52 protein-coding genes and 1 pseudogene (1 of these 53 only partly in view) are annotated in these 55,896 nt (G+C 70.2%); 11 read left to right on the plus strand and 42 right to left on the minus strand.

Features of this window, described 5'->3' with window-relative positions; genetic code table 11:
• Window positions 1-201: 201 nt before the first annotated feature.
• From EPA99_RS08440 to EPA99_RS08460, 5 genes are all read right to left on the minus strand, one after another.
• Complete coding sequence (locus EPA99_RS08440; RefSeq protein WP_129470791.1) at window positions 202-1,236, minus strand: NAD(P)H-dependent glycerol-3-phosphate dehydrogenase; 1,035 nt, start codon at window positions 1,234-1,236, stop codon at window positions 202-204.
• Between the two features lie 55 nt (window positions 1,237-1,291).
• On the minus strand, window positions 1,292-1,807 hold the full coding sequence (secB, locus tag EPA99_RS08445) for a protein-export chaperone SecB (RefSeq protein WP_129470792.1): 516 nt from the start codon (window positions 1,805-1,807) through the stop codon (window positions 1,292-1,294).
• A gap of 131 nt (window positions 1,808-1,938) precedes the next feature.
• Window positions 1,939-2,376 (minus strand): rhodanese-like domain-containing protein, encoded by a 438-nt coding sequence (locus EPA99_RS08450; RefSeq protein ID WP_129470793.1) that lies wholly within the window; start codon window positions 2,374-2,376, stop codon window positions 1,939-1,941.
• Window positions 2,377-2,464: 88 nt separating this feature from the next.
• On the minus strand, window positions 2,465-2,905 hold the full coding sequence (locus tag EPA99_RS08455; protein WP_129470794.1) for a hypothetical protein: 441 nt from the start codon (window positions 2,903-2,905) through the stop codon (window positions 2,465-2,467).
• 9 nt (window positions 2,906-2,914) lie between these two features.
• Window positions 2,915-3,400: a YiiD C-terminal domain-containing protein gene (locus EPA99_RS08460; RefSeq protein WP_425479188.1), complete on the minus strand. Its 486-nt coding sequence runs from the start codon at window positions 3,398-3,400 to the stop codon at window positions 2,915-2,917.
• On the opposite strand from EPA99_RS08460, the gene EPA99_RS08465 reads away from it, so the two are divergent.
• From EPA99_RS08465 to EPA99_RS08475, 3 genes are all read left to right on the plus strand, one after another.
• Window positions 3,389-4,147, plus strand: a complete 759-nt coding sequence (locus EPA99_RS08465) for a uroporphyrinogen-III synthase (RefSeq protein WP_129470795.1) — start codon at window positions 3,389-3,391, stop codon at window positions 4,145-4,147. The two genes, EPA99_RS08460 and EPA99_RS08465, sit on opposite strands and share 12 nt — an antisense overlap.
• A 66-nt stretch (window positions 4,148-4,213) precedes the next feature.
• Window positions 4,214-5,215: a uroporphyrinogen-III C-methyltransferase gene (locus EPA99_RS08470; RefSeq protein WP_129470796.1), complete on the plus strand. Its 1,002-nt coding sequence runs from the start codon at window positions 4,214-4,216 to the stop codon at window positions 5,213-5,215.
• Entirely contained in the window at window positions 5,212-6,468 is a 1,257-nt protein-coding gene (locus EPA99_RS08475; RefSeq protein WP_129470797.1) for a heme biosynthesis protein HemY, read from the plus strand. The genes EPA99_RS08470 and EPA99_RS08475 overlap by 4 nt, the downstream gene beginning before the upstream one ends.
• Before the next feature lie 157 nt (window positions 6,469-6,625).
• Here EPA99_RS08475 and EPA99_RS08480 read toward each other — a convergent pair whose 3' ends face one another.
• Complete coding sequence (locus EPA99_RS08480) at window positions 6,626-7,903, minus strand: acetyl-CoA C-acetyltransferase (RefSeq protein WP_129470798.1); 1,278 nt, start codon at window positions 7,901-7,903, stop codon at window positions 6,626-6,628.
• Between the two features lie 145 nt (window positions 7,904-8,048).
• On the opposite strand from EPA99_RS08480, the gene EPA99_RS08485 reads away from it, so the two are divergent.
• The gene (locus EPA99_RS08485; protein WP_241688328.1) at window positions 8,049-8,939 is read left to right on the plus strand and encodes a hypothetical protein; all 891 of its coding nucleotides are present in this window, start codon (window positions 8,049-8,051) and stop codon (window positions 8,937-8,939) included.
• A gap of 149 nt (window positions 8,940-9,088) precedes the next feature.
• Here EPA99_RS08485 and EPA99_RS08490 read toward each other — a convergent pair whose 3' ends face one another.
• The 7 genes from EPA99_RS08490 to glnA all read right to left on the minus strand — a co-directional run bounded on the left by EPA99_RS08490 (window position 9,089) and on the right by glnA (window position 16,578).
• Complete coding sequence (locus tag EPA99_RS08490) at window positions 9,089-9,709, minus strand: superoxide dismutase family protein (RefSeq protein ID WP_129470799.1); 621 nt, start codon at window positions 9,707-9,709, stop codon at window positions 9,089-9,091.
• Between the two features lie 32 nt (window positions 9,710-9,741).
• On the minus strand, window positions 9,742-10,356 hold the full coding sequence (locus EPA99_RS08495) for a superoxide dismutase family protein (RefSeq protein WP_129470800.1): 615 nt from the start codon (window positions 10,354-10,356) through the stop codon (window positions 9,742-9,744).
• Between the two features lie 117 nt (window positions 10,357-10,473).
• The gene (gene ntrC / locus EPA99_RS08500; protein ID WP_129470801.1) at window positions 10,474-11,922 is read right to left on the minus strand and encodes a nitrogen regulation protein NR(I); all 1,449 of its coding nucleotides are present in this window, start codon (window positions 11,920-11,922) and stop codon (window positions 10,474-10,476) included.
• A complete protein-coding gene (locus EPA99_RS08505; protein WP_241688329.1) occupies window positions 11,912-12,991 on the minus strand; it encodes a two-component system sensor histidine kinase NtrB in 1,080 nt (359 codons plus the stop codon). Before EPA99_RS08505 ends, ntrC begins: the two co-directional genes overlap by 11 nt.
• A 37-nt stretch (window positions 12,992-13,028) precedes the next feature.
• Complete coding sequence (locus EPA99_RS08510; RefSeq protein WP_129470802.1) at window positions 13,029-14,468, minus strand: ammonium transporter; 1,440 nt, start codon at window positions 14,466-14,468, stop codon at window positions 13,029-13,031.
• Between the two features lie 19 nt (window positions 14,469-14,487).
• Entirely contained in the window at window positions 14,488-14,826 is a 339-nt protein-coding gene (locus EPA99_RS08515) for a P-II family nitrogen regulator (RefSeq protein WP_129470803.1), read from the minus strand.
• A 342-nt stretch (window positions 14,827-15,168) separates the two neighbouring features.
• Window positions 15,169-16,578 carry a type I glutamate--ammonia ligase gene (glnA, locus tag EPA99_RS08520; RefSeq protein ID WP_129470804.1) on the minus strand — a complete coding sequence of 470 codons (1,410 nt, stop codon included), beginning with the start codon at window positions 16,576-16,578 and terminating at the stop codon, window positions 15,169-15,171.
• A gap of 210 nt (window positions 16,579-16,788) precedes the next feature.
• Between glnA and EPA99_RS08525 the strand changes: the two genes are divergently transcribed.
• Window positions 16,789-17,583: an undecaprenyl-diphosphate phosphatase gene (locus EPA99_RS08525; RefSeq protein ID WP_129470805.1), complete on the plus strand. Its 795-nt coding sequence runs from the start codon at window positions 16,789-16,791 to the stop codon at window positions 17,581-17,583.
• A gap of 131 nt (window positions 17,584-17,714) precedes the next feature.
• Here EPA99_RS08525 and EPA99_RS08530 read toward each other — a convergent pair whose 3' ends face one another.
• The 11 genes from EPA99_RS08530 to EPA99_RS08580 form a co-directional block, all read right to left on the minus strand.
• On the minus strand, window positions 17,715-18,338 hold the full coding sequence (locus EPA99_RS08530; protein WP_129470806.1) for a YbhB/YbcL family Raf kinase inhibitor-like protein: 624 nt from the start codon (window positions 18,336-18,338) through the stop codon (window positions 17,715-17,717).
• Window positions 18,339-18,400: 62 nt separating this feature from the next.
• Window positions 18,401-20,467, minus strand: coding sequence for a tetratricopeptide repeat protein (locus tag EPA99_RS08535; protein ID WP_129470807.1), 2,067 nt, complete (start codon window positions 20,465-20,467; stop codon window positions 18,401-18,403).
• Between the two features lie 68 nt (window positions 20,468-20,535).
• Window positions 20,536-21,576: a YheT family hydrolase gene (locus EPA99_RS08540; RefSeq protein ID WP_129470808.1), complete on the minus strand. Its 1,041-nt coding sequence runs from the start codon at window positions 21,574-21,576 to the stop codon at window positions 20,536-20,538.
• A gap of 2 nt (window positions 21,577-21,578) precedes the next feature.
• Window positions 21,579-22,373: a lysophospholipid acyltransferase family protein gene (locus EPA99_RS08545; protein WP_129470809.1), complete on the minus strand. Its 795-nt coding sequence runs from the start codon at window positions 22,371-22,373 to the stop codon at window positions 21,579-21,581.
• A gap of 87 nt (window positions 22,374-22,460) precedes the next feature.
• On the minus strand, window positions 22,461-22,886 hold the full coding sequence (locus tag EPA99_RS08550) for a hotdog fold thioesterase (protein WP_129470810.1): 426 nt from the start codon (window positions 22,884-22,886) through the stop codon (window positions 22,461-22,463).
• A gap of 31 nt (window positions 22,887-22,917) precedes the next feature.
• Window positions 22,918-24,861, minus strand: coding sequence for a phospholipase D family protein (locus EPA99_RS08555; protein ID WP_129470811.1), 1,944 nt, complete (start codon window positions 24,859-24,861; stop codon window positions 22,918-22,920).
• Complete coding sequence (locus tag EPA99_RS08560; RefSeq protein WP_425479189.1) at window positions 24,858-25,442, minus strand: YceI family protein; 585 nt, start codon at window positions 25,440-25,442, stop codon at window positions 24,858-24,860. The genes EPA99_RS08555 and EPA99_RS08560 overlap by 4 nt, the downstream gene beginning before the upstream one ends.
• Window positions 25,433-25,909: a SixA phosphatase family protein gene (locus EPA99_RS08565; protein WP_129470812.1), complete on the minus strand. Its 477-nt coding sequence runs from the start codon at window positions 25,907-25,909 to the stop codon at window positions 25,433-25,435. The genes EPA99_RS08560 and EPA99_RS08565 overlap by 10 nt, the downstream gene beginning before the upstream one ends.
• A 22-nt stretch (window positions 25,910-25,931) precedes the next feature.
• Window positions 25,932-26,561, minus strand: coding sequence for a ParA family protein (locus tag EPA99_RS08570; protein ID WP_129470813.1), 630 nt, complete (start codon window positions 26,559-26,561; stop codon window positions 25,932-25,934).
• A gap of 91 nt (window positions 26,562-26,652) precedes the next feature.
• Window positions 26,653-27,570: an AEC family transporter gene (locus EPA99_RS08575; RefSeq protein ID WP_129470814.1), complete on the minus strand. Its 918-nt coding sequence runs from the start codon at window positions 27,568-27,570 to the stop codon at window positions 26,653-26,655.
• 160 nt (window positions 27,571-27,730) lie between these two features.
• The gene (locus tag EPA99_RS08580) at window positions 27,731-28,372 is read right to left on the minus strand and encodes a tetratricopeptide repeat protein (protein ID WP_129470815.1); all 642 of its coding nucleotides are present in this window, start codon (window positions 28,370-28,372) and stop codon (window positions 27,731-27,733) included.
• 148 nt (window positions 28,373-28,520) lie between these two features.
• On the opposite strand from EPA99_RS08580, the gene EPA99_RS08585 reads away from it, so the two are divergent.
• The gene (locus EPA99_RS08585; RefSeq protein ID WP_129470816.1) at window positions 28,521-32,264 is read left to right on the plus strand and encodes an indolepyruvate ferredoxin oxidoreductase family protein; all 3,744 of its coding nucleotides are present in this window, start codon (window positions 28,521-28,523) and stop codon (window positions 32,262-32,264) included.
• Between the two features lie 38 nt (window positions 32,265-32,302).
• On the opposite strand, the gene EPA99_RS18685 is transcribed toward EPA99_RS08585, so the two are convergent.
• The 5 genes from EPA99_RS18685 to egtB form a co-directional block, all read right to left on the minus strand.
• Window positions 32,303-32,473, minus strand: a complete 171-nt coding sequence (locus tag EPA99_RS18685; protein ID WP_164978610.1) for a hypothetical protein — start codon at window positions 32,471-32,473, stop codon at window positions 32,303-32,305.
• 16 nt (window positions 32,474-32,489) lie between these two features.
• A complete protein-coding gene (locus EPA99_RS08590) occupies window positions 32,490-32,909 on the minus strand; it encodes a YkgJ family cysteine cluster protein (protein WP_425479194.1) in 420 nt (139 codons plus the stop codon).
• Window positions 32,910-33,037: 128 nt separating this feature from the next.
• On the minus strand, window positions 33,038-33,313 hold the full coding sequence (locus tag EPA99_RS08595) for a DUF3253 domain-containing protein (protein WP_129470818.1): 276 nt from the start codon (window positions 33,311-33,313) through the stop codon (window positions 33,038-33,040).
• A 3-nt stretch (window positions 33,314-33,316) separates the two neighbouring features.
• On the minus strand, window positions 33,317-34,300 hold the full coding sequence (gene egtD / locus EPA99_RS08600; protein ID WP_129470819.1) for an L-histidine N(alpha)-methyltransferase: 984 nt from the start codon (window positions 34,298-34,300) through the stop codon (window positions 33,317-33,319).
• A gap of 1 nt (window position 34,301) precedes the next feature.
• Window positions 34,302-35,597: an ergothioneine biosynthesis protein EgtB gene (gene egtB / locus EPA99_RS08605; RefSeq protein WP_129470820.1), complete on the minus strand. Its 1,296-nt coding sequence runs from the start codon at window positions 35,595-35,597 to the stop codon at window positions 34,302-34,304.
• Window positions 35,598-35,667: 70 nt separating this feature from the next.
• On the opposite strand from egtB, the gene EPA99_RS08610 reads away from it, so the two are divergent.
• The gene (locus EPA99_RS08610; RefSeq protein WP_129470821.1) at window positions 35,668-36,846 is read left to right on the plus strand and encodes an aminotransferase class V-fold PLP-dependent enzyme; all 1,179 of its coding nucleotides are present in this window, start codon (window positions 35,668-35,670) and stop codon (window positions 36,844-36,846) included.
• Between the two features lie 16 nt (window positions 36,847-36,862).
• Here EPA99_RS08610 and EPA99_RS08615 read toward each other — a convergent pair whose 3' ends face one another.
• The 7 genes and pseudogenes from EPA99_RS08615 to EPA99_RS08645 form a co-directional block, all read right to left on the minus strand.
• Window positions 36,863-38,314: an ABC transporter permease/substrate-binding protein gene (locus EPA99_RS08615; protein WP_129471102.1), complete on the minus strand. Its 1,452-nt coding sequence runs from the start codon at window positions 38,312-38,314 to the stop codon at window positions 36,863-36,865.
• Between the two features lie 29 nt (window positions 38,315-38,343).
• A complete protein-coding gene (locus EPA99_RS08620) occupies window positions 38,344-39,084 on the minus strand; it encodes an ATP-binding cassette domain-containing protein (protein ID WP_129470822.1) in 741 nt (246 codons plus the stop codon).
• Between the two features lie 95 nt (window positions 39,085-39,179).
• Window positions 39,180-40,355: pseudogene (locus EPA99_RS08625) on the minus strand (lytic murein transglycosylase); the annotation flags it as partial.
• Between the two features lie 143 nt (window positions 40,356-40,498).
• Window positions 40,499-41,089: a DUF938 domain-containing protein gene (locus EPA99_RS08630; RefSeq protein ID WP_129470823.1), complete on the minus strand. Its 591-nt coding sequence runs from the start codon at window positions 41,087-41,089 to the stop codon at window positions 40,499-40,501.
• Between the two features lie 8 nt (window positions 41,090-41,097).
• Window positions 41,098-42,618, minus strand: a complete 1,521-nt coding sequence (locus tag EPA99_RS08635; RefSeq protein ID WP_129470824.1) for an ATP-binding response regulator — start codon at window positions 42,616-42,618, stop codon at window positions 41,098-41,100.
• Window positions 42,619-42,626: 8 nt separating this feature from the next.
• The gene (locus tag EPA99_RS08640; RefSeq protein WP_129470825.1) at window positions 42,627-43,070 is read right to left on the minus strand and encodes a response regulator; all 444 of its coding nucleotides are present in this window, start codon (window positions 43,068-43,070) and stop codon (window positions 42,627-42,629) included.
• A complete protein-coding gene (locus EPA99_RS08645) occupies window positions 43,063-44,880 on the minus strand; it encodes a sensor histidine kinase (RefSeq protein WP_129470826.1) in 1,818 nt (605 codons plus the stop codon). Before EPA99_RS08645 ends, EPA99_RS08640 begins: the two co-directional genes overlap by 8 nt.
• A gap of 257 nt (window positions 44,881-45,137) precedes the next feature.
• Between EPA99_RS08645 and EPA99_RS08650 the strand changes: the two genes are divergently transcribed.
• Window positions 45,138-46,748 carry an OpgD/OpgG family glucan biosynthesis protein gene (locus EPA99_RS08650; protein WP_129470827.1) on the plus strand — a complete coding sequence of 537 codons (1,611 nt, stop codon included), beginning with the start codon at window positions 45,138-45,140 and terminating at the stop codon, window positions 46,746-46,748.
• Window positions 46,749-46,980: 232 nt separating this feature from the next.
• On the opposite strand, the gene EPA99_RS08655 is transcribed toward EPA99_RS08650, so the two are convergent.
• The 3 genes from EPA99_RS08655 to EPA99_RS08665 form a co-directional block, all read right to left on the minus strand.
• Window positions 46,981-48,444: a heavy metal sensor histidine kinase gene (locus EPA99_RS08655; RefSeq protein WP_241688331.1), complete on the minus strand. Its 1,464-nt coding sequence runs from the start codon at window positions 48,442-48,444 to the stop codon at window positions 46,981-46,983.
• A complete protein-coding gene (locus EPA99_RS08660; RefSeq protein WP_129470828.1) occupies window positions 48,441-49,133 on the minus strand; it encodes a heavy metal response regulator transcription factor in 693 nt (230 codons plus the stop codon). The genes EPA99_RS08655 and EPA99_RS08660 overlap by 4 nt, the downstream gene beginning before the upstream one ends.
• A gap of 114 nt (window positions 49,134-49,247) precedes the next feature.
• Window positions 49,248-49,862, minus strand: a complete 615-nt coding sequence (locus tag EPA99_RS08665) for an NAD(P)-dependent oxidoreductase (RefSeq protein ID WP_129470829.1) — start codon at window positions 49,860-49,862, stop codon at window positions 49,248-49,250.
• Between the two features lie 117 nt (window positions 49,863-49,979).
• On the opposite strand from EPA99_RS08665, the gene EPA99_RS08670 reads away from it, so the two are divergent.
• Together EPA99_RS08670 and stpA are read left to right on the plus strand one after the other, a co-directional pair.
• On the plus strand, window positions 49,980-50,357 hold the full coding sequence (locus EPA99_RS08670; RefSeq protein ID WP_129470830.1) for a winged helix-turn-helix transcriptional regulator: 378 nt from the start codon (window positions 49,980-49,982) through the stop codon (window positions 50,355-50,357).
• Between the two features lie 247 nt (window positions 50,358-50,604).
• Window positions 50,605-51,879: a glucosylglycerol 3-phosphatase gene (stpA, locus tag EPA99_RS08675; protein WP_206733730.1), complete on the plus strand. Its 1,275-nt coding sequence runs from the start codon at window positions 50,605-50,607 to the stop codon at window positions 51,877-51,879.
• Between the two features lie 113 nt (window positions 51,880-51,992).
• Here the strand turns inward: stpA and EPA99_RS08680 are convergent, their stop codons facing one another.
• The gene (locus tag EPA99_RS08680) at window positions 51,993-52,598 is read right to left on the minus strand and encodes an FMN-dependent NADH-azoreductase (RefSeq protein ID WP_129470832.1); all 606 of its coding nucleotides are present in this window, start codon (window positions 52,596-52,598) and stop codon (window positions 51,993-51,995) included.
• A gap of 76 nt (window positions 52,599-52,674) precedes the next feature.
• On the opposite strand from EPA99_RS08680, the gene EPA99_RS08685 reads away from it, so the two are divergent.
• Entirely contained in the window at window positions 52,675-53,655 is a 981-nt protein-coding gene (locus EPA99_RS08685) for a LysR family transcriptional regulator (protein ID WP_129470833.1), read from the plus strand.
• Between the two features lie 104 nt (window positions 53,656-53,759).
• Here the strand turns inward: EPA99_RS08685 and EPA99_RS08690 are convergent, their stop codons facing one another.
• Entirely contained in the window at window positions 53,760-54,569 is an 810-nt protein-coding gene (locus EPA99_RS08690; protein ID WP_129470834.1) for an EcsC family protein, read from the minus strand.
• 229 nt (window positions 54,570-54,798) lie between these two features.
• Window positions 54,799-55,896 carry the 3' portion of a bifunctional 2',3'-cyclic-nucleotide 2'-phosphodiesterase/3'-nucleotidase gene (locus EPA99_RS08695; RefSeq protein WP_129470835.1) on the minus strand. Its footprint extends 900 nt past the window's final position, so only the last 1,098 of its 1,998 coding nucleotides appear in the window; its start codon lies beyond the right edge, outside the window — the gene reads right to left on this strand; its stop codon occupies window positions 54,799-54,801.

Consider the following 55,896-nt stretch of genomic DNA (forward strand, 5'->3'; position numbering starts at 1 on the left):
TTCAGCCGCGAAGGGGCCTTCCCGGGAAAGCCTCTTCGCGGCTGAAGCCGCTCCCACAAAGGCCTGCTCATACGAAGATGAGCTGACCGCGGGAAAACGACGAGCAAGCGATGGAGCGCTACGCCTCCGACGTGGCAACACGCACCCCCGCAAGCCCTCCCAGCGGCAGCAGAAGCCTCGTGCTCCGCCTTGGCCCCACGATCAGACGCGATCGCGGAACAGCGTCTCCGGGTACTCGGGCTTCTGCTCGCGCGCCAGCAGCTGCTGCAGGCCCTCGGCCGGCGTCATGCGCCCATGCAGGACGTCGCGCACGGCGCTGGAGATCGGCAGGTCGATGCCCTCGCGCTCGGCCGCGCGCATGACCTCGTCGGCGGTCTGCACCGACTCGACCACCTGGCCGATCTCGCGCACCGCATCGGCCAGCGCCTGGCCGCGTCCCAGGGCCAGGCCCAGTCGACGGTTGCGCGAGAGATCGCCGGTGCAGGTCAGCACCAGATCGCCCAGCCCGGCCAGGCCCATCAGCGTTTCCGGACGCGCGCCGATGGCCGCAGCCAGCCGCAGCATCTCGTTGAGCCCGCGGGTGATCAGGCCGGCCCGGGCATTGAGCCCCAGCTCCATGCCGTCGGCCACGCCGGTGGCCACCGCCAGCACGTTCTTCATCGCGCCCCCCAGCTCCGCGCCGACCATGTCCTCGCCGGTATAGGCGCGGAAGGCCGGGCCATGCAGCACCTCGGCCACCACCTGGGCGAACTCGGGATGGTTGCCATGAACGGTCAGGGCGGTCGGCAGGCCCTGGGCGACTTCCTTGGCGAAGGACGGCCCGGTGACCACGGCCAGCGGCACGTCCTCGCCCAGCAGCTCCTGCGCCACTTCGTGCAGGAAGCGCCCGGAGCCGGGCTCGAAGCCCTTGGTCGCCCAGGCCACGCCCACGTCCTGGCCACGCAGCGGCGCCAGCGCACGCAGCGTCTCGTTGAAGGCATGCGAGGGCACCACCACCAGGATCATGTCCGCATCGGCCATGGCCTGGGCCAGGTCGGTGGTGGCGGTCAGGGTATCGGGCAGGGCGATGCCCGGCAGGTAGCGCGTGTTCTCGTGCAGGGTGTTGAGGTCCGCGGCGATCTTTTCGTCGCGGCCCCACAGCACGGTGCGATGCCCATGCCGCGCCATCAGCGCGGCCAGGGCGGTTCCCCAGGATCCCGCCCCAAGGACGGCGATCTTGGACGGTGCATGGCTCATGCGTCACCTCCCGTCATTGAAATCGAACCGGAGGCGCTTGGCTGGCACATCCGCATCAAGCGTTGCCGGCGGGTTCCGAATTGGCCAGGGCGGCTTCGCCCTGCGCGGCGCGCTGGCGCAGCGTCTCGGCATACAGGCCTTCGAAGTTGATCGGCTGCAGGAAGAACGGCGGGAAGCCACCGGCCTGGATCAGGTCGCTCAACAGCTGGCGCACGTACGGGAACAGGATGCTCGGGCACTGCGTGCCCAGCAGCGCGTCGATGGTCTGCGGCTCCAGGCCGACCAGGCCGAACACGCCGGCCTGCTGCACTTCGGCCACGTAGGCGGTCTTCTCGCCGGCCTTGCAGGTCAGGGTCACGCCCAGCACCACTTCGAAGGCGTTCTCGTTCAGGCGCTGCACGCGCTGGTTGAGGTTGAGGTTGAGCTCGGGTGCGACGTTGTCCGAGAAGATCCCCGGGGCGCCCGGCACTTCGAAGGACACGTCCTTGACGTAGATCTTCTCGACCGTGAAGGCCTGCTGGGTGCCGGCCTCGGCGGGGACGGCGGCGCCGTTGGTGGTCTCGTCGGACATGCGGGTGCTCCCTTTTCCTGAATATGTGAAAACGATTGTGAAAAGATGGGGTGGCGACGCGCCATCCCCGTTTCAAGGCCTGTCTGGGCGTGCCCCGACCGACCAGTACCTGTCTGCGCCGGTGCCCCGGGTCAGTTGCGACCCTTGACCAACGGCAGTTCGGCCTGCTGCCAGGCGGCGATGCCACCCTCCAGCACATGCACCTTGGCGAACCCAGCCTTCTTCAGCTTGGCCGCGGCCGTGCCGGCGCTGGTGCCGCTGCGGCAGACCAGCACCACCGGGCGCTCCTTGGCGTTGGCCACCAGCTTGTGCTCGGGCCCGAACTGCGCGGCCTGGGCATGGCGGCTGCCGGCGATGTGCCCCTTCTCGAAGTCGGCCTGCGCCGACAGGTCCACCACCACCGGGTCCTCGCGATTGATCAGCGCGGTCAGCTCGGCCGGGCGCAGGCCCTTGTAGCCTCGGAACAGCCGGGCGATCTCGGTCACGATCAGGGCGATGGTCAGGCCCACCAGGGCCAGGGACAGCATGGGCGTGCTTTCGGCGAACGCCTTCAATTCTTCGAATGTCACAAGCTGCAGTTACGCGGACGATAAGACGTGGATTGTCGCATAGCCGCCGGGCCGGTGGCGCCCGCCGCCGCGCGGCGAGCCGCCCGCCTCATTCGCCGTCCCACAGGTCCGGCAGCCCGTCGGCCACCCACCAGCGCTTGGCCGCCTCGTCGTAGCGCCAGCGTTCGCGGTGGCGCACGCTGCGCTCGGCCATGGTGTTGCGGTTGATCACGCGGATCTCCACCAGGCGCACCGCCTCGGTACGGCCGTCGGAGGTGGTGCCCAGGTCGCGATAGCCAGCGATCTGCACCTGGCCGTAGCGCGCCAGCACGAAATCGGTCAGCGGGTGCGCCTGCCGGTACTCGGGGTCGACCAACTGCCAGGCCTGTTCGAACTCCCCCCAGCGGATGGCCTGGGCATAGGCGCTCTGCAGCTCGACCAACTGCTTGCCGCGGCGGTTGCCCAGGGCCTGTGCCTGCAGGGCCAGGACCAGCAGGCACAGCGCGCACAGCCAGCGCGCGGCGGAAGCGGAACGCAGGATCCGGTGCATGGGCAGGTCCTAGCTGGCGAAGGCGGCGTAGCGGGCGCGCATCTCGGTGGCCGGTTGCCCGTCCGGCAGCGGCACCTGCATGGACAGCTCGATGCGGGCGCGGCCGCGCTGGCGGAAGGTGGACAGGAACCTGGACCAGTCCTGGCCCTGGGCCAGCTGCGACTCGGCCTGCAGGTCGCTGCGCAGCGGCGCCAGGTACCTGACCTGGCTGTCGGCCACGTAGACCTCGGCCCCTTCCAGCCCGGCCGCATGCAGCTGCAGCGTCACCAGGCCCCAGCCGGCCACGGTCATCAGCGAGACCAGGCTGCCGCCGAAGGCCGAGCCCTTGTCGTTGACGTTCACCGACAGCGGCGCGGCCAGCACCAGCTTGCCGGCGACGTAGCGCTCCACCGCCACGCCCATCGCCACCACCGGTGGCATCCGCGACAACAGCGCTTTCAGACGCGCCGAACCGTTGCCGGGCTCATCGACCATAATCTTGGAATGCAGGCTCATGCGCCCGAATGGTACGTCATCTCCCTGCGCCCCCACGGTGCCCACGCCGGGATCGCCCGTGCTGCACGGCGGCACGGCGCAGGGGTGATCGCGCTGTCGCCATGGACGCTGGTGGGCAACCCCGACCCGCTGGCCAGGACCGCGCTGGCGCAGGCGCTGGCCTGCGAGGCGACGGTGTTCACCAGCCCGGCCGCGGTGCGCTTCGCCGCCGCCCTGGACAGTCCCTTGGAGTGCCGCTGCGCGGTGGCGGTCGGCGCCGGTTCCCGGGCGGCGCTGCGGCGCGCCGGGGTGAGCCAGGCGCAGGCTCCGACGCGGATGGACAGCGAAGGCGTGCTCGCCCTGCCGGCGCTGCAACAGGCCAGGCGCGTGGGCCTGGTGACCGCGCCCGGTGGCCGCGAGCTGATCGCCACGGCTTTGCAGGCGCGCGGCATCCAGCTGGTCCGCGCCGAGGTCTACCGGCGCGCGCCCATCGCGCTGTCCCCGCGCGCCAGGCAACGGCTGACGCTGCTGGCGGGCACGCCGACCTGTCTGCTGGCCAGCAGTGCGCAGGCGCTGGAACAGGTGCTAGAACAGCTGACGCTGGGCGAACAGCAGCAGCTCCAAGCCCTGCCCGTGGTGGCCTCCAGCGCGCGCCTGGCCGAGCAGGCGCACGCCCTGGGATTCGCGCGTTCGCGCATCGCCCAGGGCCCCCGCCCCGGGCCATTGCTCGATGCCGCCGCGCATTGGCGCTCACAGGGCTTCCGATAACATTCGGCAGCCGGTCCACACCGGTCTGAAATCCCCCCGACAGGACGCAGGAACAGCGTGAACGCGATGTCCGATCTCCACGAGGCTCCCCCACGCGGTCGCGGCCGCGCGGGGTGGCTGATCCTGCTGCTGGCGCTGGCCGGGCTGGTCGCGGTCGGCATCTGGTTGTGGCGCAGCCAGCAGGCACGCGAGCTGGCCGCGCGCACCGAGACCGAACAGCAACTGCAGGCCCTGACCGCGCGCGTGGATGCGCTGCGCAGCGGCCAGCGCGCGCAGGCCTCGCGCCTGCAGGAAGCGGCCACCACCAACCGCGTGCTGCGCGACGAACTGCTGGGCCTGACCCAGCGCAGCGCGCTGCTGGAAGACAACGTCTCCAGGCTGGCCGACTCCACCCGCCAGGGCGCCCAGGCCCTGCGCCTGGACGAGACCGAACTGATGCTCACCCTGGGGCAGCAACGCCTGGCCGTGGCCGGCGACGTGACCGGCGCGCAGCGGGCCTACGCCCTGGCCGCGCGCGTGCTCGATGGCATCGACGACCCGCGCCTGCTCAACGTGCGCCAAGCCCTGCAGCAAGAGCGCGCCGCGCTCGACACCCTGGGGGGCGGTCCGCGCCAGCAGCTGGGCCGGCAGCTCAAGGCCATCGCCGGCCAGCTGGACCGCCTGCCGCTGCAGGCGCCCAAGCCCGGCGCCGACACCCTGCCGCTGTGGCAGAGCCTGCTCTCGCCGCTGGTGCAGATCCGTCCGGCCGCCGGCAACGCCACCCTGCAGCCGGCCAACCGCCTGGCGGCGCGGGCCGCGCTGGACCTGGAGCTGGCCCTGGCCCGCACCGCGCTGGAACGCGGTGATGCCGAAGGCTTCCGCGGTGCCCTGCAGCGCGCCGGCCGCTGGCTGCCGCGCCTGTGGCTGGACTCGCCGCAGCGCTCCAGCGTCGAACGTGCGCTGGCGCAGCTGGCCAGGCAACCCTTGCAGTTGGACATGCCGCTGCTGGGCAGCACGCTGGAGCAGCTGCACGTGCTGCGCGGCGGACAGCGCCCCACCTCCCCCGCGCCGACGGAGCCACGCCAATGAAGGGACTACGCAGCCTGATCCTGATGCTGGTCCTGCTGCTGGCCGGGGTGGCGGCCGCGCAGTGGCTGGCCAGCGAGCATGCCGGCGACCTGGGCCAGGTGCTGATCCGTGCCGGCGGCTACGACATCAGCGCCAGCCTGCCCGGCGCGGTCATCGCCCTGCTGCTGGCCGCGCTGCTGCTGTGGCTGCTGGTCCAGCTGCTGGCCTTGCCGTTCCGGGCCTGGGGCCGGCATCGCCGCAAGCGCGCACGGGCGCGCCTGGTCGAGGGCCTGGAGCTGTTGCACGGCGGCCACTGGCAGCGCGCGGGCAAACTGCTCGAACGCGCGGCCGAGGATGCCGACGTGGCGACCGTGGCGCGCCTGGGCGCCATCCGCGCGGCCGACGGCCGCGGCGAGGCCGCCGCCGCCCAGGCGCAGCTGTCGGTCCTGGAGACGCACAACCCGGCCGCCGCCGCGCTGATGCGCGCCGAACGCGCCCTGGCCGCCGGCCAGCCCGAGACGGCCATCGCCGCCCTGGATGCGACGGCCGCCCAGCCCCTGCCACCGCGCGGCCTGGTCCTGCGCAGCCAGGCCCTGGCACTGGCCGGTCGCGCCGGCGAGGCCTACGGCCTGCTCGGCCCGATGCGCCAGCAGCAGGCGCACCCCAGTGCGCGTCTGCCGGAGGAGGAACGGCGTCTGGCAACGGCCGCGCTGCTGGAAGCGGACGACGCCAACCTGCTGGCCGAGCGCTGGGAAGCCCTGCCCAAGCCCTTGCGCGCCGATGCCGCCGTGGTCTCGGCCTATGCCGAACGCGCCGCCGCGCTGCGCTGGGACGACGCGGCCACCCACAGCCTGGAGCACGCGATCGAATCGCAGTGGGACGAGGGCCTGGTCGCCCAGTACGGACGCCTGACGGTGGACAAGCTCGACTCGCGCCGGGCCAGCGCTCAGCGCTGGCTGCAGCAGCACCCGGACAGCCCGGCGCTGCTGCTCACCCTGGCCCGCCTGGCGCGCCTGCAGGGCCAGTGGCCGCAGGCGCAGGACTTCCTGCACCGCGCCCTGCGCCAGGGCGCGGGCAGCGAGGCCTGGGAAGAACTCGGCCACGGCCATGCCAGTGCCGGCGAGGACCTGCTGGCCCGGCGCAGCTACGCCAACGCCCTGGCCGCCCGCCGCGGCGAAGCCGTGCAGCCGCTGGAAGACAGCGCAGCGCCACCCGAGGAGGTCGGCGTCATTGTCGAACGCGACGCACACGGACTGCCGCGGCTGCGCGAGTAGCACCCCGCCTCCACGCGGGAGCCCTCAAGCTTGGTGGTACGAAACCGGTCGCGTCGGCAGGCTGGCCAGACACGTAGGGCGGATCGCGATCCGCCACCGCAGGATGTCAGCGCCGACACCGCCTCATGCGCAAGCGCCACATCCGCGCCATGGCGCCCTAGCGCTCGACGATGGCCACCACGCCCATGCCGCCGGCGGTGCAGATGGACACCAGTGCGCGGCCGCCGCCGCGTTCGGCCAGCTGCTTGGCGGCCGTGGCGATCACGCGCCCGCCGGTGGCCGCGAACGGATGACCCGTGGCCAGCGAAGACCCGTTGGGATTGATCTTGGCCGGGTCGATGCGCCCCATCGGCGCGGCCAGGCCCAGGCGGTCGCGGCAATAGTCCTCGCTCTCCCAGGCGCGCAGGGTGCACAGCACCTGGGCGGCGAAGGCCTCGTGGATCTCGTACAGGTCGAAGTCCTGCAGGGTCAGCCCGTGGCGGGCCAGCATCTGCGGCACGGCCACGGTGGGCGCCATCAGCAGGCCCTCGCCGTGGACGAAATCCACCGCCGCGACCTGCGCATCCTTCAGGTAGGCCAGCGGCGTGTGCCCATGCGCGGTGGCCCACTCATCGCTGGCCAGCAGCACCGCCGAGGCGCCATCGGTCAGCGGCGTGGAGTTGGCCGCGGTCAGGGTGCCGCGGCCGGAGACCTTGTCGAAGGCCGGCTTCAGCGTGGCCAGCTTCTCCAGCGAAGTGTCCGCGCGCAGGATGTTGTCGCGGGCCACGCCCCGGAACGGCGCGATCAGGTCGTCGAAGAAGCCGCGCTCGTAGGCGGCGGCCAGCTTGTGGTGCGAGGACACCGCCCAGGCGTCCTGCGAGTCGCGCGAGATGCTCCACTCCTTGGCCATGTCCTCGCAGTGCTCGCCCATCGACTTGCCGGTGCGGGGTTCGGCCACGCCCGGGAACTCGGGCTTGAGCTCGCCCAGCTTGAAACCCTTGAACGCCGCCAGGCGCTCCTTGGGCGTCTTGCCGCGGTTGGCGGCCAGCAGGCGTCCGCGGAAGCCCTTGCCGTAGACGATCGGCACGTCCGAGGTCGAATCCGAACCGCCGCCGATGCCCGAATCGATCTGCCCCAGCGCGATCTTGTTGGCGATGTGGATGATGGTGTCCAGGCTGGTGCCGCAGGCGCGCTGCAGGGTGATGCCCGGGGTCAGCGCCGACAGCCCGGAGGACAGGGCGGCCTCGCGGCCCAGGTTCCAGTCCGAGGAATGCTTGATCACCGCGCCCATGGCCACCTCGCCCAGCACCTGGCCGTGCAGGCCGAAGCGCTCGACCAGCGCCCCCAGCGTGCGCACCGACATGCCCAGGTTGCCCACGTCCGAGTACGCCGTGTTCTGGCGGCAGAACGGGATGCGGACACCCCCAAGAATGGCGACGGGACGTGCTGCGGGCATGGACGACCTCTTGTCGGGGGTGCGGTGGGGCGATGGAGCAGGGACGTGTGAAACGTTGGGAAAACCGTGCGCCGGCGTACGCGGCATAATCAGTGTAATGCCGCCCCTGTGGTGGGCCAACCGCACAATGCGCACATTGGTGAACGTGAGTACGACGACGCAAGCACAAAGCCAGCCATTCAACGGCCTGTTGGCCCTGGAGCTCACCGGTGGCAACGCCCCGACACGGGCGGCGCTGAGCCAGCACCAGGCCGGTGAACTGGCCGCACGCATGGCGCGCGACCTGGCCCAGCTGGTGCCGCAGGTCGCGCAACTGGACCTGGTGTTGTTCGCCGCGCACTTTGATCCGGCCGAGGTCCTGCGCCCGGGCTGGTCGCTGCACCGGCGCCTGCACGAGCTGCAGCAGCGCGCGCCAGGGCGCGAGGAGGGCCCGCGTGTGATCGCCTTCGGCGGCGGTGAGGACGGGCAGGTGCCGCTGCCGCTGCGCAGCGATGCGGACCTGGCCGGTGGCGCGCTGCGGGTGCTGCCGTTCCAGCTGATCGGCCCGGCCGAGGTGGTCGACCAGGTGGCGCAGGCCTGCGAAAGCGTGCTGCTGGAGCGCGGCATGGCCCAGGCCGACACCGCGCTGATGGCTCAGCAGGGCTTCGGTGCGGAGATCGAACACGCCCGCTACCTCACCCTGCACGACCTGGCCGCGATGATGGCCATGCAGTACGAGCACCAGGGCCTGGCGCCGCTGTGGCCGGTGATCGAGACCGCGCTGCTGGCCCCGCAGGAAGAACAGTGGCTGGACGCGCCCCCCGAGCCGCTGTTGCGCTACGCCGAGGGCGAGGTACGCATCGCCCTGCTGGACGCGGCGGCCTGGCAGGCGCGCAACGCGCCGGGCACCGACGACCATGAACGCCTGGCGCGCCAGTACGAATACTTCCTGGCCCGCCAGCGGCAGCTGGCCGCGGTGCTGGAAGCCCACGGCATCCCGGTGACCTTCGCGCACTGCCCCAGCGCCGACGACGTCTGCGCCCAGCTGAGCGCCTGAGCCGGGCGCACGCAGCCCCGACAGACAGCACAAAGCAGAAAGCCGCGGGTCGCCCCGCGGCTTTCTTCGTTTCGCACCACCGGCGGCCGTCGTGCTGCCCGCCCCTGCCGCGCGGTGCGCAGGCAAGGACGAGGCGGCCGGCCCGGTGCTTACTTCACCGCTTCGATCACCGCGCAGGCCAGGCGGCCGCCGGCGTTACCGGTGGGCTGGGTCTTGTAGTCGTCCGGGTCGGCGTGGACGATCAACCCCTTGCCGACGATGTCGAAGGCATCGCCCTTGCCGATGTTGACGTTGCTGGACAGCATGCCGTCCACGGTGGCCTTGCCTTCGGCATCGGCGGTGACGTTGTCCATGTCGCCGCCATGGTGCGGTTCGGCGCTGACCTGGCCATGGTCGGTGGTGGCCGGGTTGAAGTGGCCGCCGGCGCTGGAACCGTCCGGGGCACTGCAGTCGCCCTTCTCGTGGATGTGGAAGCCATGCTTGGAATTGGGCGCCAGGCCGGTGATGTTGCCGGTGACGTGGACCATGTTGTCCATGGTCATGAAGCTGAGCTCGCCGGCCACGGCATTGCCCTCGGTGGCCTTCAACGTGGCCTTGGCCGTGCCGCTGGCGGCCGGGGCGGCGGTTCCTGCCGGCGCCATGGGCGGTGCTTCGGTGCCGGCGGCCGGTGCGGTCGCCGCAGGCGCGGTGGCTTCCGGCTCGGCCGGCTTGCTGCAGGCGGCCAGGGCCAGGGCGGTGGTCAGGAACAGGGTCGAATGGATCAGGCGCATGGAGAACTCCTTGCTGTGGTGTGTGGGTGGGATCAGCGGGTCGCAGGCGCCGCGGTGGGCAGCGGCTGCTGGTGGGTGATGCGGATCACGCCGCAGGCCACGCGCGCGCCGGAGTTGCCGGCCGGCTGGCTGCGGTAGTCGTCGGGGGCGGCATGCACCACCAGCGCACGGCCGGCGATGTCGGTGTTGGGTGGGCCGCCAAGGCTGACATCGCGCAGGACCACGTCCACGCGCGCCACCCCGTCCAGGTCGGCGATCAGGTTGTCCAGGTCGCCGGCATGGTGTGGGCCGGTCTTGGCATTGCCGTGCGGCTGGCCGGTGGGATTGAAGTGCGCCCCGGCGCTGCCGGCATCCACGCTGCTGCAGTCGCCGCGCTCGTGGACGTGGAAGCCGGCGCGACCGCTCTTGGGCAGGCCACCGACCTCACCCAGCAGGCGCACGCCACCGGCCACCGGGGTCAACACGATCTTGCCGCTGACCAGGCTGCCGGAGGCCGAGGCGAGCACGGCCTGGGCCTCGCGTACGTCCACCCGCGGCGCGGGCGGCGCCGGCGGCGGCGCGGGGGCGGGCGGTGGCGCGCTGCTGCAGGCCGCCATGGCCACGGCGATCAACATGGACAGGGCGCTGGCCGGACCCCACGACTTCATCTGCGACTCCAAAGACATCGCGCTCAAGCTAGACAGCCCTCCGTTCAGGTGCCATGAAATGTGGCATGGCCGAGCCCAAGGAACCAGCGGGCGTGGCGGGCGCTCAACGCGCTACGGTCACTTTGCTCCAGGCGCGCTGCGCTGCCGGCGACGTCCCGGCCCCAGCTTGCGGGTGATGGTGTTGCGGCCCAGGCCCAGCTTGGCCGCGGCCTCGGCGCGCCTGCCGTGGGTAAAGTGCAGGGCCGCCTCCAGCAGCACCTGGTCCAGGGTCTCGCGCGCCTCGGCGTGCACGCCCTCGGCGCCTTCGGCCAGGCGGCCCTGCGCCCACTGCGCCAGCAGCGCCGGCCAATCCTGCGACTGCCCACCGCTACGGCGGCCGCTCTGAGACAAGGCCTGCTCCACGTCCAAGGTGGTGATGGTCTCGGCCGGCGCCAGGGCGGCCAGGCGCCAGCACACGTTCTCCAGCTGGCGCACGTTGCCCGGCCAGTCGTAGGCGCGCAGGGCATCGCGCGCGGACGGGGCAAAGCGCTTGGCCGAGGCGCCGAGCTTGCGCGAGGCCATCGCCAGGAAAGTCTCGGCCAGCTGCGGCACGTCGGCGCGACGGTCGCGCAGCGGCGGCAGCTGCAGGCGCACCACATCCAGGCGGTGCATCAGGTCGGCGCGGAAGCGGCCTTCGGCCACCAGCGTCTCCAGGTCCTGGTGGGTGGCGGCGACCACGCGCACGTCCACCCGGATCAGCTCGCGGCCGCCGACGCGGAAGAACTCGTTTTCCGCCAGCACGCGCAGCAGCCGCGTCTGCAGCGGCAGCGGCATGTCGCCGATCTCGTCCAGGAACAGGGTGCCGCCATCGGCCTGCTCGAAGCGGCCGATGTGCCGGCGCTGGGCGCCGGTGAAGGCACCGGCCTCATGGCCGAACAGTTCGCTTTCCAGCAGCTCGGACGGAATGGCGGCAGTGTTGAGCGCGACGAAGGGTTTGCGCGCGCGCGGGGACTCGTTGTGCAGGGCGCGCGCGACCAGCTCCTTGCCGGTGCCGGTCTCGCCGGTGACCAGCACCGACAGCGGCGCCTGCGCCAGCCGGCCGATGGCGCGGAACAGGGCGCGCATGGCCGGGGTGTCGCCGATCAGCTCGGGTGTGCCGTGGCCGGCCGCGTCCACCGCCTCGGCCGCCGCGCCCTCGTCCGCATGGACGCTGGGCAGGGTGCGCGCGGCCAGCGCCACCGCATCGTCCAGGTCGAAGGGCTTGGACAGGAATTCCTGGGCACCGCCGCGGAAGGCCCCGGCGGTGCTGGCCACGTCGGTGTAGGCCGACATCACGATCACCGGCAGCGACGGATGCGCGGCCTTGAGCTTATCCAGCAACACCAGGCCGTCATCGCCGGGCATGCGCACGTCGGTGAACAACAGGTCCGGCACGCCGCGCAGGTCGATGGCCTGCAGCGCGGCGGCGGCCGAATCGAAGCCGTCCACCGAGTAGCCCGCATCGCGCAGCGCGGTGGCCAGCACGAAGCGCACCGAGCGGTCGTCATCGACCACCCACACGCGCTGGAGATGGGGCTCAGTGGGCACGGTGCGCCTCTCCGGTCTCGGCCGGCGACTGCGGCAGCAGCAGGGTGAAGACGGTGTGGCCCGGGCGCGACTTGAAGGTCAGCGAGCCGCGGTGCTCGCGCGCGACCTGCTGCGCCAGCGCCAGGCCCAGGCCACTGCCTTCGGCGCGCCCGGACACCAGCGGCAGGAACAGGTGCTCGGCCAGCTCCTCCGGAACGCCGCGGCCGTCGTCGATGATTTCCAGGCGCAGGGTCAACGGGTGCAGGCGGTCGTGGATGCGCTGGCCGTGTTCGATGCGGGTGCGCAGCGTCACCACCGAGGCGCCGGCCTGCAGCGCATTGCCCACCAGGTTCCACACCGCCTGCACCAGCCGGTCCGGATCGCCGGTGATCTCCGGCAGGCTGGGGTCGTAGTCCCGGCGCAGGCGCGCGGTCGGTGCGCGCTCGGATTCGGCCAGGCGCAGCACCCGCTCCAGCACCGCGTGGATGTTGAGCACGGTGTGGGCGCGCTGCGGCGCCGGCGAGAGCAGGCGGTCCAGCAGCGCGGCCAGGCGCTCGGCCTCCGATTCGATCAGCCCGATCAGCTCGCGCTCGGCCTCGTAGTCGCTGCGTTGCTGCCCGCGCTTGGACAGCAGCTGGGCCGCGCCCTTCAGCCCGGCCAGCGGATTGCGGATCTCGTGGGCCAGCCCGCGCAGGGCCGCCGACAGCGCCGCCGGCAGCACCTGGGCCGGATCCAGCGCGGGAAACTCGTCGGCCGGATGCGCCTCCAGCAGCCAGCCGCCGTGGTCCATGCGCGAGAGCCAGCCTTCGGCAAAGCGCGGCGCCTCGCCCGGCACGCCCAGCGAGACGCGGTGAAGGCGCAGCAGGTCACGATCCGTGTTGTCCATGAAACGCGCCATGGCCGTGCCATCCATTTCCAGTGCCGCCAGCGATTGCCCCAGCAGACGCCGCGGGCTGATCCCCAGCCAGCGCGCGAAGGCGGGATTGGCGCCGAGAATGGCGCCTGCCGTATCGGTCCAGACCACCGGCGTGCTCAGCGCATCGGCGGTGGGTTCCCGGATCATCGGCGCGTGCGAGCTGGGCGCAGTCATTGCACCATCTTAGTGCAAAGCCTGCGCCCTGCCCTGCTCAGGCCTCGTAGGCCGATTCACCATGCGAGGTGATGTCCAGGCCCTCGCGCTCGGCGTCCTCGCTCACGCGCAGGCCGAACACCACGCGGGCCACGGTGAAGCCCACGGCCGAGACGATGCCGATCCAGACCACCGAGATGCCTACGCTCAAGGCCTGGACGCCCAGCTGGTGGGCCATGTCGAAGTCGGCCGCGCCGGTTCCGCCCAGGCTGGGCGCATGGAACACGCCGGTCAGCAGTGCGCCGACGATGCCGCCCAGGCCATGCACGCCGAACACGTCCAGGCTGTCGTCGGCGCCCAGCATGCGCTTGAGGCCGTTCACCCCCCACACGCACACCACGCCGGCCACCGCGCCGATCACGATCGCGCCCAGCGGGCCGACCAGGCCGGCTGCCGGGGTGATGCCGACCAGGCCGGCGACCATGCCCGAGGCCACGCCCAGGGCCGAGGACTTGCCGCGGGTCATCCGCTCGGTCAGCGACCAGCCCAGCACGCCGGCGGCCGTGGCCAGCATGGTGTTGAGGAAGGCCAGGGCCGCCGAGGAAGTGGCTTCCAGCGCCGAGCCGGCGTTGAAGCCGAACCAGCCCACCCACAGCAGCGAGGCGCCGACGAAGGTCATGGTGACGTTGTGCGGCTTGATCGCCTCGCGGCCGAAGCCCAGGCGCTTGCCCACAAAGTACGACCCCACCAGGCCGGCGATGCCGGCATTGATGTGCACCACGGTGCCGCCGGCGAAATCCAGCGCGCCGTCCTCGAACAGGTAGCCACCGGTGGCCCAGACCATGTGCGCCAGCGGCAGGTAGCCGAAGGTGAACCAGATCACCGCGAACAGCAGCACGGCGGCGAACTTCACGCGTTCGGCGAAGGCGCCAACCACCAGCGCGCCGGTGATCCCGGCGAAGGTGGCCTGGAAGCCGACGAACACGTACTCCGGCAGGCTCACGCCCTTGGTGAAGGTCGCCGCCAGGGTGTCCACCGACACGCCCTTGAGAAAGGCCTTGTCCAGATTGCCGACCCAGGCGCCCTCACCGGAAAACGCCAGCGAATAGCCGTAGGCCACCCACAGGATCACCAGCAGCGAGAACACGGTGGCCACCTGGATCAGGATCGACAGCACGTTCTTGGCGCGCACCATGCCGCCGTAGAACAGGGCCAGGCCCGGGACCACCATCATCAGCACCAGCAGCGTGGAGGTGAGCATCCAGGCCACGTCGCCCTTTTCCACAACCGGAGCCGCTTCGGCCTGCGGGGCGGCCACCGCGGCCGATTCGGCGGCCGGCGGCTGCAGCGCCTCAGTGGTGACCGTTTCGCTGGGCAGGGGCTGGGTGATGGCCTCCTGCGCTTGCAGGCTGCCGAAGACCGACAGCAACGCCAGGAGCAACAACAGACCTGCAGTATGCAACCGGGCCATGCGCCCGGGGATGAGAGCCGTCTTCATGTGGGGGGAGCTCCAAGGGTTAGAGCGCGTCGGCGCCGACTTCGCCGGTGCGGATGCGGATGACCTGGTCGATGGTGGTCACGAAGATCTTGCCGTCGCCGATCTTGCCGGTGCCGGCGGCCTGCTGGATGGCCTCGATGACCGCGTCCAGGCGCTCTTCGGTCACCACGGTCTCGATCTTGATCTTGGGCAGGAAATCCACGACGTACTCGGCGCCGCGATACAGCTCGGTATGCCCTTTCTGCCGACCGAAGCCCTTGACCTCGGTGACGGTGATACCCGACACGCCCGACTGCGAGAGCGCCTCGCGGACTTCGTCGAGCTTGAATGGACGGATGATGGCGGTGATCAGTTTCATGCACGTTCCCCGGGTGATGGAGGAACCGGACAGCCATGCCGTCCGGTCACTCGGGCACCGCATCGCAAGGCGACGCGGGCAACAACGGATGGGAGCACCCGGTTTCCGCAAGGCCGACCGCGATGCCGCGGCAGCGAATGGAACCTTGGCCGGTGGCGGATCACGGGCGCTCGATGGTTTCCCCAGTACGACAGACGGCGGGACGGCCTGCACCGCCAGCCGCCGGCCCTGCCCCGCGAAGCCTTGCGGGGAGGGTGCGGCGATGGCAGCAGCGGGAGGGGAGGACCGCTGCCATCGCCGCGATTGCACGATCTGCGGCCCGGCGGGCCGCAAGGCGACGCATCAGATCGCGTAGTACAGCTGGTACTCCAGCGGGTGGGTCGCGGCACGGAACTTGGTCACTTCCTGCATCTTCAGCGCGATGTAGGCATCGATGAAGTCATCGCTCATCACGCCACCGGCCTTGAGGAACTCGCGGTCCTTGTCCAGCGCTTCCAGCGCCTGGTCCAGCGAGGAGCAGACCTGCGGGATCAGCTTCTCTTCTTCCGGCGGCAGGTCGTACAGGTCCTTGTCGCTGGGCGCGCCCGGGTCGATCTGGTTCTTGATGCCGTCCAGGCCGGCCATCATCAGCGCGGTGAAGGTCAGGTAGCCGGACTGGATCGGGTCGGGGAAGCGCATCTCGATGCGGCGGGCCTTGGGGCTGTTGACCCACGGGATTCGGCAAGACGCGGAGCGGTTGCGCGCCGAGTAGGCCAGCATCACCGGCGCCTCGAAGCCCGGCACCAGGCGCTTGTAGCTGTTGGTGCCCGAGTTGGTGAACGCGTTGATCGCCTTGGCGTGCTTGAAGATGCCGCCGATGTACCACAGCGCCAGCTGCGACAGGCCGCCGTAGCCATCGCCGGCGAACAGGTTCTCGCCGCCCTTCCACAGCGACTGGTGCACGTGCATGCCGCTGCCGTTGTCGCCGACGATGGGCTTGGGCATGAAGGTGGCGGTCTTGCCGTTGCGGAAGGCCACGTTCTTGATGATGTACTTGGTGGTCAGCAGCTCGTCGGCCTTCTTCACCAGCGAGTTGAACACCGTGCCGATCTCGCACTGGCCGGCGGTGGCCACCTCGTGGTGGTGCACCTCGGTGCGCACGCCGGCCTCTTCCAGGGTCTTGACCATCTCGGCGCGCAGGTCGTGCAGCGAGTCGGTCGGCGGCACCGGGAAGTAGCCGCCCTTGACCGCCGGACGGTAGCCGCTGTTGCCGCTGTCGTACTCGGTGCCGGTGTTCCAGGCGCCTTCCTCCGAGTCGATCTTGAAGAAGGTGTGGCCCATCTCGTTGCCGAAACGGACCGAGTCGAAGATGAAGAATTCCGGCTCCGGGCCGAAGTAGGCCACATCGGCCAGGTCGGCCGACTTCAGGTAGGCCTCGGCGCGCTTGGCGATGCCGCGCGGGTCGCGCGAGTAGCTCTGCATCGTGGCCGGCTCGAGGATGTCACAGGTCAGCACGATGGTCGGATCGGCGTAGAACGGGTCCAGGTAGGCGGTGTCCGCGTCGGGCAGCAGCACCATGTCCGATTCGTTGATGCCCTTCCAGCCGGCGATGGAGCTGCCGTCGAACATCTTGCCTTCTTCGAACAGCGACGGCTCGACGATGCTGACGGGGAAGGTGATGTGCTGCTGCACGCCGCGCATGTCAACGAATCGCAGGTCGACGAACTCGGCCTTGGAATCCTTGATCAGCTTTTCCACGTTCTCCACGGACATCTGCAAACCTCGGTTGGGGTGTAAGGATGAACCTGACTTCGCAAGCGCCGTGCCAAGCCCGTTCGCGCCTAAGTCACTGTTTTTTCATCCGACCTTCACGCGAAACTTGAGCGTAAAGCACCTCATTGGGGTGAACGAATCCATTACGCACCATGCTGGTGCTCACGGTCGTCCCGTATCCTGTTGCGCCCCATCGCACCCTGAGATTCCATGTCCGAGCTGCTCGCAGCCCTGCTTCTAGGCATCCTTGAAGGCCTGACCGAATTCCTGCCGATCTCCAGCACCGGACACCTGCTGATCGCCCAGCATTGGCTGCCGCGGCAGACGGACTTCTTCAACATCATCATCCAGGCCGGCGCGATCATCGCGGTGACCCTGGTGTTCCGGCAGCGCCTGTGGGCGCTGGCCACCGGCTGGAACGACCCGGTCCAGCGCGACTACCTGTTCAAGCTCGGCACCGCCTTCCTGGTCACCGCGGTGGTCGGCCTAATCGTGCGCAAGCTGGGCTGGGAACTGCCCGAGACGGTGACGCCGGTGGCCTGGGCGCTGATCATCGGCGGCTGCTGGATGATCGTGGCCGAGCGCATCGCCGAGCGCCGCGGCGAGATCGCCACGGTGAGCTGGAAGGTCGCCGTGCTGGTGGGCCTGGCGCAGGTGGTGGCCGGCGTATTTCCCGGCACCTCGCGCTCGGCGGCGGCGATCTTCGTGGCCATGCTGGCCGGCACCAGCCGCCGCGCCTCGGCGACCGAGTTCGTGTTCCTGGTCGGCATCCCGACCATGTTCGCCGCCAGTGGCTACACCTTCCTGGAGCTGGCCAAGGACGGGCAACTGGGCCAGGTCGACTGGGCGGCGGTGGCCGTGGCCTTCCTGGCTTCGGCCGTCACCGGCTTCATCGTGGTGCGCTGGCTGCTGGGCTTCATCAAGTCCCACCGCTATACCGGCTTTGCGGTCTACCGCATCGTGCTGGGCGCGGCCTTGCTGCTGTTCCTGCCCAGCGGCGCGTAATGGGTTGAGGAGTGAGCGGAGAGGAGTGAGGAGTGAGTGGAAGCCGCTCTCACAGATGAGTCCGTGAGGAGTCAGGCGCGAGGCTTCTGCCTTCGCTCACTCCTCACTCCTCTCCACTCACTCCTGCCTCGTCATTCCCGCGGCAATACCGCCTGATCATTCAGCGTATAGGTGCCCCAGGTCACCGCCTGGCCCAGCACATGGCCTTCGATCGCGCCCAGCAGGTCCTTGGCCTCGAACGGCTCTGGCAGGTCCAGGGTCTCCACATCCAGCGCGAAGACGTGGAAGTAGTAACGGTGCACGCGCAGGTCGTTGGACGGCGGGTACGGGCCGTCGTAGCCCAGGTACTGGCCCTTGAGCTCGTCGCTGCCGGCGAAGAAGCTGGTGTAGTCGTTGATGCCCTGGCCGCTGCCGGTCGGCCCCTTCGGCGCGGTCTTGCCCTTGGCCACGAAGCCGTCGCTGCAGCTGCCGGCGGCGATCTCGGTGACCTCGGCGGGAATATTGGCCATGGCCCAGTGCACGAACTCGGTGCGCGCCTGCTCCAGGGGGATCTGCACGTCGTCGCGGCCGATCAGCTCCGGCTCGGTCGGCACGTCCGGGTCGATGACGACGATGGCGAACGAGCGGGTGCCCGCCGGCACGTCGGCCCAGGCCAGGTGCGGGTTGCGATTACCGGCAAAGCCCTTGGCGTCGCCGCCGGCGAACTCGGCCGGGATCGGCTGGCCGTCGGAGAAACTGTCACTGTGGATGCGCATGCAACGAACTCCTGGTGGTGGTGAATGAAACGCGGCACGCTGCCCAGCATGCGCGCAAGAGGTTACGCCGCCGCATAGCCCAGGCGCGCGGCGATGGGCGACAGGCGGTCGAACGGCCCGGCCAGCGCCGCGGCGTACTGGCGCCAGTGCCCGGCGGCCAAGCGCGGCGGTCCGACGTTGACCGGCACCCGCATCTGCGTGCCCAGGGCCTGGCTCACGGCCACGGCCGCCAGCTGCGGATCATGGCCGATGGCGTCGGTGCGGATGAGGCGATGGGGAAACAGCGCCTGCTCGTGCACGTCGGCCACCTGCTCCAGCGCGCGCGCCAGCCAGTCAGCGGCCTGCTCCAGCGGGGGGAAGGCAAAGGGCAGCACCGAACTGAAGGCCAGCCACTCCAGCAGCATGTCGCGCGGGTCGCGGATGGCGAACACGAGCAGGGCTTCGGGCAAATGCGGACGCAGCACCTGCAACAGCGCGTTGTCCCACCACATCAGCCAGTCGATGCAGTAGCCGTCGGCCCGGCCGCGCGCCTGCAGCGCCCCACGCCAGCGGTTGGCCACGGCGGCCGCGTCGATGCTGCCATCGGACAGCCCCTGGACCAGCTGGAAGCTCTGGAAGCCATCGGCTGGCGGGGTGGCGCCGAAGCGATCGCCACGGAACGGCTCGCCGGCCGCCTGCATCACCGCGGCCAGGCGCTCCACGCCCGAACCGGGCGCGCCGCACAGGAACAGCACCTTGGGCCCTTCCTCGCTGCGTGCGGCGGCGGCTTGCCAGTCCTGGCGCGGCGCACTCTGCGGCGGCAGCGGCGCGCGCTGGGTGGCCAGCTCGGCCTGCAGCGCCGTCCAGGCTTCCACGGCACGGGCGAAATCGCCGGCACGGTCATGGCTCAGGCCCAGCATCCCGCGCAGGAAGTAGCGCGACTGCTGCGAGGCATCGGCGTCCAGCCAGGTCTCGATCTGCGCCACCGCCTCGGCCGGGTCGCGCTTCAGGCGCGTGTCCAGCAGCTGCATGCGCGCGTCGGGGTGCTCCGGTGCCAGCTCGAGGATGCGCCAGGCGGTGGCGTCGGCCTCATCGACCTGGCCGGCCTCCTGCTGATGCAGCATCCGCACCTCCAGTGGCAGGGTGGAGGACGGCATCGCCCGTTGCCAGCGCTCGACGATGGCCAGGCGGGCCTCGCGATCGGCCTCGATCACCATGCGCGCCTCCCACAGGTCGGCCGAGTCGCTGGTGGTGGCCAGCGCCGCCTCCAGGGTGCCGGGCGCCTCGTCCTGGCGGCCCAGCCGGCGCCAGGCGTCCAGCAGCGCCTGCAAGGTCGGGCGATGCCCGGGCGCGCCGGCCAGCGCCTGCCGCAGCAGCGGCAGGGCCTGCTCGACCTGGCCGGCATCCATGCGCAGGCCACCGGCCAGGCGCAACAGCGCCGGCGTGGCCTGGGTGCTGTCGGCCAGCAGCGGCTCCAGCAGGTCCGCCGCCTCGTCCAGGCGCCCCTGCCGCGCGACCAGCTCGGCCAGCAGGATGCGCAGGTGGCGGGCCTCGGGCAGCTGCTCCAGCAGGCGCCGGAAGGCCTGCTCGGCGAAGGCCAGGTGGCCCTTGGCGCGATAGGCGAAGCCGGCGGCGTACTGCAGCTGGGCATCGTCCGGCGCCTGCTTCAGGCCGTCGGTGGCCTTGCGCAGGGCCAGGTCATGCTCCTGCCTGGCCAGCGCCACCAGGCTCTGGATGCCGGCAAGCTGCGGGTGCCGCTCGTCCACGCGCGCGGCCAGTCGGGCCTGGCGGTCGGCTTCGGCGACATCGCCGCGGGCGAAGGCCAGCTGCGCCTGCAGCAGGTAGGCGCCGATCTGGTTGGGATTGAGCTGGCTGGCCTCGCTCAGCGCGGACTGGGCCTGTTCGACCTGGCGTTGCCGCACCAGCAGCGCCGCGCGGATCAGATGCAGGTCCGGGTCTTGCGGCGCCAGCACGATGGCGCGGTCGATGCTGACCGTGGCCGCCTGGTCATCGCCCTTCTGCTGCCAGGCCACGGCCAGCCAGCGATGCGCGGCGGCATCCTCCGGCGCGCGGAACACCCAATCGCGCGCGACATTGAGCGCTTCGTCAGTCGCCTGGCGCCGCAGCGCGTCAATGATGCTGTCTTGCATGGATCGCACACCGGTGGAAACGGACTAGTTTACCGGCAGGTCCGAAGGCGGCGCGCCGCGTCGCGGGGTCAGCGCTGGGTCAGGCGGTGGGTGACCCAGCGCTCGCCGAAGCCATCGCACTGGGCGTTCTCGATGAAGCCGCAGTGCCCGCCCCAGCGCGCGATCTCCAGCTGCGCGCATTCGGGCAGCTGCCAGTGCCGGAAATGCTCGAACGGAATCACCGGGTCGTCCTGCGCCATCAGGATATGCGCGGGCACCGACAGCGCGGCCAGGCGATCGCCGGCGATGGAATAGCCATCCAGATACGCGTCCAGGGTGCCGTACTCGGTCTCGTGCTCGACCATCCAGCGCGTCATCTCGCGCACGTTGAGCGCCAGCACGCTGTCGTCGTACACGTGGCGCTCGGGGAACAGCGCGCGCTTGCGCTCCAGCGAGCGCCGCCACTTGCGCTGGAAGTACCAGTGGTACAGCGGCAGGCCCTGCTCCATGCCCAGCAGCGTGGCCATCGGGTCCATCACCGGGCACACCGCGGCCACCCGCTGCAGCGGCAGGCCGACCACTTGCGCGTTCAAGGCCACGCGCAGGGCGAAGTTGCCGCCCAGCGAATAGCCGGCCAGCACCAGCGGGCGGTGGGGGAAGGTGCCGGCCACGTCCACGCAGGCGTAAAGCACCTCGGCCAGCCGGCAGGAATGGAAGATGTCCTCGTTGAGGTGATGGGTCTGGCCGTGGTCGCGGAAGTTCAGCCGCACCACCTCGTAGCCGGCCTCCAGCAGGCTGGCGCAGGTCATGCGCATGTAGCTCGATTCGGTGCTGCCCTCCCAGCCATGCAGCAGGATGGCCAGCCCCTGCACGGCCATCCCCGGCACCTGGCTGTGCCAGCCCTGCAGGCGCACGCCATCGCCGCCATCGAAGATGTGCTCGCGATGGACCGCGCCCAGCGCCTGCAGCCGCTGCAGGCCGCGGCGGCGACGCAGCTCGCTGGAGCTCAGGATCGACTGCAGGTGGGCGTTGCGCAGCCAGCGTGGCGGGCAGTAATCCGAGGCACGCGGAACCTCGTCCGCGCCCGGGGTGGGCGTGGGCTGCAGCGCGGTTGCGCGAAAGCCCAGCATGCTCAGCCGGCCATCGCCGCGATGATGCGCGCGCGCGCGGTGTCGGCCATGCGCCGGCGTCCCTCGGTATCGGCCGCGGTCACCGGCGGCAGGAACACCACCGTGGTCTCGCGCGCCGGCTCGCCCAGCAGGCGCAGGAAGTTCGCGAAGAAGCTCTCGCGCGGGCCGAAGGCCACCACCGACTGCGCGCTGGCGCCGGCGCCGTAGATCAGCGCCACCGGCTGCACCGGCACGCCCGCCTCCACCGCCGGCTGGAAGATGCGCGCATGGAAGGGACCGACCTCGCTGCCGTCGCGGGTACGGCCTTCGGGGAACACCCCAACCGGACGCCCTTCGCGCAGGCGCTGCACCATCGCGCCCATCACCCCATCGAGCGATTCGGTGCTGCCACGCTGGTGGAAGATGGTCTCCCCGCGCACCGCCAGCCAGCCGATCACCGGCCAGCTGCGGATCTCGCGCTTGGCCACGAAACCCATCATCCGGCGACTGTGCAGCAGGGTGATGTCCACCCAGCTGACGTGATTGGCCACGAACATCACCGCGCCCGGCAGCGGCTGGCCCACCTGGCGCAGGCGGAAGCCGAAGATGCGCATCAGCGCGGTGGACCAACGCTGCACGCTCCAGGCCTTGAGCGTGGTGCCGGCCACGGGCAGGCCCGCCCACACCGGCACCATGGTCAGCAGGAGCAGGGGGAGCATCACCAGGACGTGCACCAGCAGCAGGGGGACGCGCGTCAGATAGCGCAACGTCCGTCCCGGCGCGCTGCTGGCGGGGACGGAGCGGGCGGGGGAATTCATGCCGGCACGATACCGGAACGTTACAACCCTGCGCCATATCCGCCCCCGCTGGTACGGCAATGGTCCGCTACCCCGGATGGCAGGCATTCACCCCTGGCGTGGGACCACCGCCAGCGTCAGCCGCGACACGCACACCAGCTGTCCGGCCTCATTCTCGATGCGGATCTCCCACAGCTGCGTGCTGCGGCCCAGGTGCAAGGCGCGCGCGGTCCCGGTCACCGTGCCGCTGCGCACGCCGCGGACGTGGTTGGCATTGACCTCCAGCCCGACCACGCCATGGGTGGCCGGGTCCACGCACAGCCCGCCACCGATACTGCCCAGCGTCTCGGCCAGCACCACCGAGGCGCCACCGTGCAGCAGGCCGAACGGCTGGTGCGTGCGCGCGTCCACCGGCATGGTGCCGCGGATCCAGTCATCGCCCACCTCGGTCAGGCGGATGCCGATGTGGCCGACGATGCTGTTGGCCGACATCGCGTTGACCGCATCCAGGTCGACGGGGCGGTGGAAGATCATGCGGTCTCCTTGCGGCACGGCGGCCGGACGGTCACAGGATGGGCACCAGGCCGCCACCGAAGGCGATCAGGATGCGCGCGTACAGGCGCTTGGGCCCGATGCTGACCTCGGGGAAGTCGCCCACATCGCGGTAGCAGACATGGAACTTGGGGTCGTTGCGCGGCACCGGCGTGGGGCATTCGGCGCTGGCCACGTACTCGTAGCTGGTGGCGTAGCGCCAGGGCCACAGGTCGAACACCGGCAGCGAGGAGGACACCTTGTCCAGGCTGTAGTTCAGGCCGGAAAACACCACCGGCTTGCGCCGCGGCGCGATCACCCAGGAGTTCTCCGGCGAGATGTCGCGGCGGATGCTGGCCTCCAGCTCGCGCGCGAACACCGGCGAGGGAATGACCACCACGCTCTCGGTGTTGTAGTTGACCGAGCGCGGGTCGAAGTTGTGCGTGCCCACCACCGCCACGCGCCCGTCGATCACCATCGACTTGGCATGCAGGCCCATGCGCACGCCGGCGCGCTTGAGCGGCAACGGGTCGCTGGCCGGGCTGCTGCTGAAGAACGAGGGCCGGTTCTCGGTGCGCTGCACCCGCCGGTCCACGCGATTGCGCGGCGTGCGCCGTGAGCCGGCCTTGGAGCCGATGCTGCCGATCGGCCGCACCGGGCGCTCCACCGACTGCTCCGGCGTCAACACCGGCGGTTCTTCCAGCATGGAGGCATAGTCCACCGGCGCATCGGCCGGGAACGGCTTGAACTCGTAGATGTTGAAGCCCAGCTCGCGCAGGTAGCGGCGCTTGTACTTGTGCGAGACCGAATACACGATCGGGTTGTCGGTGGCCGCCAGGCTGTTGGTGGAGACCGTCACGCGCGGCGCTTCGGGCCGCTTGCGCAGGCTGCGGAACATGTCCTCGGCCGCATCGGACATCACCAGGTACGGCGTCTGCAGAGTGATCTGCTGGCGCGCGGCGTAGACCAGGCTGCCCAGCTCCCAGGACGAGGGCGCCGGCTCGCGCGGATCGTTGTGGCGGTGCTTCTGCGGCGGGTCGGCCACGTAGCTCACCGTGCCCACCGGCAGGGCCGGCTCCACCAGGCGCGCTGCGACCACCTCCGGATCGCTGGCATCCTCGGACATGGCCTGCACGCGCTCCGGCCGCCGCCACGGCTTGTCCGGCAGCGCCGGCACGCCATGGCGCAGCAGGTAGCGGCCGACATCGTTGAGCTGGGCCACCGGCACGCTCAGGCGCGCATCCCAGAACTGGCCGAAGCTGCGCGCCATGTCGCGCGCGGCCGGGCCGGCGATGAGTACGTCGCGGTCGCGGAAATTGAACTCGCTGTCCCAGTCGAAGTAATCGTCCTGGTAGTTGCGCCCACCGGTGATGCCGATGGCGCCATCGACCACCAGCAGCTTGGTGTGCATGCGCTGGTTGAAGCGGCGGAAGCAGCACAGCACGCTGCCGGCGTAGTCCAGGTAGCTCGGGTCGGCCTTGCCGAAGGTGGGGTTGTAGATGCGCAGCTGGAAGTTGCGGTGCGCCCCGGCCAGGGCGCCGAGCGTTTGCAGGTCATTGATGGCCGAGAGCTGGTCGATCAGCACCCGCACCTGCACGCCGCGGCGCGCGGCCGCCAGCAGCTCATCGATCACCAGCCGCGCGCTGTCGTCGGTGTCGAAGATGTAGGTCTGCAGATCGATGCTGTGGCGCGCGCTGCGCAACAGGTTCAGGCGCGCCAGCAGTGCGTCCTCGCCATAGTCCAGCAGCAGCGCGTAATGCCGCGGCACCTGCGCGGTGGACAGGGCCTGCGCCTTGCCCGCCAGCGCGTACAGCGCCGATGGCTCGGCGCAGGCATCAACGGCCTGGCACTGGACCTGCTGCGATTGCGCGGCCTGGGCGATGGACACGGCACGGGCATGCTCGCCCTGGGACAGCGAAGCGCAACCGCTGGCCAGCAAGGTGGACAGCAGCACCAGGCAGCGAAACAGGTACGTCACTGGGGCGCGTGCTCCTGCAGGCGTGCACGCAGCACGAACACCACGCGGTCGTTGACCGCCATCTTGAAGCCGTCCATGTCGTAGTCGCTACGGCGCACGGCCCCGGTGGAGATCACATCGCAGTCCAGCGCCGGGCGCGCGCAGTCGGCCGGCTGCACCAGCAGCGTCTCGGCGCGGCGGATCCCGCGGATGGTCAGCTCGCCGGAGAGCTCACCGCCATGGCTGAGGGTCTCCGGCCGGTAGGGATGGGAGATGAAGGTCACCACGGGATAGCGCTCGGATTCGAAGAACATGCCACCGCGCGCCCACTTGGTGTAGCTGGGGTGGTCCTGGATCAACACCTCGCGCGTATACATGCGCAAAGACACCTGGTGGCGGCCGTCGGGAAGCACTTCCACGCCGCCATCGAATTTCGGGAACCAGCCATCCAGGCGCTGCCCCCAGCGCGTGCTCAGCTCGAAGCCCAGCCGCGTCTGCACCTGGTCCAGCGGCATGAAGCGCGCCTGCGCCGGCAGCGCCCAGGCGGTGGCGGCCAGCAGGCCGGCCACCAACGTCGGCCACCGCCGGCGCATCAGGGCCACCAGAAATCGGTCAGCGTGGCCACGCCTGGCTCCACCGAGCTGTCGGTGGGCATGGACAGCACGGCAATCCCGGCGGTGGGCATGCCGCGGTACTCGCTGCTGCTGCCGCTGTGCAGCAGGGCCGCCAGACGCTCGAAGCCGGGGTTGTGCCCGACCATCAACAGGCGCTCGGCATCGCGATGCTGGTCGGCCAGCGCGGCCAGGGTGCCGGGGCTGGCCTCGTAGATGGACGGCTCCAATTGCTGCTCGACATAGCCCACCACCTCCAGCACCGCCTCCAGGGTCTCGCGCGTGCGGCGCGCCGGCGAGCACAACACGCGGTCCGGGATCAGGCCCCGCTCGGCCAGCCAGCGGCCGGCGGCTTCGGCTTCGGCCAGTCCCAAGGGAGATAAGGGGCGGTCCATGTCGGCCTGGCCGGAGGCGGCCGGCTGGGCATTGGCGTGGCGCAGCAGGATCAGTTCGCGCATGTCGTCTTCCTCGGCGGGTGCGTCAGGCCTTGCGGAGCCATTCCAGCAGTGGCTCCCAGTCGCCCTGATGGTCGCGAACCTGCGCGGAACGGTAGTCGAACAGGCTGCGGCCCAGGCCGGCCATGACCACGTAGGCCTGGGTGTCGCGCAGGGTCGCCACCACCGGGTAGGGCCACTGCGCCATCATCTCCAGCGCCTGCTGCGCCGTGTGGGTCCACGGCTTGGCGCGGTTGAGCACCAGCCCCACCGGCAGCTTGCGCTTGTGCACGCGCGGGACCTTGGCCAGGTTGTTGAGAAAGCCCACGGTGGCCTCGATGTCCAGGCCCGAGGGCAGCACTGGCACCACGATGGCGTCGGCGCGCTCGATGAAGGCCTCCAGGTCCTCGGCCATGGCGCCGGCGCGGCCGTCGACCACCACGCAATCGGCATCCTCCGGCAGCGCCGACTTCCAGCCCTTGCGGGTGCCGTCCAGCGGCAGGACCGCGCTTTCCATCTCGGCCCGGCGCTCGGCCCAGCGCGTGGAGGAGGCTTGCGGGTCCGCATCGACCAGCACCGTGCGTTTGCCTTCCAGTGCCCACCAGGCCGCCAGGTTGGTGGCCAGCGTGGTCTTGCCCGCGCCACCCTTGGAGCTGGCGACCAGGATCGTCTTCATGCGCGCGCCTCGAAAGCGTGGGAGGCCCGAGGTTACACCGCAGGCCGTGAATCCGGGATACGCGCCACGGGGGTGTTTCGGCGGGGCCGGCTCAGCCGGCCAGGCGCCCCAGCAGCCAGACCCAGGCCGGCAGCGTGACCAGGGACAGCACGATGGAATACCCGGTCATGGCCGCGCACAGGCGCGGGGCCAGGTTGTGCGAAATGGCCAGCGCCGCGGCGGTGATCATGGTCGGCATGCCCGTCTCCAGCACGTTGACCTGGAACTGTGCGCCCTGCAGCCCGAAGGCCCAGGACAGCGGCACGGCCAGTGCCGGCATCACCAGCAGGCGCAGGCTCACCCCGGTCGCCAGCGGGGCCAGCTCGCGCCGGGGCAGGCGCAGCCGGATGGACAGGCCCACCGACAGCATCACCAGCGGCAGCATGGCATCGGCCAGGCGCTGCAGGCCGCTGGCGATCCACGTCGGCGGCTGCGCCGGCATCAGGGTCAGGGCGAACAGCAGCGCCCACAGCGGGGGGAACTTCACGATGCGCAGCAGGATCTGCCCCGCCGTGGGCGTGCCCTGCCCGCCGTAGCGCGCCAGCAGGTACACGCCCAGGGTCGACAGCATCAGGAAGGTGCCGAACTGGTCGTAGACCACCGCCAGCGGCAGGGCGTCTTCGCCCAGCAGCGCGCGCACCATGGGAAAGCCGATGAAGCTGGAATTGCCGAAGCCCACGCAGATCAGCAGCGCGGCGCGCTCGCCACGGTCCAATGCGAGCCAGCGCGCCACGCCGGCGACCAGCACCGCGGTCACGCCCATCATGATCCACGGCGTGAGCACCAGCCCGACCAGGCTTGGCTGCAGCTGCAGGCGCGGGACGAAGTGCAGCACCGAGGCCGGCAGGCACAGGTAGAGCACCACCAGGTTGAGGGTCTGCGCGGCGTTGTCGGGAAACAGCCGGGCGCGGGCGAGCAACATGCCCAGCCCGAGCATGGCCAGGATCAGGGCGAAGGCATCGAAGGCCATTGATGGACCAGGGGAAGCAGGGGGAAACATCGCGGCAGGCCGCAAGGCCCGGCCATTGTCACGACCGGCCCGGGGACCTGGCAACGCGCGCGCCAGGCCGGGCTTGCCCTGGACTCACCTCACGCTGCGGACGCTGGCGCACCGCGGGGCGGACGATCGCTTACGGCCAGGCCGGCGGCGCCGCGGCCCAGGCCGCCTGCACCTGCGCCAGCGTGGCGCGCTCGTCGGCCGTCCATTCCGGCAGCAGGCGCGCGTAGTCGGCGGTGCTGCTCCATTGGCCCGGCTCGGTGCGCACGGCGGCGGCATACCACTTCACCGCCTCGTCCTTGCGCCCCACCTGCCACAGCGCCAGGGCCAGGGTGGGAGGCACCCAGGCCGGACCGCCCAGGGCACTGTCCGCCAGCTCGGCCCATAGCTTCAGCGCGGCCGGATAATCCTTGGCGCGATACAGGTCCCAGGCGTGGTTCCACGTGATCTGCCGACCGATGCCGCGATCCGGCCGCTGGCTGCCCAGCGCCTGCTCGTACAGCGCCTTGCCCAGGTCGAGGCGGCCGGCGGCGTAGGCCAGGTGCGCCAGCTGCGCGGAGGCCTCCACCGCGCGCCGGCCGCGACGGTCGCGCTCGGCCAGCAGCGCGGCGGCCTGCGCTTCGCCCTCGCCGGGCACCACCACGATCCAGGCCGCAGCCTGATCCTTGTCGAAGTAGAACTCACGCGGCGATGGCAGCTTCTGCGCCTGCGCACCCCACGCCCACGCGGCCAGCAGCAAGGCCAGCGCGAATCGATATCCCTTCACAGCAGTCACCCAAGCCCCGAATTCCTTCCCCGCACACGATCCTACCTGCTCCAGCGCACGTTGGCACAAGGATGGAGTTCGCAAAAATGCGCGCTGTTACACTCCGGACGTCGCCTTCCGCCAATGGAAGGCCGCCAGCCGCACTTCCGGGCCCGCCATGACCAGTACCGCCGCATTGACCTCGCCGGACTCGGCGAACACGCCCGATCCCGGTGCGCCGCAGCCCGCGCTGCTGGATCTGGACTACACGCTGGAGCACAAGTACACGCGCAGCGATGGGCGCATTTACCTGTCCGGCGTGCAGGCGCTGGTGCGGCTGCCGTTGATGCAGCGCCTGCGCGACGATGCGGCCGGTCTGAACACCGCCGGCTTCATCAGCGGCTATCGCGGCAGTCCGCTGGGCGGCTTCGACCTGGAGCTGTGGCGCGCGCGCCGGCATCTGGAGGCGGCCAAGGTGAAGTTCCAGCCCGGCCTCAACGAGGACCTGGGCGCGACCATGCTGTGGGGCACCCAGCAGACCAACCTGTTCCCTGGCGCCACCGTCGATGGCGTGTACGGCATGTGGTACGGCAAGGGGCCGGGCGTGGACCGCAGCGGCGACGTGTTCAAGCACGGCAACGCCGCGGGCACCTCGCCGCTGGGTGGCGTGCTGGCGCTGGCGGCCGACGACCACGCCTGCCGCAGCTCGACCCTGCCGCATGGCAGCGAGGAGGAGTTCGTCAGCGCGATGATGCCGGTGCTCAATCCGGCCGGGGTCCAGGACATCCTGGACCTGGGCCTGGTGGGCTGGGCGATGAGCCGCTACACCGGGCGCTGGATCGGCTTCAAGACCATCGCCGAGACCGTGGAGTCCTCGGCCTCGGTGGAGGTGGATCCGTTCGCGCGGCGCATCGTGCTGCCGGAGGACTTCGCCATGCCGCCCGCTGGACTGAGCATCCGCTGGCCCGACCCGCCGCTGGAGCAGGAGATGCGCCTGCACCGCTATGCGGTGGCCGCCGCGCAGGCCTTCGCGCGGGCCAATGGAGTCGACCGCGTGGTGCTGGATTCGCCGCGCGCGCGGCTGGGCATCGTCACCACCGGCAAGAGCTACCTGGACGTGCTGCAGGCCCTGGAATACCTGGGCCTGGATGAGGCGGCCTGCGCCGAGATCGGCATCCGCGTCTACAAGGTCGGCATGAGCTGGCCGCTGGAGCCGGTGGGCATCACCGCCTTCGCGCGGGGGCTGGAAGACATCGTCGTGGTGGAGGAGAAGAAAGCCTTCATCGAGCGGCAGATGAAGGAGCTGTTCTACAACTGGCCGGCCAGCGCCAGTCCCCGCCCCAGCATCGTCGGCAAGTACGACGAGGACGGCGCGTGGATCCTGCCCTCCACCGGCGAACTCACCCCGGCCACCATCGCCGGGGTGATCGGCGCGCGCATCCTGCGCTTTGCGCTGCCCTCGGGCACGTTCACCGAATCGATCCAGCAGCGGTTGCGCTGGATGGAAGCCAAGGAAGCGGAGATGGCCCTGCCGCGCGCCACTTTCCCTCGCGTGCCGCACTACTGCAGCGGCTGCCCGCACAACACCTCCACGGTGGTGCCCGAGGGCGCGCGCGCGATGGGCGGCATCGGCTGCCACTACATGGTGACGTGGATGGACCGCGCCACCGACACCTTCACCCACATGGGCGGCGAAGGCGTCACCTGGTCCGGGCAGGCGCCGTTCACCGAGACCGAGCACGTCTTCCAGAACCTGGGCGATGGCACCTATTTCCACAGCGGCTCGCTGGCGATCCGCCAGTCCATCGCCACCGGCGTCAACATCACCTACAAGATCCTCTACAACGACGCAGTCGCCATGACCGGCGGCCAGCCGGTGGACGGCACGCTGACCGTGCCGGACATCGCCGCGCAGATGCGCGCCGAGGGCGTTCAGACCCTGGTGCTGGTGTCCGACGACATCGGCAAGTGGTCGCGCCGGCGCGACCTGTTTCCGCCGGACACCGAGTTCCACGACCGTGCCGAGCTGGACAGCGTGCAGCAGCGCCTGCGCCAGGTGCGCGGCGTGTCGGTGCTGATCTTCGACCAGACCTGCGCCACCGAGAAGCGTCGCCGCCGCAAGCGCGGCAAGCTGATCGATCCGCCCAAGCGCGTGCTGATCAACTCGCTGGTCTGCGAAGGCTGCGGCGACTGCGGGCAGAAGAGCTTCTGCGTCTCGGTGCTGCCCAAGGAAACCGAGTTCGGCCGCAAGCGCAGCATCGACCAGTCCAACTGCAACAAGGACTATTCCTGCGTGTCCGGCTTCTGCCCCAGCTTCGTCACCGTGCACGGCGGCAAGCCGCGCCAGGGCAGGCGCAGCGATGCGGCCACGCTGCTGGAGGACCTGCCGACGCCGTCATTCAGGTCGGACCTGGCCCAGCCCTGGAACATCCTGATCACCGGTGTCGGCGGCACCGGCGTGGTGACCATCGGCGCGCTGCTGGGCATGGCTGGGCACCTGGAGGGCAAGGGCGCCAGCGTGCTGGACCAGACCGGACTGGCGCAGAAGGGCGGCGCGGTGACCACGCATATCCGCATCGCGCGCCGTCCGGCGGACATCCATGCCGTTCGCATCGCCGCCGGTGAGGCCGACCTGGTGCTGGGCTGCGACATGGTCGTGGTCAACGACTACTGGGTGTTGTCCAAGGTGCGCGGCGAGCGCGCGCAGGTGGTGCTCAACACCTACGAGGCCATGCCCGGCACCTTCACCACGCATCCGGACATGCAGTTCCCTGCGGCCGAGATCATCGCCGGGGTCAAGGTGGCCCTGGGCGGGCGCGAGGCGCTGCTGCTGGATGCCACGCAGCTGGCCACCGCGCTGCTGGGCGATGCCATCGCCACCAACTTGTTCATGCTCGGCTACGCCTGGCAGCAGGGCCTGGTGCCGATCTCCTTCGATGCGCTCATGCGCGCCATCGAGCTCAACGGCGCGGCCATCGAGATGAACCGCACCGCCTTCGCCTGGGGCCGTCTGGCGGCGATCGACCTGGCCGCCGTGCAGCAGGCCGCCGGCATCGTGCGCAACGACGAGACGCGCCAGGAGCAGCTGCCGCGCAACCTGCGCGTGCTGCCGCCGGGCGAATGGGAGGGCACCGAGTGGGGCGCGACCAGCGCGCCGCGCAACCCGGACAATGCCCCCAGCGTGCGCGGCCTGCCCGACACCACCACGGCCACCGCCGATGGCGTGATGCTGCTGCCGCTGGACGATGCGCGCCTGTCGCGCACGCTGGACGAAGCCATCGCGCGCCGCAGCGCCTTCCTGACCGACTACCAGGACCTCGCCTACGCCAGGCGCTATAGCGACTTCGTCGACCAGGTGCGCCAGACCGAGCAAGCCAGGGCGCCCGGCGCGACGGCGCTGACCGAAGCGGTGGCCCGGTCGCTGTTCAAGCTGATGGCCTACAAGGACGAATACGAGGTCGCGCGGCTGTATACCGATGGCACGTTCGAGCGTCAGCTGGAGCAGCAGTTCGAAGGCGACTACACGCTGCAGTTCCACCTGGCCCCGCCGCTGCTGGCCAAGCGCAACGCGGCGGGCGAGCTGGTCAAGCGCGCCTATGGGCCGTGGATGCTGCGCGCGTTCGCGCTGCTGGCCAGGCTGAAGTTCCTGCGCGGCGGCATGCTGGATGTCTTCGGCCGCACCGCCGAGCGCCGCATGGAGCGGCAGCTCATCGAGGACTATCGCCGCACCGTCGCCGAGTTGCTGGAAACGCTGGATGCGCAGCGCCTGCCGCTGGCGGTGCGCATCGCCAGCCTCCCCGAACGCATCCGCGGCTATGGCCATGTCAAGGAGCGCCACTTGCACGCGGCCCAGGCGCAGCAAGCGCAGCTGATGGCGCAGTGGCGCAACCCCAAGACCATTCCCATCGTGCAGGCGGCCTGAGCGGGCCGCGCCCTACCCCTCGCGCGGCCGCGCCAGGCTCAGGCCAGTCGCTTGAGCACGCGGGTGTTGCCCAGCTTCTCGATCTGGCCGCCGTTGCGCCGGAAGGCCTCCAGGTCGGCGCTGATGCGCTCGTGGGTCAACTGACGCGCCAGCTTGGGATCGGCGGCACGCTGGGACTTGGGGAATTTCTGGGTGGTCGAAGGGGGCATGATCGTGGAGCTCCTATCAGCACAACATCAGTGGGATGGATGAAGCCGAGGGCGCCGCAGCCTCGGCCGAGATCGCGCGGCAATACGGGCCGGCCATGGCAAAACGCCGGCAGATCTCCGGCCTTGCGTGATAGATCGAGCAGCGCATGCGGCCCATGTCCACCGCCGCGCACCAGCCCTCTTCGTTCTGCGCCATGACCAGCAGGTTGCCCTCGCGCGCGGTCAGGTGCGGGGCGATCCGGTCCTGGTCGCACAACACCACCGTCAGGCGGCAACACAGGGCATCGCAGCTGCTGCAGTGGGGATCGCCGACGCTCAGGTGCGTGTCCCGGCATGGCCGCTCGCGCTGGCGCGCACGGCGCCGGCGGCTGCGTCTGGGGTCATGGCGGGATCTCCGGAGAAGGAAAGGCGTGGTGCGCCCGAGAAACCGGGCCAGGCGACGCGAGAAATCCGCGTTGAGGCCCCCACCCTACGCGCAATCGCAGCGGCCTGCCTGAAGCGCGGTCCCACTCCTTGGTCTCGATGCGAGCGAATCGCACCGCCGACGCAACGCCTGCGCCGTGCTCAGGACCGATCGAAGCCGGATCCACGATGCAGCCGTACCGGGCCGCTGACCTGCTCGATCTGGACCGGATGGGCGCGCTGGGTGACCTGGATCCTGCCTTCCTCCGCCAGTGCTGCGGCGATGCGACGCACCGCCGGCATCAGCGCCCGCCAGCGCATCGGGTCCTGCTCCAGGGCGCGGGCCACCTCGGATGGGCAGATCGAATGTTCAGGGGCGCGCTGGGCCAGCAGCGCCAACACAGCGTGGCGAATGCGCTGGTCCTGCGCCTCAGGCACGGCTCATGCCGGCTGCAGCAGTCGCAGGCCGAACCAGTCGCGCGCGTCGTTCCAGCCGTGGGTGACCTTCAGTCCTGCGGACTCGGCCAGCGTGGCGAAGCTGGCATCGGTGTACTTGTGGCTGTACTCGACCTGCATCGCCTCGCCGGCGGCGAAGGCGAAGGTCTTGCCAGCGACATGCACCTGCTGCGCGCGCTGGCTGACCAGGCAGGTCTCGATGCGCAGCCGCTCGCGCACATAGACCGCGTGGTGGCGGAAGGCTTCAAGGTCAAAGTCGCTGCCGATCTCGCGATTGAGCCGCGCCAGCAGGTTCAGGGTGAAGGCGGCAGTGACGCCGGCCGCATCGTTGTAGGCCGCTTCGATCAGCGCGGTGTCCTTGTCCAGGTCCACCCCGATCAGGGCGCAGCCGTTGGGCCCCATGGTCTGTCGCATCCCGGCCAGCAGGGCCTGGGCGCTGTCGTTGGCGAAGTTGCCCAGGGTCGAGCCGGGAAAGAACACCACCGTGCGCTGCGCACGCTGGCTGGCCTTGGGAAGGGTCAGCGGCTTGGTGAAATCCGCGCACACCGGCAGCATCTCGATCTGCGGGAAATGCACCGACAGGCGCGCGGTGGCGTCGAGCACCGCGGTGCGCGAGATCTCGATGGGCGTGTAGGCGACCGGATCGCGCAGGTGTTCCAGCAGCAGCTCGGTCTTGCGGCCGCTGCCGCTGCCGTACTCCACCACGTGCGCACCCGGACCGATGGCCTGGGCGATCGCCGGCAGCTTGTCTTCCAGCAATGCCAGCTCGGTCCGGGTGAGGTAGTACTCCGGCACCCGGGTGATGGCCTCGAACAGCCGCGACCCTTCCGCGTCGTAGAAGTACTTGGAAGGCAGCGCCTTGGGCGTGCGCGACAGGCCGGTGACGGCATCGGCGGCGATATCGTCCGGCTGCGGACGCAGATCGGTCAGCGCGCTCCGGGCGCGCTGGAGGGCAACGGCGGCGTTCACGTCAGGGCAGGTCCTTGGCAAGACGCACGCCGGCGAATTGCCAGCGCGCAGAAGAAGGGAAGAAGTTGCGGTAGCTGGCGCGCACGTGCTGCTGCGGGGTGGCGCAGCTGCCGCCGCGCAGCACCCACTGGGCATTCATGAACTTGCCGTTGTATTCGCCCAGGGTGCCGGGCCAGGGCTTGAAGCCCGGATACGGCAGGTAGGCGCTGCCGGTCCATTCCCACACATCGCCGAACAGCTGCGCGCAGCCGGTGGCCGCCGCATCGCCCGCCTGTGGGTGTAAGGCACCTTGCTCGACGAAATTGCCGGCAATCTCCTTGCCGGCGGCGGCGTGCTCCCACTCGGCCTCGCTGGGCAGGCGCGCCCCGGCCCAGCGTGCGAACGCATCGGCTTCGAACAGGCTCAGCGAACAGGCCGGCGCCGCCGGGTCGCGCTCGCGCCAGCCGCCCAGGGTGAACTCGCGCACACCATCCTCGTGCCAGTACAGCGGGCGCGCCCAGCCCTCGCGCTGCACCGTGGCCCAGCCATCGCTCAGCCACAGCCCCGGCGTGCGATAGCCGCCGGCATCGATGAAATCCTGGAACTCGGCATTGCTGACCGGACGGGTGGCAATGGCATGCGCCGGCACCAGCGCGCGATGCCGCGGCGACTCGTTGTCGTAGGCAAAGCCCGCCGCCTGCGGCCAGGGCGCCGCGCCGATCTCCACCACCTGCTCCTCGCGGCCCACCCAGCGCATGGCCTGCGCCTGGCCTTGCCGCAGCGGCAGGTCCTGGCGGTAGGCCGGCTGCAATGGATTGCTCCACAGCGCATGGCGGATGTCGGTCAGCAGCAGCTCCTGGTGCTGCTGTTCGTGATGGATGCCCAGCTCCACGATGTCCAGCGCCTGCATGTCCAGCGTGTTGCGGGCCAGCAGGCGCTCGATGCCCGCCTCCACCGCGGCACGATAGGCCAGCACCGCCTCCAGCGACGGCCGCGACAGCAGCCCACGACGTGGCCGCGCATGCATCGGGCCCACGCCGTTGTAGTAGCTGTTGAACAGGTAGTCCCAGGCCGCATCGAACGGCGTGTAGCGCGCATCGGCCATCAACACGAAGCGCTCGAAGAACCACGTGGTGTGCGCCAGGTGCCACTTGGCCGGGCTGGCGTCTTCCATGCTCTGCACCATGGCGTCTTCCGCGCTCAGCGGTGCGGCAAGCGACCGCGTCAACGCGCGCATCTGGCGGAACTGCGGCAGCAGCGCACTGGCGCGCTCGCCGGCCGCTGCACGGCACGCATCATCCACGGAAACAGCGTTCATGCGCGCAGCTTAGGCGCGCGCGGTGAACGATCCGTTAGAGCCATTCTTCACGCTGCGATACGCTGCCCCGATGTCAGCGCTTTCCCAGTCTGTTCCGACCGCTGCATGGTCGGACCGCCGTGCCGCCTTCGCCTTGCCAGATGAGGTGATCTACCTGGATGCGGCCTCCAAGGCGGCGCGACTGATCGCGGTGCAGGACGCGGCGCACGCGGCCATCGACGCTGGCGCCACTCCATGGCTCACGCCGCACGCGGCTTGGATGGCGCAGATCGAGCACACGCGTGCCCTGGCCGCCGACACCTTGTTCGGGGGCGATGTGGACGGTGTGGCGATGGTGCCCTCGGCCGCCTACGGGCTGGCCACGGCCGCCAACACGCTGCCCCTGCGGCGTGGCCAGTGCGTGCTGGTGCTGGAGGGCCAGTTCCCCTCCAACCTGATGGTGTGGCAGCAGTGCTGCGCGCGGGTCGGGGCGCAGGTGCTGGCCGCGCAGCCGGTGGGCCAGGAGACGCTGACCGATGCGGTGCTGCGCATGGTCGAGCGCACGCCTGCGCTGGGTATCGTGTCCCTGCCCCACTGCTACTGGCATGACGGCCAGGTGCTGGACCTGGACCGCATCAGCGCCGCGGTGCATGCGCGCGGCTCGGCCCTGGTGCTGGACCTGAGCCAGAGCCTGGGGGTGTTGCCGCTGGCGCTGGCGCGCTGGCAACCGGATTTCGTGGTCAGCGTGGGCTACAAGTGGTTGCTCGGCCCGATGGGCCTGTCCTGGCTATGGGCGCATCCGCGCTGGCGTGAGCAGGGCGAGCCGATCGAACACCATTGGATCGCGCGCGATGCCGGCCAGGCCTGGGAGTTCCCGATCGATGCCCCACCCCCTTACCAGCCCGGGGCGCGACGCTTCGATGCAGGCGGCATCAGCGACCCGCTGCGCCTGGCCATGGCCGCGGCCGGCCTGGCGCAGCTGCAGCATTGGCAGCCGGCACGGATCGCCGCAGAGCTGGGCCGGGTCACCACGGCGCTGGATGCGGCCCTGCAAACGGCCGGCCTGGCCGCCTGGATCACGCCTGGCCATGCCCCGCACCTGACCGGCCTGCGCGTGCCGGCCGCGCGCCTGGAGGCGGTCGCGCAAGCCTTCAGCGCCCACCAGATCTTCTACAGCCGCCGCCAGGGCGGCCTGCGCCTTGCGCCCTACCTGACCGTGGACCCGGCGCAGATGGCGCGCGTGGTGGAGATCGCCGCGGGCGCACGCTGATGCGTGCACACAGGCGCTAGGCCCTGGCCACCAGCCGCAGGCCGCGGGGCGTGAGCAGCCGCTCGAGGGCTTCGAACAGGCCCTGCACCGCCAGGGCGAGCACGGCCGCCGGGATGGCGCCTTCCAGGATCATGCCCACATCGTCCAGGCGGATGCCGGTCAGGATGGGCTGGCCATAGCCCCCGGCGCCGATCAGCGCGCCCAGGGTGGCGGTGCCGACGTTGATCACCGCCGCGGTCTTGACCCCGGCCAGGATCGTGCGCAGGGCCAGCGGCAACTCGACGCGCCACAGCCGGGTGCGCGGCGGCAGGCCCAGGGCCGAGGCGGTCTCGCGCAGTTCGCGGGGGATGCCGGTCAGGCCGGCGTGGGTGTTGCGCACGATGGGCAGCAGCGAGTACAGGAACAGCGCGGCGATGGCCGGCCTGGCGCCGATGCCGAACAGCGGAATCATGAAGACGAACACCGCCAGCGAGGGCAGGGTCTGCAGCAGCCCGGTGCAGGTCAGCACCAGCTGCCCCAGCCTGGGCCGGCGCGCGGCCAGCACGCCCAGCGGCAGCGCCACCAGCAGGGCCAGGCCGAGCGACAGGCCGACCAGCCCCAGGTGTTCCCAGGTGCGTTGGGCGATGCGCTGGGCCCGTCCCGCCTGCGCGGGCGCGGCCAGGCCGAGGAAGTCCGCCGCCACCTGGGATTCTTCGCGGTGTTCCAGCTTGACCTGCGCGTTGAGGCGCTGCATCGCCTGCACATCGATGCGCCCCTCCAGGCCGGTCAGCGCCTGCACGAAAGCCGGGGCGCGCTGGCGCAGGTCCAGCCGATACAGGAACACCGCCTGGTAGTCGGGGAAGTAGCGCCGATCGTCCTGCAGCACCTGCAGGTCGTAGTAGGGGATCTCGGCATCGGTGCTGTACAGGTCGGTGACATCGATCGCCCCGCTCTGCAGGGCGCGGTAGGCCAGGTCGTGGTCCAGGCCATTGGGCCGTTGCGGCAGGCCGTAGGCCTCGCGCAGACCCGGCCAGCCGTCGGCGCGCTGCAGGAACTCGTTGCTCAGGCCGAGCTTCAGCTGCGACCTGGCGCGCAGCTCGGACAGGGTGCCGATGCCCAGCTGCGCCGCGCGCTGGCGCGTCATGCCGAAGGCATAGGTGTTTTCGAACCCCAGCGAACCGGTCATCGCCAGCCCGTGTTCGGCCAGCAAGGCGCGCACCTGCGCCGGGTCGGCATCCGGCCGCTGCAGCAGCTCCTGCTTGAGCGTGCCGGTGTACTCGGCGTAGGCGTCGATCTGGCCCTGCTCCAGCGCGCGCCACAGGATGCGCGTGCCGCCCAGCTGGCGCTGGTGGTCGACCTCCACGCCGGCCTGGCGCCCCGCGCCAGCGGCGATCTCGCCCAGCACCACCGCTTCGGTGAAGTTCTTCGAGCCCACGGTGACCGCCGTGGCGGCCTGGGCGGCCGGTGCGATCAGCGCGCACAGCAGCATCCAGCGCGAAAGGGGACCAAATCGCGAGCTCACGCGATGGCCTGCTCGAGACTGCGCTGGGCAGTCATGAAGGCATGCACGAACGGTTCGGCAGGCGCGTGCAGCAACTCGCGTGCCGTGCCCTGCTGCACCACCTGCCCCTTGCGCATCAGCACCAGCGTGTCGGCCAGGTAGGCGGCTTCGGCCACATCATGGGTCACCAGGACCACGGTCTTGCCCAGCTGGGCGAACAGCGCGCGCATCTGGCTCTGCAGCTCGTGGCGCACGATCGGGTCCAGTGCGCCCAGCGGCTCGTCCAGCAGCAGCACCGGCGGGTCCAGCATCAGCGCGCGCACCAGGCCCACGCGCTGGCGTTGTCCGCCGGACAGCTCGGCCGGATAGCGCGCCAGCTGATCCTCCGACAGCCCGCAAAGCGCCATCAGTTCGGACAGGCGCTGGGCGATGCGTTGCGCCGGCCATCCCAGCGTGCGCGCCAGGATGGCCGCGTTCTCGCGCACGCTCAGGTGCGAGAACAGGCCGCCCTCCTGGATGACATAGCCGATGCGCCGGCGCTGAGCCAGCAGCGTGTCCCGCTGCAGCGGCACGCCCTCGAACAGCACCTGCCCGGCGTCCGGCCATTCCAGGCCGATCAGGCTGCGCAGCACGCTGGACTTGCCCGCGCCGCTGGGCCCGATCAGCGCGGTGGTGCGGCCGCCGGCGATCTGCAGCGACACGCCATCCAGGGCGGTCACCGCGCCATGGCGCAGGTGGACGTGGTGCAGGGCGAACATCGGCGCGAGCGTGCCTGGGTGGCCGTCAGCGCTCCGCGAAGCCGCGGACTGGGTCATGGCGATGGTGCAGTTGGCGCGGCAGGCGCCGTGCGCTCGGCCTGCAGGGCGTCCAGGATCTTGCGCCCTGCGCGTCCGTCGGTGGGCGTCAGGCCCAGCCGGGTCTGCTCGACCACGATGGCCTTGCGGGTGAGCGTGCCGATCATGCCGTCGGCCACGCCAATGGCATGGCCGCGCGCGACCAGCAGTTCCTGCAGCTGCCGGCGTTCGTCGCGGCCGATGCCAGGGTCGTCGGTCGGCCACGCCCTGGACAGGCCGCTGCCACCGCGCAAGCGATCGGACAGCAGCGCGATGGCCAGCGCATAACTCTCGGCGGCGTTGTAGCTGAAGATCGCGTCGTAGTTGCGGAACACCAGGAAGGCAGGCCCTTCCACCCCGGTCGGCAGCAGCACTGCCGCCGGCTGCTCGGACGACTCGGTGATCGGCTGGCCATCGGCGCGCGTCACCCCGCGGGCGATCCACTCACGCAACGGCCGGCGCGCGCGGCGCCCGGTCTGGGCCGCGTCGAAGCCCGCCGGCACGGCGATCTCATAGCCCCACGCCTGCCCACTCTGCCAGCCCGCGCGCTTGAGGAAGTTGCCGGTGGAGGCCAGGGCATCGGCGACGCTGGCGACCAGGTCGCGACGGCCGTCGCCATCGCCGTCCACGGCCAGCCGCTGATAGGTGCTGGGTATGAACTGGGTCTGCCCGAACGCCCCGGCCCAGGACCCGCTCAATCCCTCGGCCGACAGGTCGCCGGCCTGCAGCAAGGACAACAGCGCGATCAGCTCGCCGCGGAAGAACGCCTGGCGCCGGCCGAAGCAGGACAGGGTGGACAGCGACTGCAGCAGCGGGCGCTTGCCGGTGATGCGCCCATAGTCGCTCTCCACGCCCCACACCGCCACGATGGTGGCCGCGTCCACGCCGCTGGCGGCCACGACCTGCTCCAGCACCTGGGCGTGGGCCTGCTGCATCGCCTGGCCATCGACCACGCGCTGGGTGTCCACCAATCCGGCCAGGTAATCCCACAGCGGCGTGGTGAACTCGGGCTGGCTGTCCAGCAGCGGCAACACGCTGGTGTCCGGCTGCAGCGGCGCCACGTAGCGCTCGAAGCTGGCATCGTCGATGCCGGCCCGCTGCGCCAGCGTGCGCAGCTCGGGCAGGCAGGCGGCAAAAGCGGCCTGGTCGGCCGCCTCGACGGGCACAGCCTCCACTGCGGGCGTGGCGGCCGGCACCGCCTCCGGCGCGTCCTGCGCACGCAGGGCCAGCGGCCACATCAGCAGCAACAACACAAGGCGGGACGGCATCGCACGGCATCCTGTGGACAGGCGCGCACGATTGTAGCCAGCCACCGCGAACGCGCGCGCTGCGCAGGCGCTCAGCGCCGCCACACCCGCAGGCGGTTGTGGGCCGGCATAGCGTGGTCGGCCTGCAGGGTCATGCCGCAGCCGCGCGCCAGCGCATCGACCTGCTCGACATCGCGGATCGCGCTGTGCGGATCGCGCGCCTTCAACCACTGGTCGAACTCGGCATTGCTGGGGCTGGTGTAACGGCCGCCTTCGTTGAAGGGTCCGTATACCGCCAGCACGCCACCGGGGGCCAGTACGGTGGCCACGCCCTCGAACAAGGCCACCACCTGCGGCCAGCCCATGATGTGCAGCGTGTTGGCGGTGAACACCGCATCGAAGCGGCCATCCGGCCACGGACCTTCGGCCACATCCAGCACCATCGGCGCCGGCGTGTTGTGCAGGGCGGCCTCCTCCAGCCACAGGCCGATGCCGGGCAGGTGCTGGGCGCGCTCGCTGGTCTGCCAGCGCAGGTGCGGCATGGCCGCGGCGAAGTGCACCGCGTGCTGACCGGTGCCGCTGCCGATCTCCAGCACGCTGCGCGCGTCCTGCAGCAGCGGCTGCAGCACCGCCAGGATCGGCCCCCGGTTGCGCGCGCAGGACGGCGCGGTGGGCTTGTCCATCGCCGGATTCAGCCGCCGCCGGATTCCAGCGCGCGCCCGGCGGTCAGCAGCAGGCTGCGCATTTCCACCGGCTTGGCCAGCACATGCAGCACCGTGCCGACCGGTAGGGTGGCGCGATTGAGCGGCTGGGCGGGGCTTTCCAGCGCGATCACCGGGCCCTCGTAGCCCACCTCGGCCAGGGCGCGCATCAGCGGGCCGGCCGGCAGCAGCGAGATGTCGGTGTCCAGCACCACCAGGTCGGGCATGCCGGCATCGAGCATGCGCAGCGCGTAGGCGCCGTCCGGCGCCTGCACCGGCGCATAGCCCTGCCCGCTGAAGGCATTGACTAGCAGGGTCAGGCGGGTGACATCGCCATCGACCACCAGCACGCGGCGCCCGCGGCCATCGGCGATGACCTCGCCGGGCTCTTCGGGCAGCACGTCCGGCGAAAGCGGCAGGCGCACCTCGAAGGTGGTGCCGGCGCCGGGCGCGCTCCTGACCGCGATGCTGCCGCCGTAGCTTTCCACGATGCGCTTGCAGGAGATCAGGCCCAGCCCGGTGCCGGCGCTCTTGGTGGTGAAGAACGGCGTGAACAGCTTGGCCTGCGTCTGCGCGTCCATGCCCACGCCGGTGTCGGCCACCTCGATGCAGATGAATTCCTGGCCCTCGTGCTGTTCGGCACGCGCCAGCAGGCGCACGGTGCCGCCGTTGGGCATGGCCTGGATGGCGTTGAGCGCCAGGTTCAGCAGGGTCTGCTGCAGCTCGGTGTAGTTGACGTCGATGCCCAGCGATTCGCCGGGCGCCTCGATCTCGAACTCCACCCCGCGCGGCAGGCTGCCCTGCAGCAGCAGCTTCACCGCGCGGAACAGCTCGGTCAGCTGCACGTGCTCGCGATTGGCGCGTGCGCCGCGCACGAACTGCAGCATCGAGTCGGCCATCTCGTGGCCGCGGCGACCGCACTCGGAGATCACCTCGCCCAGGCGACGGATCTTGGGGTCTTCGCTGCGGGCGTTGAGCAGGTCCGGCACGATCAGCAGCGGCTGCAGCACGTTGCGCAGGTCGTGGCTCAGGCCGGCGGCCAGCATCGCCAGCATGTCCAGGCGCTGGGAGCGCAGCAGCTCCCGCTCGGCGCGGTCGCGGTCGGCCTCGCTGCGGGCCAGGCGCACCGCGCGCTCCACCGCGCTCGGCAAACGCACCGGGTGGTGCTTGAGGATGTAGTCGGCCGCGCCCTGCTGCAGGGCCTGCACCGCCTGGTCCTCGCCGATGGTGCCGGACACGAAGATGAAGGGCGTGGCCGGCGCGTAGGCCTGCACCATGGCCAGGGCGTCGTAGCCGGAGAAGCCCGGCATGGTCAGGTCCGAGAGCACGATGTCGGGCTGGAACTGGGCCAGCGCGTCGGCCATGGCCTCGCGCTCGTCCACCCGCTCGAAACGCGCGTCGAAGCCGGCGTCGAGCAGCTGGCCGCTCATCAGCTCGGCATCCTCCGGCGAATCCTCCACCAGCAGGATGCGCAGGGGACCCAGGGCGGCGGCGGCGGCGCGATGTGGCATGTGCCGGGTTACTCCTTGTGCTCGGGCAGTTCGTTGATCAGGGCCCAGAAGGTGCCCAGCGTCTTGACCGCATCGAAGAACTGCTGCACGTCCATCGGCTTGACCACGTAGGCGTTCACGCCCAGGTCCCAGCTGCGCACCAGGTCCGTTTCCTCGCGCGAGGAAGACAGGATGACCACCGGCAGCTTCTTCAGCAGCTCCTCCGAGCGGATCGTGCGCAGCACTTCCAGGCCGTCCAGGCGCGGCATCTTGATGTCCAGCAACAGCACCGCCGGCAGTCCCGGTTCGCGGTCGGCGAAGCGGCCGCGACGCAGCAGGTAGTCCAGCGTCTCCACGCCGTCCTCCACGTGCACGATGGGATTGATCAGCTTGGCCTCGCGCAGGGCATCGGTGGCCATTTCGGCGTCGGCCAGGCTGTCCTCGGCCAGCAGGATGGTGCGCAGACTATTCATCGTCGTGACTCGGGATCAGGGACGCGTCCTGCGTCGGGGGTAAGGTGAAATGGAAAGTGGCGCCGCGATCGACTTCGGACTCGGCCCAGATCTTGCCGCCGTGGCGACCCAGCACGCGCCGCACGCTGGCCAGGCCGATGCCGGTGCCGGCGTACTCGCTGGCGCGGTGCAGGCGCTGGAACACGCCGAACAGGCGCCCGGCGTAGGCCATGTCGAAGCCGGCGCCGTTGTCCTTGACCGTGAAGTGGTGGCTGCCATCGGCATCGAGCACGTGATCGATCTCCACCACCGCCACTTCGCGCTTGCCGCTGTACTTGACCGCGTTGCCCAGCAGGTTCTGCCAGACCTGGCGCATCATGTTCTCGTCGGCGACCAGGATCGGCAGCGGCGCGACGTGCCAGTCCACCCGCAGCGGCAGCGTGTTCTTCTCGGCCTTGACGTTGGCATCGAGCATGGCCCGGGTCTCGGAGACCAGCGACTGCATGTCCACCGCCTGCAGGCGCAGCGCGCTGCGACCCAGGCGCGAGTACACCAGCAGGTCGTCGATCAGGTTGGACATGCGCTTGGCCGAATCGCCGATCACCTGCATGTAGTGGCGGGACTTCTCGTCGGCCGCATCGCCCAGGTGCCGCGCCAGCTTGTCCGAGAAGCCGGAGATGTGCCGCAGCGGCGCGCGCAGGTCGTGGGAGACCGAGTAGCTGAAGGCCTCCAGCTCGCGGTTGACGTCCGAGACCTGCTCGACCTTGCCCTCCAGCTGGCGGTTGAGGTTGATGATCTGCTGCTGGGCCACCTTCTGCGCGGTGATGTCGCTGACGGTCAGCAGCACCGCCTCGTCCTCGGTGTCGGGCAGCGGCATGCGCCGGGCGTTGAGCAGCACGGTGCGGCTGACCCCGCCGGCGGTGGTCTGCTGGTGTTCGTAGTCCCACAGCTCGCGCCCGCGCAGCAGCACGTCGGTCAGGCGCTGCAGCACCACCGCATCCTGCCAGGCGCCATCGCCCACCGCCTCCAGCGGCACGCCGTCCTCGTCCTCGCCGATGTCGTACAGCTCGCTGAAGGCCGCGTTGCGCAGCACGATCCGGCGCGCACCGTCCAGCAGCACGATGGGATCGCGCACGGTCTGCAGCACCGCCGAGGAGCGCGCCGAGGCGCGCGAGGCGCTTTTTTCCGCGCGCAGGCGCTCGGCGATCTGCCGCGCCAGTACCGCGGTGACCGCGGTCAGCAGCAGCAGCTGCACCACCAGGCTGCCCCAGCCGACCCAGTTGGCCTGGCGGCGGCTCAGGGCCGCTTCTTCCAGTCGCTGCTGCACCAGGGCCTGTTCGTTGCCCAGGATCTCCACCATCAGCGGACGGATCGGGTACTTGTTGGCCAGCTCGTTGGCCAACGCGGCGCGCCGTTCTGCAGACGGGGCGGCCAGCAGCTCGCGGGAGATGGCCAGGCGGCGCTCGATGACTTCCTTCAGCTGGCCAAGCCGGACCTGCTGGCGCGGGTTGTCCCGGGTCAACTCGACGATGCGCTCGATCATCGGGCCGACCTTGCGCCCGCTGCCTTCCACGCGCTCGCGCAGGCGCGGCAGTTGCACGCCCAGGCTGATCAGCAGGCTGGATTGCTCGACCTCGCGCAGCTCCAGGTTCATCGTGGCGATCTCGGCCTGGATCAACCGGGTATGCGCGACCCAGTCGGCGGCAGCCAGGGTGCGGTCCTGCAGGGACTGGCGCAACATGGCCGGCGCGACCACGATCAACAGCACCGCCACCCCGATGAAGGGCAGTCGCCATCGATCCCACTGGACGCGGGCCAACCGTTGACGCATTCGTGCCCCTAGAGGAGGAAGAAAGCCAGTGGCGCTGGCCGTATTCAGGTTGACGACGAAAACGTTAGAAAGACGTGAATTATGGCCGGTCCGGGCGTTCATTTTTGTGATTCCGAGACGCCCGGCACTGCCTGCTGCCGGACAGCGGTGATCGCGCCCGCCTGCGTGGGGCCTTGCCCTGAAAAGGCGACCGTTCAACCGCCCTCACCCTGGCTTGGCTAGGATGCGGGGTCTGCCCCAACCTCAATCGCCCCCCGATGATCCGTCGCGACTTCCTGAAGACCGCCTCAGGCGCCCTGGCCGCCCTGGGCCTGCCCTCCGCCGCCCTGATGCTCAACGAGCAGGCGCATGCGGCCAGCGCCAAGCAGGCCGGCCTGGTGTTCGGCCCGGCCCAGCCCTTCGACTACGCCAGCCTCAAGGGCCAGGCGCGGGCGCTGGCCGGCAAGCCCTACCAGTCCCATGGCGGCCTGCCGCCGGCGCTGGAAGGGCTGACCTGGGACCAGTACCAGGCCATTTCCTACCGCAAGGACCACGCGCTGTGGACCGGTCAGGATGACAAGTTCCTGGCCCAGTTCTTCCACATGGGCCTGTACTTCAAGAAGCCGGTGACCATGCACGAGGTCGCCGACGGCAAGGCGCGTGAGATCAAGTACAACGCCAGCATGTTCGACTACGGCAAGAGCGGCCTGGGCAAGGCCAAGCTGCCGGACACGCTGGGCTTTGCCGGTTTCCGCCTCAACCGCAAGGAAGACCCCAACCGCGATTTCGCCGCCTTCCTCGGCGCCAGCTACTTCCGCGCGGTCGGCAAGGAAGGCCAGTACGGCCAGTCCGCGCGTGGCCTGGCCATCGGCACCGGCGGGGACAAGCCCGAGGAGTTCCCGGACTTCGTCGCCTACTACCTGCAAAAGCCCTCGGCCGATGACGAGACGCTGGTGCTGTACGGCCTGCTGGATTCGCCCAGCGTGGCCGGTGCCTACCGCTTCGCCATCACCGTGGGCGAGCCGCTGGTGATGGAGATCGACTGCGCGCTGTACCCGCGCACCACCATCGAGCGCATGGGCATCGCGCCGTGCACCAGCATGTACCAGGCCGGCGAGAACGATCGCCGCATGGGCTACGACTGGCGCCCGGAAATCCACGACACCGACGGGCTGGCCATGCATACCGGCAGCGGCGAGTGGATCTGGCGGCCGCTGACCAACCCGCCGCAGCTGCGCTTCAATGCCTTTGCCGACAACAACCCCAAGGGATTCGGCCTGCTGCAGCGCGACCGCAACTTCGACCACTACCAGGACGACGGCGTGTTCTACGAGAAGCGCCCGTGCCTGTGGGTCGAGCCCAAGGGCAGCTGGGGCGAAGGCTCGGTGCAGCTGGTGGAGATCCCCACGGTCGATGAGACCTTCGACAACATCGTGGCTTTCTGGAACCCCAAGGAAAAACCGCAGGCCGGCCAGGAACGGCTGTTCGGCTACAAGCTGTACTGGGGCTCGGCGCCGCCCTCGGTCCCCGAGCGCGCGCACTGCGTGAACACCTGGTGCGGCCTGGGCGGCGTGGTGGGCCAGAAGCGCACCAAGTGGTCGCAGCGCTTCGCGGTGGATTTCGTCGGCGGCAACCTGGCCGCGCTGGAAGCGGCCAGCGCCAAGGTCGACCCGGACCTGCAGGTGCGCGGCGGCACCCTGGAGACGGTCTCCTGCCGCCCGCTGCGCGAGGTCGACGGCTACCGGGTGATGTTCGATGTGGTGCCGGAGAAGGAGGACAGCAGCCAGATCGATCTGCGCCTGTATCTCAAGGACAAGACCGGCGCGCTCAGCGAAACCTGGCTGTACCAGTTCAGCCCGCCGCCCAAGGCCGAGCGCAAGCTCTACTGAGCGTCATCGACGGCCGGGCCGCTGCGTGAGCGTGGCGGCCCGGCATTTTTTTCGCACCCATCCTGGCGGCAGTGCGCGCAGACGAGGTCCTGCAGCGCGCGCATCCGGTGTGGAAGGCGTACTGCGCGGCCCTGGCGGTTCGAGCGCGGGGTGGGCGCAGTTCGAACCGGGGCTGCGGGCGGCTGCACCCTGGACATGCCCGCTGCCACACAGCCGTCCCGCGACCCGGCGCTCAGGTCGCCGGCTTGGGGACGTTGCTGGACACCGTGGCGGTGCTGGAGACGACCTCGTGCGGCGCGCCGGTGCGGGGGCGCGCGGTCACCGTGCCCTTGGGCAGCTGGAAGCCGATCAGCACCCGGCCGGCGGCGCTGCTGACGAACACCGAGCCACCATGCAGCTGGGTGATGGCACGCACGATGGCCAGCCCCAGCCCGTGGCTGTTGGTGCTGTTGCTGCGCGCCGGGTCGGCCCGGTAGAAGCGGTCGAAAATGTGCTTGAGGGTGTGATCGGTCAGCGGCCCACCGGGGCTGTCCACAGTGACCGAGGCGGTGCTCGCGCCATCGTCGATGCGCACGTAGACGGTGCCGCCGTGTTCGCCATGACGCACCGCGTTGTCCAGCAGGTTGGTCAGGGCCTGGGTGAACAGCGAGCGCTCCACGCACACGCGCGCATCGCCGATGATCTCCACCTGGGTCTCGGCGTCTTCCAGCAGCATCTCCATGAAGTCCACGGTGCGCTGGCTTTCCTGGCGCAGCGAGACTTCCACCAGGTCCTGCGCGGTCTCGCCGCGGTCGGCACGGGCCAGGAACAGCATCGAGTTGACGATGTTGCGCAGCCGGTCCAGCTCTTCCAGGTTGGACTCCAGCACATCAAGCAGCTCGTCGGAGGAGCGCGCACGCGAGAGCGCCACCTGGGTCTCGCCGATCAGGTTGCCCAGCGGCGTACGCAGCTCATGGGCGACATCGGCGTTGAACGCGGACAGTTGCAGGTAGGCCTGCTCCAGCCGCGCCAGCGCATCGTTGAGCGAACCCACCAGGCCCACCAGTTCCTCGGGCAGCTGGTCGGTGGGCAGGCGCCGCGCCAGGTCGCGCGCGTCCAGCTTGCGGGCGTGGGCCGACAGCCGGTCCACCGGTGCCAGGCCGCGCCGCGCGATATGCCAGCCCATCGCCGACACCGCGGCGATGGCCCCCACCGACAGCACCAGCATGGCGCCGGCGAACAGCCACTCGGCGGCGTTGAGGTCGCGCAGGCCGGCGGCCACGATCAGCCGCACCTCCGGACGCTCGCCCTCCGGCGGCATCACATGAGTGTAGGTCATGTAGCGCTGGCCGTTGTCCAGCTCGGCTTCGCCGAAGCCATCCTGCCCGCGCTGGAACTCGGCCTCGTCCAGGAAATCATCGCCCGTGCGATAGCGCGCATCCTGGCTGTCGACCAGGAAGTACAGGCTGCCATCGTCGGGGGTGATGTCCGAGAGCTTGCCGGTGAACTGCGCCCAGTCCTGCGCATCGGTGGCGCGATGGCCCAGGCGCTCGATGATGTTCATCCGCGCGTGCAACTCGGCGCGCTTGGAACGCTGCAGCTCGTGGGCCTGGAACAGGAAAATCGCCACCGCCAGCAGCGTCAGCACCACGGTGGCGGCCAGCCCGAACATCAGGCTGAGCCGGTTGGCGATGGACCGCGTGTGCAGCGCGGTCAAGACGCCTCCGACGCCTCTTCCTCGCGCAGTTCCAGCACGTAGCCCATGCCACGCACGGTGTGCAGCAGCTTGGTCTCGCCCGGGTACTCCAGCTTGGAGCGCAGGCGGCGGATCGCCACTTCCACCACGTTGGTGTTGGTGTCGAAGTTGATGTCCCACACCGTCTCGGTGATCACCGTCTTGGACAGGATCTGGCTGCGGCGGCGCGCCAGGGCGGCCAGCAGCGAGAACTCCTTGGCCGTCAGGTTCAGGCGGCGGCTGCCGCGGGTGGCGCGGCGGGCCACCAGGTCGATGAACAGATCGCCGATCTGGATCTGCGTGGCCTCATGCGGCCGGGCGCGGCGCACGATGGCCTGCAGCCGCGCCAGCAGCTCCAGGAACGAGAAGGGCTTGACCAGGTAATCGTCGGCACCCGCGCCCAGCCCGCGCAGGCGGTCGTCCACCTGGTCGCGCGCGGTGAGCATGATCACCGGCGTATCGCGCGAGGTGCGCAGGGTCTGCATCAGCTGCAGCCCATCCATGCCGGGCAGCATGATGTCCAGCACGATCGCGTCGTAGTCGTTGTTCATGGCCAGGCGCAGGCCGTCCACGCCGTTGTCGGCGTGATCGACGGAATAGCCCTGTTCGGACAGGCCGCGGCTGAGATAGCCGGCGGTCTTGGGTTCGTCTTCGATGATCAGCAGTCGCATGGGCACCATGGTACGCCGGTCCGGACGGACCGGCGTTTGCCCCACCCTGGTGGGCAACTGACAATCACGTCATCGGTGACGGTGGCCCGACCCGACGGGTCGTGCGTGCCGGCTTCAGTAGACGACGCTGAAGCGCTGCCGGCTGTGCCGGGGCTGTTCGATCTCGTCCAGCAGGGCCACGGCGTAGTCCTCATAGGAGATGCGGCTGTTGCCCTGCGCATCGGTCAGGAAGGCGTCGCCGCCCAGGCGGAAGCGCCCTGTGCGCTCGCCGGGGCCGAAGAACGCGGCCGGCGACAGGAAGGTCCAGTCGATGTCGGAGACGCCACGCAATTGGTCCAGGAAGACCGCACCCGGCAGCGCTTCGAATTTGTACTCGGCCGGAAACTCCGGGGTATCGACCAGACGCACGCCCGGTGCCACCTCCAGCGAGCCGGCGCCGCCGACCACCGCCAGGCGCGGAATGCCGGCGGCACGCGCGACGGCCAGGACGTGATCGGCAGTGACCGTGTCGAAGCGGGCCGAGCTGATCAGCACGTCGTGCCGCCCCAGCCTGGCGCCCAGGTCGGCCGGATCGGCGGTGATGTCGGCCTGAATGAAAGACGCGCCGGCCGGCAGGTCGTCGACCGGCTTACGGGCGACGACGGTGACCGTGTGGCCGCGGCGCAGGATCTCGGCGAGCAGACGGCGGCCCACGTTGCCGGTGCCGCCGAGCAGGGCGATGGAAGACATGGTGAACTCCAATGGTTACGAAAAGGAACCAAGGTATGATGCGCGCCTGCCTGGGCACTGCCAAGAAGGGAGCGCAATGTCGCCAGGAGACCTGCCGGTAACCACGTCGAGCCCGCCATGACCCTGCACCGTTCCTCCGCCCCGTATGCCGCCCAATGCCCGGTCCGCGACGTACTGGACCGCCTGGGTGATCGCTGGAGCACCCTGGTGCTGCAGGCGCTGGCGCCGGCCCCGCTGCGGTTCTCCGCCTTGCATCGGCAGATGGACGATGTCTCCAAGCGCATGCTGGCCAAGACCCTGCGCGGCCTGGAGGAAGACGGCCTGGTGGCGCGTACGGTGTTCCCCAGCAAGCCGCCGGCGGTGCAGTACGCATTGACCGAGCTGGGCCGCAGCTTCATCCCCCACATCCTCGCGCTGGTGGACTGGGCCGAGGTGCATCACGAGCGGATCCGTGCCGCACGCTTGGCCTACCGGCAGCGGTCCGAGATCGACTGAGCCGGGCCGCACGAACAGGATCGCGGGCGAACAAAAGCGGCGATGCCGGGAGGGCGGCTTACGCCGACGTGACAGGACATCGGGATGGGCCGCGGCCAGCACTCGCCGCTCTTGCTGCGAATCATCGGCGCAGCGGCCGCGCCGCTGAAGTCAGACCATGGTGGTAAGGGTTTGCCCGACACGTCCAGGCCCTGCCTGGCCGCCGGCCACGGGCGGCTCATCCGTCCCGGGTTACCCTGTGGGCATGATGTCGGAACACCCCGCGTTCTCGCGCGATCACGCCGCGTTGCTGCACACCCTGGCCCAGGCGCCCCGGCTGCTGCTGATCCAGGATCTGGATGGGGTGTGCATGGGGCTGGTGCGCGACCCGCTGACCCGCCAGCTCGACCGCGGCTACATCCAGGCGGCGCGGCAGCTGGACGGCAGCTTCTACGTGCTGACCAATGGCGAGCACATCGGCAGTCGCGGGGTGAATGCCATCGTCGAGCAGGCCTTCGTGCCGCCGGAGCATCCCCGCGAGCAGGGCTTCTACCTGCCCGGCCTGGCCGCCGGCGGCGTGCAGCTGCAGGACCGCCATGGCCGGGTCTCGCACCCGGGCGTCAGCGAGGCCGAGCTGCGCTTCCTGGCCGGGGTGCCGGTGCGCGCCACGCGATTTTTGACGTCGCTGCTGGCCAACGCGCCCTTCCACCTGGATCCCCACGAGATCCCGGCCCTGGTCGGGACCACGGTGTTGGACAACCCCGCCTCCCCTACGCTCAACCTCAACGCCTTGCACGCGCGGCTTGCGCCAGCCCCTGAGCGCTACGGGCACCTGCAGCAGGCCGCCGGCGATTTCATGCAGGAGCTGCTGGATGAGGCCCGTGCCGAGGGCTTGGGCGATGCCTTCTTCGTGCATTACGCGCCCAACCTGGGTCGCGATGGGCAGGGCCAGGAGCGCATGAAGCCGGCCGACACCCAGCAGGCCGGCACCACCGACTTCCAGTTCATGCTCAAGGGCGCGGTGAAGGAAGTGGGCGTCCTGGTGATCCTCAACCACTACTACCACCGCCACACCGGGCACTGGCCGCTGGGCGAGCACTTCAACGCGCGCCAGGCGCCGCGCGACCCGCATGCGCTGCTGCAGTTGGCGCGCACGTGCCTGGACCCGGCGCTGATGCCGCACCTGGTGGGCGTGGGCGATACCGTGGCCAGCGCGCCGCACATCGACGAGGACGGCACCACCGCGTGGCTGCGCGGCGGCAGCGATCGCGGCTTTTTGCTGCTGGTGCAGCAGCTCGGGCAGGCCATGGGTTCGCCGGCCACGACGGTCTACATCGACAGCAGCGGCGGCGAAGTGCGCCGGCCGGGCATCGACCCGGCAGCGCTCGAGCGCGCATCGGATGCGCCCTGGGACGCGCTCGCCGGCATCACCGATGCGGACGATCCATTGCGCCTGGATGTGCTGTTCACCGGCGGGCATGGGGAGTACGTGGCGTTCTTCCGCGAGCTGGCCCAGCGCCGCAGCGTGCATGGCGGCGGCTGAAGCCAGCGCGGCGCTGGCTCCCCTGCGTCCAGGCGGGTGGGACACTGATGAGCGTGTCTAGCCGACGGTCGCTCACGTGACCACGTAGACCGCTGTCCGCGCCGGTGCGGCGTTCAGGCTGCCAGTCGCGCGGCCTGCGTGATGGCCTGCGCGCGCGCCTGCTGCGCTTCGGGCAGGGCCATGCCCTCGGCGCGGACGACCTCGACCTGAGTCAGGCCGATCATGCCCAGCACTGCCTGCAGGTAAGGCACCAGGTGGTCCAGTGCCGCCGCCGGGCCCTGGCTGTAGACCCCTCCGCTGGCGGTGAACACCAGCACGCGCTTGCCGGGCGGCAGCAGTCCCTCGGGGCCGGCCTCGGTGTAGCGGAAGGTGCGACCGCTGCGGACCACGTAGTCCAGCCAGGCCTTCAGCGTGGAGGGAATGGTGAAGTTGTACAGCGGCGCGCCCAGCACGATGACATCGGCCTGTTCCAGCTCGGCGATCAGGCGATCGGATAGGGCCGCGGCCTGCGCTTCCGGACCGGGCTGGACGGTCTGGCCGAACATTGCCGGCAAGATCGCCGGCGGCAGGTGCGGCAGCGGGTCGGCGGCCAGATCGCGTTCGATCACGCGCACGGCTGGATCGGCGGCACGGACCTGGGCCAGGTAGGCCTCGGTCATGGCGCGCGAGGCCGAGTTCTCAGGGTTGAGACTGTTGTGCAGGACGAGCAGCTGGGACATGGCGAAGCACCTATTGCGAAGGGATGGCGTAACGTACGCGCCGTTCTCCACGCAAAAAACCGGGATGGGTTCGATCATGTCCATCAACCATGTCGATACAGATGCCCTGTCGTTCGATCAGCTGCAGGTGTTCCTGACGGCGGCCGAGCAAGGCAGTTTCTCCGCCGCGGCGCGTGCGCTGGGCCGCACGCAGTCGCTGGTCAGCTATGCCATCCAGCGGCTGGAGGAGCAGGTCGGGCTGGTGCTGTTCGACCGCAGCGGCTATCGGCCTGTGCTGACCGCGGCCGGCCACGCGCTATTGCCGCGCGCCCGGCGCATCGTCGGCGAGGTCGGCGCCTTCCACGCGCTGTCCCGCGGCCTGGCTACCGGCGTGGAGGCGGAGGTCTGCATCACCGTCGAGCCGGTCTACCCGATGTGCCTGCTGCTGCACGCCATGGTGGAGTTCCGCGCGCGCTGGCCGGCAGTGTCCACGCGCGTACTGGTGGACAGCATGGGCGCGGCGGCCGAGCAGTTGCTGGAAGGTCACTCGGTGCTGGGCCTGCTGGGGCCGGTCGCCACCGAAATTCCCGAGCTGGAGCTACGCCCGGCCACCACCATCGCCATGATTCCCGTGGTCGCTCCGCATCACCCGCTGGCCGCCCACCGCGGCGAGGTGATGGCCGAGCAGCTGCGCGACCACGTGCAGCTGGTCTTGACCGACCGCTCGCCGCGGTTCGCGGTGTCCATGAAGGACCGCGGAGTGTTCTCCAGCCAAACCTGGCGGCTCAACGATGTCGGCGCCAAGCACGCCATGCTGCTGGCCGGCCTGGGCTGGGGCGGCATGCCCGAACACCTGGTGCGCGCCGACATCGCCAGCGGCCGGCTGGTCAGACTGGATTCGCCGTACTGGGCGCCGCATGGCGCAGTGCCGCTGTGGGTCTGCCACCGCCGCGACGCCCGGCTGGGCCCGGCCGCGCAATGGCTGGCCGCGCACCTGGCCTCGCTCTACGCCGTGCATGAGTCGCCGGAGCAGATTCCTGATGGCCCATCGCCGCTTCAGGCGAGGAGTGAGGAGTGAGGAGTCCGCAAGATGATGCGTGGCGATGGCCGCTGCTGAAGCTGTGGGATGCATCTGTGGGTGGTGCTGCCGCGCTTTGGCGAGCACCAGCGCTACCGCAGCGCTCAGCCCGGCAGCGCTTCGTAGGCCTGGCGCACCACATCGGTGCCGTAGGTGCGCTCCAGCCGGCGCACGATGAAGTGGCCCCGCGCCATGGCCTGGAAGTGGCTGATGAACAAGGTATTGAGCGTGGCGCCGCTGAGCGCGCCCACCAGCGGCACCGCCTGGGTCGCGACTTTTTCGCTGACGGTGATGGAAAAGCGCGCGGCCACGCGCGAGACCAGGGCGATCAGCACCGGCGCGCCATGGCTGCTCAGGCCGTGGGCGGCCAGGTGGCGCGCGGCGGCGTTGAGCTGCTGGGCCATGGCCGTGCGCACGGCGAAGTAACCGGACTCGCTGCCGTCATCGTTGCTGCGGCGGCCGCCGTGGGCCAGCACTTCCAGGCAGGACAGCGCCGATTCCGGATCGTCCAGGCGCTCGCCTTCGGAGCGGGCGATATCGGCAATCGAGCGCAGCATCAGGGTGGTGGTCACCGGCAGCTCCACGGCCAGTCCGGGCAGTCCGAACAGGCCGCCGGCACCGCCGGTCACCGCCACGGCCAGCTGGTGGCTGCGCGGCGAGGCCAGCTTCTTGCCGTGCTTGCTCAGGGTCAGCAGCGCGGACTTCAGCGACAGCGACAACGCATGGCGGGTGATGCCTTCGATGCGACGACGCACGAAGCCCGGCAGGCGCTTGCTGACCAGGTGCTCGATCGGCGCGCCGACCGTATTGGCGATCTGCGCGGCCAAGCCTGGATTCTCCAGCAGCTTGCGCGCGGTGGCCAGGTCGGCCAGGGCGGTGTCGTCCATCACCAGCATGGGCAGTGGTGCGCTCATCGCGATCTCCTTGCCGGCAGGCAGGCGCCGGATACGCACGATGCTAAGCCAGGTATCGTGAGCGCAGCCTCAGCGCCAGACACTGCCGCGCCGCTTGGCCACACGCGAGCCAAGCGTTTCGGCCCACGAAGGGCGTTATACCGGCCGACGCGCCGCGGACACTTTCAGAGCCTCTCGTGCGCATTCACAGGCGCTCGCAATGCGCGCATGGCCGCCACGGGGCGTGCCGCTAGGGCTGGCTCAGGTCCACCGCGCACTTGGCCGCACCATCGCCGGCGACGGACAACTCGCGGATCGGCGGCAGGCCCTGTGCCTTGGCGATGTCCAGCTTGCCGGCCGGGCATGGAAAGGTCAGCGGCCCGGCGGCCTTGACCGGCGCGAACCGCCAGGAGGTCGGCTCCAGGTCGGCCTGGGTCACCGTGCCCTTGGCCTTGAGCCACTCGGCCAGGATCTCGCGGCTGCCATCGGGCGCGGCCAGCACGATGTTGCGGCCGTCCAGGCCCGGGAAGTCGCCGCCGCCGCTGGCGCGGTAGTTGTTGGTGACCACGATGAACGGCTGCGCCGGATCCACCGGCTTGCCCTGGTAGGTCAGCGTGGTGATGCGCTGGCCCTGCGGGCGGGTCACATCGATCACGTAGGAGACCCCGCCCTGCAGCTGATCGGCGTTGTAGGCAGTGTGGCGAGTGTTGATCAGTGGCTGCTCGCCGGCCTTGGCCGGATCGATGCGGTTGTAGCGGCCGGCTGAGGTTTCCAGCCAGGCCTTCACTCCGGCGCCGTCGGTTTTCACCGCGCTGAGGGTGTTGGGATAGAAATACAAATCCGCCGCGCTGCGCAGGGTGAGCGTGCCGGCGGGTACGTCGGTGTAGTCCTCGCTGCCGCCAAAGCCGGTGCGGAACGGCGCGGCGGCCGACAGCACCGGGATCCCCGCCAGTTCCGGATGCAGGCGCGGCAGCTCGCGCAGCACGTAGTCGCGCTGGGCCGCGTTGACCACCGCCAGCGCCGTACTGTTGCCTACGTCGACGAAATAGCTGGAGAAATGCACCTGGCTGCGGCCGATCGGCGTATTGACGTAGGCCTGGGCGGCGGCGTGCGCCTTGGCCACCAGCGGGGCGATGGCAGGATCGGCGGCCACGCAGGCGTCCTTGGACGTGCAGATCGGGCGCACTTCGCTATGCGTGCCGTCGGCATCGATGACCCAGCGCCCGTTCCTGCGCAACAGGTGCAGGTCGATCACGCCCAGGTCCTTGCCGAAGAAGCCGCCCATCACCGCCGGCTTGCCGCGCACGAAGCCACGCACCGCGTCGGTCTGCGGCAGGTCCTTGTAGCG

The organism is Pseudoxanthomonas composti (genome assembly GCF_004122095.1).
Taxonomy (GTDB): Bacteria; Pseudomonadota; Gammaproteobacteria; order Xanthomonadales; family Xanthomonadaceae; genus Pseudoxanthomonas_A; species Pseudoxanthomonas_A composti.

Bases quoted from the DNA above. Each gene is read 5' to 3' on its own strand.
- EPA99_RS08440 (WP_129470791.1), bottom strand. From the start codon at position 1,236: ATGAGCCATGCACCGTCCAAGATCGCCGTCCTTGGGGCGGGATCCTGG.
- secB (WP_129470792.1), bottom strand. From the start codon at position 1,807: ATGTCCGACGAGACCACCAACGGCGCCGCCGTCCCCGCCGAGGCCGGC.
- EPA99_RS08455 (WP_129470794.1), bottom strand. From the start codon at position 2,905: ATGCACCGGATCCTGCGTTCCGCTTCCGCCGCGCGCTGGCTGTGCGCG.
- EPA99_RS08465 (WP_129470795.1), top strand. From the start codon at position 3,389: ATGCAGGCTCATGCGCCCGAATGGTACGTCATCTCCCTGCGCCCCCAC.
- EPA99_RS08460 (WP_425479188.1), bottom strand. From the start codon at position 3,400: ATGAGCCTGCATTCCAAGATTATGGTCGATGAGCCCGGCAACGGTTCG.
- EPA99_RS08470 (WP_129470796.1), top strand. From the start codon at position 4,214: ATGTCCGATCTCCACGAGGCTCCCCCACGCGGTCGCGGCCGCGCGGGG.
- EPA99_RS08475 (WP_129470797.1), top strand. From the start codon at position 5,212: ATGAAGGGACTACGCAGCCTGATCCTGATGCTGGTCCTGCTGCTGGCC.
- EPA99_RS08480 (WP_129470798.1), bottom strand. From the start codon at position 7,903: ATGCCCGCAGCACGTCCCGTCGCCATTCTTGGGGGTGTCCGCATCCCG.
- EPA99_RS08490 (WP_129470799.1), bottom strand. From the start codon at position 9,709: ATGCGCCTGATCCATTCGACCCTGTTCCTGACCACCGCCCTGGCCCTG.
- EPA99_RS08495 (WP_129470800.1), bottom strand. From the start codon at position 10,356: ATGAAGTCGTGGGGTCCGGCCAGCGCCCTGTCCATGTTGATCGCCGTG.
- EPA99_RS08505 (WP_241688329.1), bottom strand. From the start codon at position 12,991: ATGACTGCGCCCAGCTCGCACGCGCCGATGATCCGGGAACCCACCGCC.
- EPA99_RS08510 (WP_129470802.1), bottom strand. From the start codon at position 14,468: ATGAAGACGGCTCTCATCCCCGGGCGCATGGCCCGGTTGCATACTGCA.
- EPA99_RS08515 (WP_129470803.1), bottom strand. From the start codon at position 14,826: ATGAAACTGATCACCGCCATCATCCGTCCATTCAAGCTCGACGAAGTC.
- glnA (WP_129470804.1), bottom strand. From the start codon at position 16,578: ATGTCCGTGGAGAACGTGGAAAAGCTGATCAAGGATTCCAAGGCCGAG.
- EPA99_RS08525 (WP_129470805.1), top strand. From the start codon at position 16,789: ATGTCCGAGCTGCTCGCAGCCCTGCTTCTAGGCATCCTTGAAGGCCTG.
- EPA99_RS08530 (WP_129470806.1), bottom strand. From the start codon at position 18,338: ATGCGCATCCACAGTGACAGTTTCTCCGACGGCCAGCCGATCCCGGCC.
- EPA99_RS08535 (WP_129470807.1), bottom strand. From the start codon at position 20,467: ATGCAAGACAGCATCATTGACGCGCTGCGGCGCCAGGCGACTGACGAA.
- EPA99_RS08540 (WP_129470808.1), bottom strand. From the start codon at position 21,576: ATGCTGGGCTTTCGCGCAACCGCGCTGCAGCCCACGCCCACCCCGGGC.
- EPA99_RS08545 (WP_129470809.1), bottom strand. From the start codon at position 22,373: ATGAATTCCCCCGCCCGCTCCGTCCCCGCCAGCAGCGCGCCGGGACGG.
- EPA99_RS08550 (WP_129470810.1), bottom strand. From the start codon at position 22,886: ATGATCTTCCACCGCCCCGTCGACCTGGATGCGGTCAACGCGATGTCG.
- EPA99_RS08565 (WP_129470812.1), bottom strand. From the start codon at position 25,909: ATGCGCGAACTGATCCTGCTGCGCCACGCCAATGCCCAGCCGGCCGCC.
- EPA99_RS08570 (WP_129470813.1), bottom strand. From the start codon at position 26,561: ATGAAGACGATCCTGGTCGCCAGCTCCAAGGGTGGCGCGGGCAAGACC.
- EPA99_RS08575 (WP_129470814.1), bottom strand. From the start codon at position 27,570: ATGGCCTTCGATGCCTTCGCCCTGATCCTGGCCATGCTCGGGCTGGGC.
- EPA99_RS08585 (WP_129470816.1), top strand. From the start codon at position 28,521: ATGACCAGTACCGCCGCATTGACCTCGCCGGACTCGGCGAACACGCCC.
- EPA99_RS18685 (WP_164978610.1), bottom strand. From the start codon at position 32,473: ATGCCCCCTTCGACCACCCAGAAATTCCCCAAGTCCCAGCGTGCCGCC.
- egtB (WP_129470820.1), bottom strand. From the start codon at position 35,597: ATGAACGCTGTTTCCGTGGATGATGCGTGCCGTGCAGCGGCCGGCGAG.
- EPA99_RS08610 (WP_129470821.1), top strand. From the start codon at position 35,668: ATGTCAGCGCTTTCCCAGTCTGTTCCGACCGCTGCATGGTCGGACCGC.
- EPA99_RS08615 (WP_129471102.1), bottom strand. From the start codon at position 38,314: ATGCTGCTGTGCGCGCTGATCGCACCGGCCGCCCAGGCCGCCACGGCG.
- EPA99_RS08620 (WP_129470822.1), bottom strand. From the start codon at position 39,084: ATGTTCGCCCTGCACCACGTCCACCTGCGCCATGGCGCGGTGACCGCC.
- EPA99_RS08630 (WP_129470823.1), bottom strand. From the start codon at position 41,089: ATGGACAAGCCCACCGCGCCGTCCTGCGCGCGCAACCGGGGGCCGATC.
- EPA99_RS08635 (WP_129470824.1), bottom strand. From the start codon at position 42,618: ATGCCACATCGCGCCGCCGCCGCCGCCCTGGGTCCCCTGCGCATCCTG.
- EPA99_RS08640 (WP_129470825.1), bottom strand. From the start codon at position 43,070: ATGAATAGTCTGCGCACCATCCTGCTGGCCGAGGACAGCCTGGCCGAC.
- EPA99_RS08645 (WP_129470826.1), bottom strand. From the start codon at position 44,880: ATGCGTCAACGGTTGGCCCGCGTCCAGTGGGATCGATGGCGACTGCCC.
- EPA99_RS08650 (WP_129470827.1), top strand. From the start codon at position 45,138: ATGATCCGTCGCGACTTCCTGAAGACCGCCTCAGGCGCCCTGGCCGCC.
- EPA99_RS08660 (WP_129470828.1), bottom strand. From the start codon at position 49,133: ATGCGACTGCTGATCATCGAAGACGAACCCAAGACCGCCGGCTATCTC.
- EPA99_RS08665 (WP_129470829.1), bottom strand. From the start codon at position 49,862: ATGTCTTCCATCGCCCTGCTCGGCGGCACCGGCAACGTGGGCCGCCGT.
- EPA99_RS08670 (WP_129470830.1), top strand. From the start codon at position 49,980: ATGACCCTGCACCGTTCCTCCGCCCCGTATGCCGCCCAATGCCCGGTC.
- stpA (WP_206733730.1), top strand. From the start codon at position 50,605: ATGTCGGAACACCCCGCGTTCTCGCGCGATCACGCCGCGTTGCTGCAC.
- EPA99_RS08680 (WP_129470832.1), bottom strand. From the start codon at position 52,598: ATGTCCCAGCTGCTCGTCCTGCACAACAGTCTCAACCCTGAGAACTCG.
- EPA99_RS08685 (WP_129470833.1), top strand. From the start codon at position 52,675: ATGTCCATCAACCATGTCGATACAGATGCCCTGTCGTTCGATCAGCTG.
- EPA99_RS08690 (WP_129470834.1), bottom strand. From the start codon at position 54,569: ATGAGCGCACCACTGCCCATGCTGGTGATGGACGACACCGCCCTGGCC.